The organism is Streptomyces sp. NPDC058701, assembly GCF_042715295.1.
Classification (GTDB): domain Bacteria; phylum Actinomycetota; class Actinomycetes; order Streptomycetales; family Streptomycetaceae; genus Streptomyces.
Genome location: NZ_JBHXSY010000006.1, coordinates 59,953 through 116,719 on the forward strand (window position 1 = coordinate 59,953; position 56,767 = coordinate 116,719).

Here is a 56,767-nt window from a genome sequence, read left to right on the forward strand (position 1 = left end):
GCAGAAGCCGAGGAGCTGGCGGGCCAGCCCGCCGTCGACGCCGGGCAGGGCGCCCCGGTCGCGCGGGTCGTCCCCGAACGGGCGGGCGAGGAGGTCCAGCGGCAGGGCCCCGGCGGCGAGCGCGCGGCCCACCCGCCAGACGCCCTTGAGGTCCTCGGCGGCGGTGCGGGCGATGTGGACGGTGGAGTCGGGGTCGTCGACCCAGTCCACCGGCACCTCGTGGATGCGCAGTCCGGCCCGTTCGGCGAGCACGAGCAGTTCGGTGTCGAAGAACCAGCCCGAGTCCTCCACCAGCGGCAGCAGCCGCTCGGCGACGTCCCGGCGGATGGCCTTGAACCCGCACTGGGCGTCGCTGAACCCGGCGGCGAGGGAAGAGCGCAGGAGGAGGTTGTAGGCGCGGGAGACGAACTCCCGCTTGGCCCCCCGCACCACCCGCGAGGAGCGGACGAGGCGGGTGCCGATGGCGAGATCGGAGTGGCCGGAGATCAGCGGGGCCACCAACGGCAACAGGGCGTTCAGGTCGGTGGAGAGGTCCACGTCCATGTACGCGAGGATCGGCGCGTCCGAGCCGGACCAGACGGTGCGCAGGGCCCTGCCCCGGCCCTTCTCCTCCAGCCGGGTGCTGCGTACGCCGTCCAGGGCGGTGACGAGCCCGGCCGCGACCTCGGGAGTCCGGTCGGTGCTGGCGTTGTCGGCCACCGTGATCCGGAACGGGTACGGGAAAGTGCGGGTGAGGTGGTCGTGCAGTCGGCGCACGCACCGGTCGAGGTCTTTCTCCTCGTTGAAGACCGGTATCACCACGTCGAGGACGGGCTCGCCGGGCAGGGGCGCGAGGGGAGCCCGTGCCGGAAGGGCCCCGGGAGAGGCGTCGGTTGACATGCGACGAGCCTCGTGGAGCGCCCTGTCACCGCTGTGTGGTGAGCCTGTGCCCCGTCTGTGAGTCCCCGGCCGTACCCGTCGGGGCAGGGGGCAGCAGGACCTCGAAGCAGGTCCGTCCGGGCTCGCTCCGTACCTCGACCTGCCCGCCGTGTGCCGTCACCACGGCCTGGACGATGGCGAGGCCGAGCCCGGTGGATCCCGCACCCCGGGAGCGGGAGGCGTCGCCCCGTGCGAAGCGCTCGAAGACGTGGGGAAGCAGATCGGGCTCGATTCCGGGCCCGTCGTCCTCGATCCGGAGCCGGACGGCGGATGTTTCACGTGAAACACGCGCCGTGACGGTGGTGCCGGGCGGGGTATGGGTGCGCGCGTTGGCCAGCAGGTTGACCAGGACCTGCTGGATCCGGGCCGGGTCGGCGAGGATCGTCGCGGGCTCCTCCGGCAGGTGCAGGCGCCAGTGGTGTCCGGGCCCGGCGGCCCGCGCGTCGCTGACCGCGTCGATGACGAGGGGGGCCAGGTCGGTCTCGGTGTCGCCGGTCGCGAGCGGGCGGCCGGCGTCGAGCCGGGCCAGCAACAGCAGGTCCTCGACCAGGCCGGTCATCCGGGTGGCCTCGGACTCGATGCGGCCCAGGGCGTGCCGGGTGTCGGGGCCGGGCTCCTCCCGGCCCCGTCGGGTCAGCTCCGCGTAGCCGCGGATCGACGCGAGCGGGGTGCGCAGCTCGTGACTGGCGTCGGCGACGAACTGGCGGACCCGGGTCTCGCTCTGCTGGCGGGCGGTGAGGGCGGAGGAGACGTGGCCCAGCATCCGGTTGAGGGCGGCACCGACCTGGCCCACCTCCGTACGAGGGTCGGCCTCGGCGTCCGGCACCCGTTCGTCGAGCGCGGGTTCGCCGCTGTGGAGCGGCAGTTCGGAGACTCGGGTGGCGGTGGCGGCGACCCGACGCAGCGGACGCAGGGCGACCCCGACCAGGGCCTGCCCGGCGAGGGAGGCGGCGATCAGCCCGGCCAGGGTGACGCAGACCTCGACCCCGATCAGGGTCTCCACGGTGGAGTCGAGCTCGTGCAGGGGGAAGCCCAGGACCAGGCTCCCGTCGGGGGCGGGCAGCACCCGGTACGCGCCGAGCCCCGGCAGGCGCAGGTCCACCGGCTCGGTCCGGCCCGGTTCGGCGGTGCGGGCGACCGCCACGAGGGCGGCGGTCTGGGCGGGGGTGAGGAGCTCGCGGTTTCCGAGCTCGGGGTCCTCGACGCGGACGCTGCGCGCCGTTCCGGCCACCGTGCCGTCGGAGTCGAGCCGCACCCCGGTGGCGCCCAGGGGGGTGCCGGGGCCGAGGACGGAGCCCAGGCCCCCTTCCCGGGCGGCCTTTCCGCTGCCGGGGCCCCGGGTTCCCATGTCGACGGAAATACGCAGCTGCTTGTCGAGCTGGTCGACCAGGTAGGAGCGCAGGGCGAGGGTGGTGACGGTGCCGATGGAGGCGCCGACCACGGCGATCAGCAACACGGCCGAGACGACGAGCCGGGTCCGCAGCGACCAGGGCCGCCCGCCCGGCCGGGCCGGGCGGCGCCACCGGGGCGCACGCCCCGACCGCGGCGCACGCTCCCACCGCGCGGGCCGCCCGGGGCTGGGCGCCCGGCCGGAGAGCGGCGGGCGTCCCGGCCGGTACGCGCGCGGGACCACTACTCGGCCGGTTTGATCAGGTAGCCGGCGCCGCGCCTGGTGTGGATCATCGGCGCCAGGCCGGGGCCGCTCTCCAGCTTCCGGCGGAGGTAGGAGATGTACAGCTCGACCACGTTGGCCTGACCGCCGAAGTCGTACGACCACACCCGGTCCAGGATCTGCGCCTTGCTCAGCACCCGGCGCGGGTTGCGCATCAGGTAGCGCAGCAGCTCGAACTCGGTCGCGGTCAGGTGGATCTCCAGTCCGCCGCGGACCACCTCGTGGCTGTCCTCGTCGAGGGTCAGGTCGCCGACGGCCAGGACGGACCCGCCGCGGGCGGCCTGCGCCGCACCCGAACGCCGGACCAGACCGCGCAGCCGCGCCACGACCTCCTCCAGGCTGAACGGCTTGGTGACGTAGTCGTCCCCGCCAGCGGTGAGGCCCGCGATCCGGTCCTCGACGGAGTCCTTCGCCGTCAGGAACAGCACCGGGACCTGCGGGATCTCGCGGCGCAGCCGCCCGAGGACGGCGAGCCCGTCCATGTCGGGGAGCATGACGTCGAGGACCACCACGTCCGGCCGGAACTCGCGCGCCGCGCGGACCGCCGCGGCCCCGTCCCCGGCGCTGCGGACCTCGCAGCCCTCGTAGCGCAGGGCCATGGACAGGAGCTCGGAGAGCGAGGCCTCGTCATCGACGACGAGCACCCGGCAGGGCCCGCCGTCGGACCGGACCAGGGCCGTGGGATTACTGGTGGACGTGGACGCGTGTGAGGTGGTCGTCGCAGTCATGCGACCACGCTGTACGGCGCCTCTGAGAGCGTTCTTGCGCCTACCTGTGAATTTCCTGAGAAACGGCCGCACCGGCCGGAAGCGCGGAACGGACGGGCCCGGATCGCCCCCGGGCGGCGCGGGAACGGTCGGCCGGGCGGGCCAGGCCAGATCTGATCAGGTCAGGTCAGGTCAGGTCAGTCGGGGAGACGGAACAGCCGGGCCCCGTTGTCGTGGCAGACCGCGCGCAGCCACGCGTCCCCCAGCCCGAGCCGTTCGAGGGCGAGGAGCTGTCCGTCGTACGGGTACGGGATGTTCGGGAAGTCGGTGCCGAGCAGGATGCGGTCGCCGAGGTCCGCGAGGCGCCCCAGCTCCGCGCGCGGGAAGGCGCTGAACTGCTCGGAGAAGTCGGTGAAGGCCATCGTGGTGTCCAGGCGGACCTCGGGGTGGCGCTCGGCCAGGTCGAGGAAGTCGGCGTACTCGGGCATGCCCATGTGGGCGATGACCAGCGGCAGCCGCGGGTGGCGGGTCAGCAGCCGGGCGACAGGCTCGGGCCCGGTGTGCTTCCCGGGGGCGGGTCCGGAGCCGCAGTGGATCACGATGGGCGTGCCCGCCTCGGCGAGGAGACCCCAGACGGGGTCGAGCCGGTCGTCGTTCGGGTCGTAGCCGCCGACCTGGAGGTGCGCCTTGAAGACGCGTGCGCCCCCGTCCAGGGCCCGGCGGACGTACCCGGCGGCGGCGTCCTCCGGGAAGAAGGTCGCGGTGTGCAGGCAGTCGGGGGTCCGGGCGGCGAAGTCGGCGGACCAGGCGTTGAGCCAGGCGGCCATCTCCGGCTTGTGCGGGTAGAGCATGGCGGTGAACGCCCGTACGCCGAACTCCCTCAGCAGCGCGACCCGCTGCTCCTCCTCGTACCGGTAGGTGATGGGCCACTCGACGCCGGTCATCGGGCCGACCGCGTCGAAGTAGTCCCACACCTTCTCCAGCACCCGCTCCGGCATGAAGTGCGTGTGGACGTCGACCAGCCCGGGCAGCCCGAGCCGGGTGCGGAAGGCCCGCACCGCCTCAGCCGTGGTGGACAAAGCCGTGGCTCCGCTCGACGGTCGCGACGTGCAGGGTGTAGCTGTCGTACCAGTGGGCGCGCCCCTGCTCCATGGCCGCCTGGTGCTCCGCGTCCTGCCGCCACCGGGCGAGGGACGCGTGGTCGCGGAAGTAGGCGACGGTGATGCCGAGACCGCCGGGGGTGCCCGCGGACTCCTGACCGAGGAAGCCCGGGTTCGCGGCGACGATCTCGTTCATCCGGTCGAGGGTGTCGGCGTAACCGGTCTCGTCGGCGCCGCGGACGCTGCTGAACACCGCCATCAGGTACGGCGGTTCGAAGGCCGGAAGGGGCCGGCGGGGGTGAAGGGTCATGAGCACCACCCTCGGCGGAGCCCTCTCGCATGTCCACCGGAATCAGCGCAGGAAGGCCAAAGGGATCCAAGTTTTGACCATGGCCGCCGACGTCACCACACGTGCCGGGGCCCCGAGCTGCGTCCTCAGAACAGTCCGTCCTGCCCACCCGGGGGACGGACGGAGGCGGGGACCTCCGCCGAGGGAGCCACCGTCCACGCCTCGCCTTCGGGGACGGCCAGCTCCCAGCCGGCCAGCAGCCTGCCGTCCACGACGAGGCCGTCCGCGAGGTGCAGATCGGGACCGGCCGCGCCCGCCAGCACCCCCGTCACGGCGCCGCCGGCCACCATCTCGGTGACGACCCGGACGGGGACCGGCAGCCCCGCCAGCCCGAACGCCGCGGCGTGGTCGACGACTTCGCACGCCACCCGCTCCAGCGAGTCCGGCCATCCCGGCAGGGCGGCCGCCCGCGCGTGCAGCTCGGCGACCTCCAGGGCCTTTTCGGGCGCGGGCGGCAGTCCCGCACGTACGGCGCGCTTGCGGGCGTACGCGATCCGGTCCGGCACCCCGAGCGCGGCCCGCAGCAGCTCCTCGGTACGCCGGGCCGCCATCAGCGGCCCGCGCCCCAGCCAGGCCCAGGCCACCGCGCCCTGCTCCAGCAGCCGGACGGAACCGCGCTCCTCGGCGGTGATGCCGACCTTGACCAGACCGGGCCCGAACCAGGCCAGGTAGACCCGGTAGGTCCGCGGATCGGCGGCGTTGGTGTCGGCCGCCACCGAGAACGACCGGTCCAGGCGCGCGCACTCGGGGCACTGGGCGTTCCCCGTCCGCCCGGGCACGACGGCGGCCGTGGGACAGGCCGTCCGCTTCCCGGCCCGCCACACGCCCGGGCAGCGCCGCTCGCCTCGGGCGACGAAGGCCAGCCGCTGCCCGTACGCGAGCACGCTTTCCCGCGTCCCGCGCCCCTCCGCGTACCAGCCGACGGCGGGCCGGCCCCCGCTCCACCGGACGCCGGAGCACCGCCAGGTCACAGCGGAAGGGGGCGCTCGAAGAAGGTGTCCAGGACGACGGTGGCGTGCGTCCCGATGACACCGTCGATGGCGTAGAGACGGCGCAGCACGTCCTGCAACTGCCCGGTCGTTGCGGTCCGCACCTTGACCATGACCGAGGCGCTGCCCGCGATGATGTGCGCCTCCTGGATCTCGGGGATCGCGGCGAAGGCGTCGCCGGACTCGCCCATCCACGCGTTGGAGTCGACCATCACGTAGGCCAGCACCCCGCTGCCCACGGCGGCCGGGTCGACATCGATGGTGGTGCGGCGGATCACCCCGCGCTCGCGCAGTTTCCGTACGCGCTCGTGGGTGGCCCCGGCCGACAGCCCGACGGCCGCGCCGAGGGCGGCGTACGACTGGCCCGCGTCCTGCTGGAGACGCAGGACGAGCGCCCGGTCGATGTCGTCCACGCGATCTTCCTCCCCTGGGCCCGTCGACCCTTGCGCAGACGGTACCTGATCCTGCAGTTTCACCATTGAACCGAATCTCATTCGGCAAGCCGACGTCAGGGGGAACCGTGTCTGCCCTAGCCGACCTCACCTTGTACGAGATTCTGGACGATCGCTTCCGGACCGGTCGCTGCGCCAACGACGACCTGCGCCGGGAACTGCTCCACGACGCCTGCCGCTGGGCGCAAGGCCCGCTCCATCTGCCCGCCTGACGCCTGCCGGTGTGGAGTGACACCCCCAACGACCGAGTGCTGCGGTGGGACGAGGCGACCGGCGCGGTCTCCGTCCTCCGCTCCCCTATCCCTACTCCCTGGTGATGTCCGTGACGGGGCCTCCCCGCGTCCTGTGACGCGAGGCCTCCCGATCGGCGGACGCCGCTACCGGGCGACGAACTGCGTCAGGATCGCCTGCACCTCGTAGATGTCGACCCCCTTGGTGAAGGTCTTCTCGATCGGCGCCGGGGTCCCGGATATCCAGATCTTGAGCTCGGCGTCGAGATCGAAGTGGCCGGCGGTCTCCACCGAGAAGTGGGTGATGCTCCGGTAGGGGATGGAGTGGTACTCCACCTTCTTCCCCGTGAGCCCCTGCTTGTCGACGAGCACCAGACGCCGGTCGGTGAACAGGATCGTGTCCCGGACGAGCAGGTACGCCGCGTGGACCTGCTCCCCCTGGCCCAGCAGCCGCGCGTAGTCCCGCTGCGCGGACACGGGGTCGGCGGTGTGCGCGTTCCCGAACAGTCCCATGGGGTGCCCCCTTGTTCCGATTTCGAACGATCTCTTCGAACGATCTTCAAAACCGTACCGAGGCCACGGGGTAACCGGCATCCCCCGCCAGAGCCATCCCGCCCCCCAGTTCCTCCGGGGTACCGCCTCCCCACCAAGGAGGAGACCCGGACCCGCACGACCGCTCACCGGCATCCACCCGGACAACGCAAGAGGCCCCCCGGTGAACCGGGGGGCCTCTCATGCTGTGCACTCGGCAGGATTCGAACCTGCAACCTTCTGATCCGTAGTCAGATGCTCTATCCGTTAAGCTACGAGTGCTTGGCTTGCTGGGGTTTTGCGCCCCGTTGGCCTTGCGAGAACAACAATACATGGACCTCGCCGGGACGCGAAATCCATTAGCCAAACCATGGTTGACCTGCGGAAACGGCCCTGAAGAAGATCATCCGGTTGGGTGCGGGCGGGTCGCACACAGATCGGATCGGGCACCGTCCGCGCCGGGAAACACCGCCGGGAAACACCGAAGCCCCGGTCCACAGGGACCGGGGCTTCGTCAGGTGCGGAGGCGGAGGGATTTGAACCCTCGATGGGGGGTAAGCCCCAAACCGCATTAGCAGTGCGGCGCCATAGACCGGACTAGGCGACGCCTCCAGCACACCCCCGCGTACGAAGGTGCGTGCAGATGATGACACAGGCGCGGGGCTGGTCACCAATCCGCTCCCACGGTACTAGGACGCACGGCCGGAGGGCAAAGCATTAAGGCCCCCGTCGCACGCAACGTCCGCGCGCCCCCGTCGTTGGTCAGCCGTACGACGTACGGACGACCTGGAGTGCCCCCATGCTGCGTCTCGCCGCCTTCGCCGTCACCTCCGCCCTGGCCACCACGGTGGCCGGGCCGCTGCCCCCGCTGCCCTTGGGCGGGCTGCTGATGAAGGCCCCCGACCGCCTCTCCATCACCATGGCCGACACCGGAAACCGCCAGTTGGACCGCGAATACCGGCTCGAATGCGATCCCGTCGGCGGCGACCACCCCCAGAGGGAACAGGCCTGCGTGCGGCTGGACCAGCTCGCCGCGGAGGGCAGAGACCCCTTCGCCCCCGTCTCCCGGCGGCAGATCTGCACCATGCAGCACGGGGGGCCGGCCACCGCCCGCATCACCGGCACCTGGCGGGGGCACAAGGTCGACGCGACCTTCCGCCGGACCGACGGATGCGAAATCAGCCGGTGGGACGAGTTGGAACCTCTGCTTCCGAGTGGGCGTTCCTGACCTGGGAGGATGCGCGGAATGGGCGCTATACACCGCACTTCGGCCACCCCGCCGCGGGGCTGTGGCCTTAGACTCCTCCCGTGACTTGCCGGTAGTTGTGGTCAGGGAGGAAGCTCGTCGTGAGCAGCAGGCCATCCCGAGGCGCTGCTCGCCTCGCAGCAATACTCGACGCTCTTCCGGACGCGCTGTTGCTCGTCAACGCCAACGGCACGGTCGTCAACGCCAATTCGATCGCCCTCGAGGTGATGGAGAGTCCGGGAACCGGGCTCGTCGGCCGCGGCCTGCTCGACCTCCTGCCCGACTTCGACTCCAAGCTGATCCCCGGCTCCATGCGCCGGCCCGGTGAGGACGAGGGCGGGCGCACCAAGCCGACCCGGATGACCGCGCGCCGTACCGACGGCAGCGAGTTCCCCGTAGAGGTCACCAGCGCCCATCTGGACGGCCGGGACGCCTACCGCGAGCCGCAACCCGCGTACACCGGCGACGAGCTGCTGATGCTCGTCGTACGGGACCTCTCGCAGACGGTGGACACCGAGGCCGAGCTGGCCCGCTCCCAGCGGCAGACCGAGATGATCCTGCGGGCCGCCGCCGAGGGCGTCGTGGGCACGGACACCGACGGCCGCGTGGTGCTGGTCAACCCCGCCGCCGCGCAGATCCTCGGCTACCGCGCCACCGACCTGGGCAACCGCGAACTGCACGGCCTGGTCCAGCACTCGCGCGCCGACGGCTCACCGTTCCCCTTCGAGGAGTCCCCGCTCGCCGACACCCTGCGCAGCGGACGCAAGCACCGGGTGCGCGGGCAGGTGCTGTGGAACAAGGCCGGGCAGCCCGTCGCCGTGGACTTGACCACGTCTCCCGTACGGGACGGGGAACAGCTCGTCGGCGCCGTCATGACCTTCACCGACCGCCGGCCCTACGACGCCCTGGCCGCGCGCCACTCCCAGCTGCTGGCCGTGCTCGGCGAGTCGCTGCGCGGCCCGCTGGACGAGCTGCGCGGAGAGCTGGCGACGCTGGCCGCCGACGACGCGGGCCAGCTGTGGCCCGAGGCCAACCAGCTGCTGCACCATCTGGCCGCCGGGTACTCACGGATGACCACGCTCGTGGACAACGTGCTGGGCTTCCAGCGCCTGGACTCCGGCGGCGACCGGCTCCAGAAGAAGAAGGTCCTGATCAACGGCGTGGTCACGGCCGGCGTCGACGGCGCGGTCGAGCTGATCGGTCCGGGGCGCGCCCAGTTCGCCGTCCACGCGCCGACCATCGAGGCCGAGGTGGACGGCGACCGCATCGCGACCGCCCTCGCGCACCTGGTCGCGGACGTCGCCGGAGTGGACGCCACCGGGAAGACCGCTCAGGGCAGCGGGTACGGCGACTCGACCATCGTGGTGGCCGCCGCGCAGCGCGGCGACGTCGTACGGATCGAGGTGCGCGGGCCGTACGAGGGCGGGAGCCCGGTGCACGAGCCGATCGTGCGGGGCATCGTGGCCGCGCACGGAGGTGTGCTGCAGACGGTGGAGGTACCGGGCGCACCCGGCGGGGCCTACGTGCTGGAGCTGCCGCTCGGCGCGGGAGCCGGGACGGTGACCCTCCCGGAGCCGGAGGAGGAGCCCCCGGCCGAGGAGAGCGCGCCGACCGGCCCCACCGCGACCGCCACCGGTCCCGGTGGACGGCGGGCCCGGCGCGGTGTCGACGCGTTCCTCGACGACCCGGCCGAACCGGCCGCCGCCTCCGGCGCCCCCAAACCCGCCGAGGGCGGTGGCGCCCTGGCGCTCGCCTCCGGGCGGCGCCGGGCCGGCGAGACCGACGGCGGCGGTCCGGAGCTCGCTCAGTCCCCGGTGAACCCGGCGGGGCTCGGCACCGGGCGGCGCCGCGGGCGCGACGGCGACGGCAGCGGCGAAGGCGGTCAGGGCAGTTCCGGCCGGCCCGTCCCCCCGCACGGCAACGCCATGCCCGCGCTGCCCCCCGCACCCGCGATGGCGCCCGTACCGCCGGTGTCGGTGCTGCCGTCGGCGCCCCAGGTTCCCCCCGTACCCGTGACCGAGCACCCCGCGGGACGGCGCCGTGCGCTGGGCGCGGCCGGTCCGGCGCAGAACGGCGGCCCCGTGCCGGCGACCGGGCTCCGTCCGGCGCCCGTTCCCGGGCAGTCCCCCGTCCGGCCGATCGCCCCCGAGGGCGGCTTCGCGCTGCCCGCGGGGCCGACCCCCGCTCCCCCCGCTCCGCAGAACCCGGCCGCGGCAGGCCCCGGTTCCCCGCCGGCTGCCCAGACCGCCGCCGAAGCGGACTCCGGCGGCCCGGGCGGGCGGCGCGGGCGCCGGGTGCTGGGTGCCCCGGCGGCCGAGCCCGAAGCTCCCGCCCCGCTGCCCGCCGAGGGCGCGGAGGAACCCGTACAGCCGACCGGGCGGCGGCGTGCGCTGCAGACCGCCCCGTCCTGGCCGGTGCCGGCGGCGCGGACGGCTCCCGAGGACGGCGGGGCCTCCGGCCCGGCCGCGGTCCCCGGGGCCCGGCAGTCTCAGGACGCCCCCGCCGAGGGCCAGGCCGCGCAGCCGATCAGCGTGCGCGCCCTCGGCACGCTGGGCCAGGGGATCTCCGTGGACCCGAACGGAACGGGCTCCGGGCGGCGGCGGCGCCTTGCCGAGCCGGCGCCCCAGGGCCGGGCGTTCGCCATAGGAGCCCCCGAGGCGGGCTCCGACGAGGGCCCCGAGCCACTGGACGGCCCGGGCGGAGCGGTGGAGGTGGTCAACCGGCCCGTGCCGCGGCCCGTCGACGACGAGCTTCCGCCGGAGCCGCTGGACAACCCCCGCCGCCTCCTGGTGTGGCCCGCACCCGACGTGCAGACGCAGCAGGCTCTCAGCGACCGCGGCTACCGCCCGGTGATCGTGCATTCCCGCGAGGAAGTGGACGCGCAGATCGCCGCGTTCCCCGCCGCCCTGTTCGTGGACCCGCTGACCGGACCGATCACCCGGACCGCCCTCCAGTCACTGCGCCAGGCCGCGGTGGCCGCCGAGGTGCCCGTCCTGGTCACGGCCGGTCTGGGGCACGCCACGCGGGAGGCCGCGTACGGCGCCGACCCCGCGGTCTTGCTCAAGGCGCTCGCACCGCGGGACAGCGAGCAGCACCCCTCGCGGGTGCTGTTGATCGAGGAGCACGACGAGATCGCGGCCGCCCTGACCACGGCCCTGGAACGGCGCGGCCTTCAGGTCGCCCGGGCGGGAGCCGACACGGACGCCGTGGAGCTGGCCGCGCGGATGCGGCCCAACCTGGTGGTGATGGACCTGATGCAGGTGCGCCGCAGGCGGGCCGGGATCGTGGATTGGCTGCGCGCCAACGGGCAGCTCAACCGCACACCGCTGGTCGTCTACACGGCCACCGGCATCGCCCCGTCCGAGCTGCCGCGGCTGGCTTCGGGGGAGAGCGTGCTCTTCCTGGCCGAGCGGGCGACGACCGACGATGTGCAGGGTCGCATCGTGGACCTGCTGGCCAAGATCGGAACCAACTAGTCATCCTGGCCCGATGGCCATCATCAACACGAGCGAGCAGACCGTCCCCGCCGACAGCGGGGAGGTGAACCTGCTCATCGCGCGACAGGTGGATCCGGGGCACGAGGAGACGTTCGAGGCCTGGGCCCACGGAATCCTGGAGACGGCCGCCGGTTTCCCGGACCATCTCGGATACGGGCTGTTCCGCCCTGCCGCGGAGGGCGGGCCGTGGTTCCTCGTCCACCGCTTCCGCAACCAGGCGGCGTTCCAGCGCTGGCAGGACTCCGCCGAGCGGGCCGAGTGGTTCTCGAACTGTCTGGGCCACCACCACACGGAGATAGCCCGGCGCGAACTGCACGGCATGGAGACCTGGTTCGCCAAACCGGGTACGACCCGGCCCGCGCCGCCGCGCTGGAAGATGGCGATCAGCTCGGGACTCGCCATCTTCCCGATCTCGCTGGTCGGCAACGCGGTGCTCGGGCCGTACCTGGTGGACCTGCACTTCGTCCTTCGGACGGCCGCGTTCGCCGTCGTCTTCAGCACCCTGATGACCTACGCCGCCATGCCCGCCGTCAGCAGGGTGCTGCGGCCGTGGCTCACCAAGGGCTGAGAAGAGTCCCGCCCGGGTCCTGTCGGATCCCGGACGGGTCCGTCGGCCCTCAGTCCAGCTTGGTCACGTCCAGCTCGCCGTCGGCGTACCGCTTGCGGATCACCTTCTTGTCGAACTTGCCGACGCTGGTCTTCGGCACGGCCGCGATGACCGTCCAGCGCTCCGGCAGCTGCCACTTGGCGATCGACTGGGCGAGGAACGCGCGCAGGTCCGCGTAGTCCGCGGTCGCGCCCTCCTTGAGGACGACGGTGGCCAGCGGGCGCTCGCCCCACTTGTCGTCGGGGACGGCGACGACGGCCGCCTCGGCGACCTCGGGATGGGCCATCAGCGCGTTCTCCAGCTCCACGCTGGAGATCCACTCGCCGCCGGACTTGATGACGTCCTTGGCCCGGTCGGTGAGGGTGAGGAAGCCGTCCGGGCTGATCACGCCGACGTCGCCGGTCTTGAGCCAGCCGTCGGCGCTGAACTTGTCCTCGGGGCGGACCGGTTCGCCGGCGGCGCCGCCGTAGTAGGCGCCCGCGATCCAGGCACCGCGCACCTCCAGCTCGCCCGCGGCCTCGCCGTCCCAGGGGAGCCGGTCGCCGCCGGGGCCGACCAGGCGGGCCTCGACGCCTGCCGGGAAACGGCCCTGGGTGATCCGGTAGGGCCACTCCTCCTCGGCGCTCAGGCCGGCCGGCGGGTGGGCCATGGTGCCCAGGGGAGACGTCTCGGTCATGCCCCAGGCGTGGCAGAGGCGGACCCCGAGCTTGTCGTAGGCCTCCATCAGGGAGGGCGGACAGGCGGCGCCGCCGATCGTGACCTGCTTCATCGAGGTCAGGTCGCGCGGATTGGCGGTGACCTCGGCCAGCAGGCCCTGCCAGATGGTGGGGACGGCTGCGGCGTGCGTGGGCTTCTCCCGCTCGATCATCTCGGCGAGGGGCGCGGGCTGCAGGAAGCGGTCCGGCATCAGCATGTTGATGCCGGTCATGAAGGTGGCGTGCGGCAGCCCCCAGGCGTTCACGTGGAACTGCGGGACGACGACCAGGGTGGTGTCCTTGTCGTTCAGCCCCATCGACTCGCCCATGTTGACCTGCATGGAGTGCAGGTAGATCGAGCGGTGCGAGTAGATGACGCCCTTGGGGTCGCCGGTCGTGCCGGAGGTGTAGCACATGGCGGCTGCCTGGCGCTCGTCCAGTTCGGGCCAGTCGTAGGTGTCCGGGCGGCCGGCGAGGAGTTCCTCGTACTCGTGGACGCGCACGTCCAGCCCGTCGAGCGCGGAACGGTCGCCGATGCCGGACACCACGACGTGCTCGATGGTCGGCAGGTGCGGCAGCAGCGGGACGAGGAGGGGCAGCAGCGTGCCGTTGACCAGCACCACCCGGTCGGCGGCGTGGTTGACGATGAAGACGAGCTGCTCCGGAGGGAGACGGAGGTTCAGCGTGTGCAGGACCGCGCCCATGGAGGGAATCGCGAAGTAGGCCTCGACGTGCTCGGAGTTGTTCCACATCAAGGTTGCGACCCGGTCGTCCTGGCGGACTCCGAGTTCGTCGCGCAGGGCATTGGCGAGGCGGGTGGCGCGGGCACCGATCTCGGCGAAGCTGCGGCGGTGCGGCTCGGCCTCCCCGGTCCAGGTCGTGACCTGGGACTTTCCGTGGATCGTCATCCCGTGCTGGAGTATGCGGGTGACGAGGAGCGGTACGTCCTGCATGGTGCTCAGCAAAGCGTCCTCCCAGTGAGCGCTGCGGCGCTGCGGCGGCTACGGATGCTGCCGATTCTGCGCACGTACCGGTCGGCATGTCACTACCCGAGAGTAGAAATCGACCCTTGTGTTTCACGTGAAACGTCCGCGAGGGTCACGCCGCCGTGCCGTCCGGCCTTCCGTGTTTCACGTGAAACATCGGGGCAGGTCAGCACCACCGGTCCGTCCGAGCCCCTGTCTCAGCGCACCGGGCTGAGCTCGGGGTCGTCGCGGAGCTTGACGAGCGCACGCGATACGGCGCTCTTGACCGTGCCGACCGAGACCCCCAGCAGCTCGGCCGTCTGCGCCTCGCTCAGGTCCTCGTAGTAGCGCAGGACAACCATGGCCCGCTGGCGGTCGGGCAGCCGGGTCACCGCGCGCCACATCGCGTCGCGCAGTGCCTGTGCCTCCGCGGGGTCGGCGGCCGGCGCGACCTCGGTCTCGGGGAGCTCGTCGCACGCGAATTCATCGACCTTGCGCTTGCGCCACTGGGAGGTCCGGGTGTTGACGAGGGCCCGCCGGACGTAGCCGTCCAGTGCGCGGTGGTCCTCGATCCTGTCCCAGGCCACGTACGTCTTCGTGAGGGCCGTCTGGAGCAGGTCCTCGGCGTCGCACGGGTTCGCGGTGAGGGACCGCGCAGTGCGCATCAGGACCGTACCGCGGGTCCGGACGTACGCCGAGAACGACGGGTACGGCGTCGGATTCGAGGCGAGCGTGCACACTGGCGTGGTCATGTCTCCACGCTAGGAGCGCGCACGCCCCCTGCAATCGGCCGCAGGTGCCGAAGGGGGGTCCACCTCAGGTTGTAGGGGCGGAGCGGCCTCCACCTCCTGAAGGTGGAGGCCGCAGGAGCCCTGGAACCGGGATCTCAGCCGTCGGCGCCGAGGATCAGTCCCGAGGTCGGCACCCCCGTACCGGCCGTGACCAGCACGTGCTCCGTCCCCTCGACCTGGTTGACCGAAGTGCCCCGCAGCTGGCGAACGGCCTCGGCGATGCCGTTCATGCCGTGGAGGTACGCCTCTCCCAGCTGACCGCCGTGGGTGTTGAGCGGCAGCGCGTCGGCGGCGACGAAATCGGCGGCCTCACCCGGCTTGCAGAAGCCGAACTCCTCCAGCTGCATGAGCACGAAGGGGGTGAAGTGGTCGTAGAGGATCCCGACGTCGATGTCCGCCGGCCGCAGCCCGCTGGTGCGCCACAGCTGGCGCGCGACGACGTCCACCTCCGGAAGGCCGGTGAGGTCGTCGCGGTAGAACGAGGTCATGGCCTCCTGGCGGCGGCCGGCGCCCTGCGCGGCCGCGGTGATCACGGCGGGCGCCTGCCGCAGGTCCCGGGCCCGCTCGGCTGTGGTGACGACGAGGGCCTGGCCCCCGTCCGTCTCCTGGCAGCAGTCGAGCAGCCGCAACGGCTCCACGATCCAGCGCGAGGCGGCATGGTCGGCGAGGGTGATGGGCTTGTTGTGGAAGTACGCGGCGGGGTTGTTCGCGGCGTACCGGCGGTCGGTGACGGCTACGTGTCCGAAGGCCTCGGAAGTGAGGTTGTAGGCGTGCAGGTAGCGCTGGGCGGTCATGGCCACCCAGGAGGCGGGGGTCAGCAGCCCCCACGGCAGCGCCCAGCCGAGGGCGGCGCCCTCCGCCGAAGGCTCGCGCTGCTGCACGCCGGAGCCGAAGCGGCGGCCGGAGCGCTCGTTGAAGGCGCGATAGCAGACCACGACCTCCGCAACCCCCGTGGCGACCGCGAGGGCGGCCTGCTGGACGGTGGCGCAGGCCGCGCCGCCGCCGTAGTGGATGCGGGAGAAGAAGGACAGGTCTCCGATGCCGGCCGCCTGGGCGACGGTGATCTCGGGGCTGGTGTCCATGGTGAAGGTGACCATGCCGTCGACATCGGCGGGGGAGAGCCCGGCGTCGGCGATGGCCGCGTGCACGGCCTCGACGGCGAGGGTCAGCTCACTGCGGCCGGAGTCCTTGGAGAACTCGGTCGCCCCGATGCCGGCGATGGCGGCGCGGCCGCCGAGCCCGTCGCGGTGTCGGACGCTCATGCCGCACCCCTTCCGGTCAGGGTCACGGTGACCGTGCCGGTGACGTGGTGGCCGATGCCGTTGGCACCGATGACGCGGATCTCGGCGGTGTCCCCGTCGAGGGCCGTGACGGTACCGGTGAGGGTCATGGTGTCGCCCGGGTAATTGGGGGCGCCGAGCCGGATGGCCACCTTGCGCAGGACGGCCCGGGGGCCGAGGTGGTCGGTGATGTAGCGGCCGACCAGTCCGTTCGTGGTCAGGATGTTCATGAAGATGTCCGGAGAGCCCTTCTCCCGTGCCAGCTCCGCGTCGTGATGCACGTCCTGGTAGTCGCGGGAGGCGATCGCGCCCGAGACGATCAGGGTCCGCGTGACGGGGACCACCAGGGGCGGCAGTACCGCACCGACCTGTATCGCGCCGACTCCCATGTCTCAGCCCTCCTGCACCAGTACGGCGCCCAGTTCGGCCAGCAGCTCGCTGCCACAGCCCAGGTACGCGTCCAGCTGGCGCCCCCACAGGAAGTGCCGGTGGACCGGGTGCTCCAGATCGGCGCCCATCCCGCCGTGCAGGTGCTGGCCGGCGTGCACGACCCGCTTGCCCGCCTCGGCGGCCCACCAGGCAGCCGTCAGGACGTGTTCGCTCGCGGGCAGGCCCTGGTCGATGCGCCAGGCCGCCTCGTAGGCGGTGGCCCTGATCGCCTCCGTGTCCATGTACGCGTCGGCGGCCCGCAGCATGACCCCCTGGTTGGTCGAGAGCGGCCTGCCGAACTGCTCGCGGGTGCCGGTGTACTCCACCGCGCGGGCGAGCGAGCCCGCGCAGACGCCCGCCTGTAGTCCGGCGAAGGCGGTGCGGGCGGCAGCGAGCACTTCCGCGTAGGCACCCGTGGTGCCGAGCCGCTCGGCCTCGGCTCCGGCCAGTGTCAGCCGGCCCGCCGACCAGGGGGCGGTGGTCTCCACCGGGGAGCTCCGTACGCCCGGCGCGTCGGTCCGTACGAGCCATAGGTCCCGCTGCCCGTCCGGCACCAGTACGTGGGTGGCCTCGCGCAGCCAGGGCACGGCGGGTGCGGTGCCGGAGAGGCGGCCGCCCTCGGCGGTGATCCGGCCGCGGGCCGGGAAGGCGCCGGTGGCGACGGCCTCACCGGTGGCCAGGGCGGGCAGCAGGCGGGCCCGCTGTCGGGCGGTGCCGTGCGCGGCGACCGGGAGCACGCCGTACGCGCACGTGGCGGCGTACGGAACCTGCGCGGTGGTGCGGCCCTGCTCTTCCAGCAGGAGGACCAGTCCGACGAGGCCGATGTCCTCGACCGCCCCGATCAGGCCGGCCGCGGTGAGGGCCTTCCACAGCTCGGCGTCACTGCCGCTGCCCGCCGCCGCGAGACGTTCGTGCGTGGCGAGGTCGCCGAAGATCCGGGCGGCGAGCCCGGCCGCCGCGGCCTGCTCCTCGGTGGGGTGGAAGTCCATCAGCCCTCGCTCCGGCGGAAGACGGGGAGTTCCAGTTCGTCGTCGACGCGCAGGAACTCCAGCTGGACCGGCATGCCTATGCGGACCTCGTCGCAGGGGACGCCGGTGATGTTGCTGATCATGCGGACGCCCTCGGCGAGCTCGACGAGGGCGACCGCGTACGGTCCGCCCGCGACCGCGGGATCCTCGTGCGCGGTGAAGGCCGGGAAAGGCGGGTGGTGCATGACGACGTAGCTGAAGACGGTGCCCGCTCCGGAGGCCGCGACGGTGTCCCAGTCGAGCGAGGCGCAGGAGTTGCAGCCGGGCAGCCACGGGAAGCGCAGGGTGGCGCAGCCGGTGCACCGCTGGATCAGCAACCGGTGCTCCCGTACCCCGTCCCAGAAGCCCTGGTTGTCGCGGTTGACCACCGGGCGGGGGCGCCGCGGGGCGCGCCCCACGGACTGGGCGGGCTGCACGGGCGCCGGTATGGGCGCGGGGGCGACTGCGGCTGCCCGGGTGGCCGCCCGGGCAGGGGCGTACTTCAGGATGCGGAAACGGTGCGTCCCCGAAAGCTCGCCGTCCGCCCGGACGTCCGTACGCGTGGTCACGAAGTGCCCGGTGCCCAGCTTGGTCGTCTTGCGGGGCGATATGGACTCGATGACGGCGTCGAAGGTGACCTCCTGTCCCGGCCGGAGCGGGCGCAGGTACTCCTGCTCACAGTCGGTGGCCACCACGGAGGTGAAGCCGCTTCCGTCCAGCAGGGCGAAGAGCTCGTCGTACGCGGAGGAGCGGTCGGTGTGCCCGGAGAGCCCGCCCATGGTCCAGGCCTGGAGCATGGTCGGCGGGGCGACGGCGTCCGGCCCGCTGTACGCCGGATTGGCGTCCCCCATCGCCTCACACCAGTGGCGGATCATCGGTGCGTTGACGGTGTCCTTGCCGCGGCCCGCGGTGGCCGCCGGCTGCCCCTCGAAGGCGGCCAGCAGCTCGTGGAACCGCTCTGCCGCCCCGGTCTCCGCCCCGGCAGCGGCCCCGGGTGCCGCGTGGGCCTGCGTCCTTCCCGATCCGGGCTTCGCCGCTTCGGCCCTCCCGGCCGCAGCCCGACCGGCCGCGTCTGCCGTCATCGCTTCCTCCCCTTCATGCCGAGCCGCATCATGGCGACGATCTCCCGCTGGACCTCACTGACCCCGCCGCCGAAGGTGTTGATCTGCGCGGCCCGGTTCATCCGCTCCAGCTCGCCGCCCTCGAACGACTCGCTCCCCGGCCCTCGGATCAGTCCCTCCTCACCCACCACCTCCTGGCACATCCGGTACACCTCGACGGTGGACTCCGTGCCGAGGAACTTCACGCCGCTCGCGTCCCCGGGCGCCAGGTCGCCGCCGCCGACGTCCTGGACGAGCCGCCAGTTGAGGAGGCGTACGGCGGCCAGCCGCGCGTGCGCCTCGGCCAGCCGGGACCGCACCCACGGCAGATCGGCGGGCCGCTCCCCGGTGACGGGATCGGGGAGGCGGGCGTGGGCGAGGGCGGACGCGTAGAAGTCCTCTGCCTGCATGCCGATGGCGGCGAGGGCCACACGCTCGTGGTTGAGCTGGTTGGTGATCAGTCCCCATCCGCCGTGCTCGGGCCCGACGAGGTTGCCGCCGGGCACGCGGACGGAGTCGTAGTACGTGGCCGTGGTGGTGAGCCCGCCGACCGTCTCGATGGGGGTCCAGGCGAAGCCGGGGACATGCGTGGGCACCAGGATGATCGAAATGCCCTTGTGCTTGGGGGCCTGCGCGTCGGTGCGGCAGGCCAGCCAGATCCAGTCCGCGTTCTGGGCGTTCGAGGTGAAGATCTTCTGTCCGTCGATCACCCAGTCCGCGACGCTGTCCGACCCGCCGTCGCGTCGTTCGTCGCGGACGGCACGCGTACGGAGGGAGGCGAGGTCGGTGCCCGCCTCGGGCTCCGAGTAGCCGATGGCGAAGACGATCTCCCCCGCCAGGATGCGGGGCAGGAAGTAGCCCTTCTGCTCCGGCGTCCCGTACTTCATCAAGGTCGGCCCGACGGTGTTGAGCGTGACCATGGAGACGGGGGCGCCGGCCCGGTAGGCCTCGTCGAAGAAGACGAACTGCTCCTCCGGGCTCCGGCCTTGGCCGCCGTACTCGACGGGCCAGCCAAGGCCCAGGAGTCCGTCGGATCCGATGCGGCGCAGCAGTTCCCTCTGACGTCCGGGATCTTCGGGCACCCCGTCGGGCAACAGGTCCTTGAAGTACTCCCGCAGTTCGGCACGGAGCCGCAACTGGCCTTCGGTCGGGGCGAGGTGCACGGCGCTGGCCTCCCGGCATCACACGGTCGAGTTGAGCTGACTGTCCGTCAGATTTACCCGTGGTGTCAAGGTCGGGAGGAAGCCGGGGATCGGGGCGGGCGGCCACGCGCGAAGGCGCCCGCGCTACCGGACCCCAGCCGGTCCGGTCGCACGGGCGCCCTCAACTGTCGAAGCGGCTCAGGCCGCGGTCACCACCAGGGATGGAAGTTGACCGCCACATTCGCGTTGCCCTGATGGATCGCGGTGAAGGCCGAGCCGTTGGCCTGCGCGGTGTTGTTCTGGTTGGACGCACCGGCGCCGGTGGCCACCTGCTGCGAGGTGGAGGAGTTGCCGTGGTTGCTGCCGCCCACGCCGCTGCCGATGATGCTGGCGACGCTCGCATTCGATCCGTCGTTCGCGAAGGAACCGTTGTCAGCCGTGGCCACGCCACCGAAGAGGGCTACGGCGAGGGGGAGAGCGGCGGCAGCGGCGATGACGCGGGCGGTACGGATGCTTGCCATGTCTGAATCCTCCAGAAAACCGAAGTGGGACTTGCCCCAAAGCAGTTGGCCGACTGCCTCGGTCATTCGTGTGGGACGACGTCGTGGGACCAGAGTTGCCCACCGAATCCCCGGCGAACCACCCCGGAGCACCCGATTCCCCCGCAAGTATGACCAACATCGGATAAACCTCATTCACGCCCTCGATGCCCCAGGTCAACGGCCTGGAACCAGGCAAAACCCTTGCCATACAGGGGATGAAGCGTTCCGCCAGATCCGAGTGTCCCGGACATGCCGAAAAGGGCCGCGCCATCCGGGAACCCCACCGTCTCCCGGGCATGCGGCCCTGCAATACCAGGCTTCGCGCCCCCTGCACGCCCCGGCGCTCGCCGGGGTGATCCATCAGCGCCCCAGCCTTGGGGCATCTCGGCGCGATCCACGGCCACGAGTGACCGGGCTCCAGCACCTGTCGCCAGTCCCGCTATCTGCTCCTGCTGATGCTCATGCTCATGCTGTCGGTGTTACTGCTCCTGCTTATGTACATCCTCGTGCGCCGGATTCGGCGCGTACTCCTGCCTGTCTTCCTGTCTGACTACCTGCTGCCTGCTACCTGCTACCTGCTACCTGCTACCTGCTACCTGCTGATACTCGCTCGTCCTGATGCACGTGCTCGTGCTGTCGCTCGCACTCGTGCTCGGTGACGGCACGTACGCCCTTACCGCCGGATCCGATGCCGTTCAGCGTCGGCCACGGGCAGCTACGCGGCGAGCTCGAGCGCTTCCCGGGCGGCGCCGGTGCGGGATCCGGCTGCGGTCGGTGCTCCGGCAAGGGGCCCGGCCGGGCTCTGGACCGCGGCGGACGTTCCCGACCCGGCACCCATGGCGGCAGCGGTGGTGGAGCGTCGGACGGACGGGGTCTTGCCATGCGCCTCGGCGCGGATCCGCTGCTTGATGGTGGGCGGGAGCGAACCGCCCCGCATCATCGCCCGCCAGGTCCGCCGGGCCGTGACGGCCGTCCGGCGCGCGGTGGCGGCCGTGGGGGCCGGCACGGCGGGGGCAGTGACGCCGGCGAACTTCGGGGCCGCCTTCCGGCCGAAGCCGAGGGAGGAGAGCAGTGCCACGAGTGCGGCGAGGACGGCGGTCCAGATCGAGGTGACGGTGCTGCGGTGAGCCATGACGGGTGCCTCATTTCGCGATGTTCGGACGGGCGGATCTGAATACATTCGTCATGATGTGGCGGCAACCGCACCGCCCCCACGACGCGCGCCGATCTTCCGACAAACACCACCCAAAAGGCCCAAAGCGCTCTTTTGTCCCGCCGACTTGCGGGCCGGGAGGAGCCGGGGTCTACTCCGACCCGACGGGCACTGGCGCCGGTCGCAGGCGGTCTGGGTCCCGGTGGAGGTCACGATGTTCCCGACGCTGAAGGACGGGTTCTCGGCGTCGTGGTCCACGTCGGAATCGACGAGTACGACGGGATTTCGGCCTGCCGGTGTGCAGGTCGTCGAGGCTGGAGACCATCGCTCCGGCGGCCCGCCCCCAGGGAGGGTTCCGGCCGCTGGCGCCGGTGACGGCGCCGTCGGGCGTGAGGTCGGTGTAACCGAGAAGCCGTACGGGCGTGGCAGGACGGCGTCGGTGGGCAGTGAGGTGCTGTCGAGCTTCAAAGAGGTGAACACGTTGCCCCGCCGGAGGCACCAGTAACGTACCGGGAGACGGGACCGTCCAGCCCGACTTCCCAGGAGCGCCCACGAACGTTAGAGGGCGTAACCCCGGTCGGGATCACGCCCTCTTACCTGCACTTCACTGACCTGGCGGTGGGTGTGGGATTTGAACCCACGGTGACATCGCTGCCACGACGGTTTTCAAGAGAGTGCTGCCAGCGGCGTTGCTCTAGTGGTTGACCTGCACGATTCCCCGCCGCCAGGCCCTCATATGTCGGCAGACGGTCCACCCCTGGTCCACAACGGTGGTCAGGACCTGCCCACGGCCTCCAGCTGGTCTACATCTGAAGCTCGGCGATCCTACTGAGCAAGAGGTTGGTCTGCTGCTCCATGAGGCCGGCGCGCTCTCGACTCAGCTCATCGAACTGACCGTGAGCCGCCGCATTCCGCAGTCCGCCGACCTGCTCAAGGTCCTTCGCTTCCTGCTTCGTAATCAGCTCGTCCTTGCGGAGAAGCCGTGAGTAGGCGCTAAGTGAAGGGCGCTCGGTCAGCTCCAGTCCACGAGCCTCAGCCAGCGCCCGTAGTGCGCTTTCCAGGGCTGCGCCGCACAACACGATGGCCGCAGCAGGGTGCGTCTGCTTGTCATCCAGCAGCCGCCGCACCTGCCCCATCATGTCTGTGCTGATCACACCGACTTCTGACCGAGAACGCGCGCCCACGATTTCGCTGACTCCCGCCTCGACCTGTCGAACCCAGGTGAGCAGAACATCGCCGACAGCGCGTGCTCCAGACTCAGTGGATTGGTTGTCTCCCCTGCTCTGGTACACCTCAGCAGCTCGCGAGGTCCAGAAGCTCTCGGCTCCGGCGTACTGACGCAGAAACTCCATGCCAGCGAACGCATTCGCCATGAGGGTGGGAAGCTGCTGATGGTCAGATATCTTCCACCAGCCCCGGTCTTCACGGCCAGCCGTCCACACCAAGCCTTCTTGCAGCGTCCCGGCCAGCGAACGGGCGTACGAGAGAACGTCTTCCTGAGTGGGCATATCAACACTCCGACTGCGCGATGGAGCTCCCGATCATCGCTGTCCGGACGGGGGAGCGCATCCGGTTTGAGAACTCGCAGGAGACTGATGCCATGGCAGAGGAGTACCGCGTAGGCATCGTGTGCACCGACAAGGGGCAGCACCCACGGGTCCGCCTGACCATGGCACGCCGCGAACCCGACGGGAGCCACGGCATGACCTACGCCTTTCGCAACTTTGCACCGCCGATGAGCGACGCAGAGCCGCAGACCGCGGTTGGTCGGAACTCGTACGTGTTCAGGTGCCCATCTTGCCCTCGCATGCCCCAGGTTGAAGCCACTCGATGGTGGGAAATCATCGATCGCCTAGCTGCCGCGGGGCTCAAGGAACTTGATATCTCGTTGCTACCATGAGACTGCTGCCGTGCATGGGCAGCCCCTGGGCGAGGACGGGGTTACTTTCCAGCCACTCACGTGGCAGTCGCGGCAAGCCCGCTCATCCGGTGGGTAGCTTCAAGCTGCCTACGGAGAACCCATGCACGGCTTCCTCCTCGACATCCTCGCCAACCTGGCTGCAAGCACGGTCACAACCGTGTGCATCCTCGCGAGCCGAAACGCACTCGCCCGGTGGCGTGGGCGCCACAACCAGGAGGACAACAGCGACTCCTGCTAATGCGGTGACGTTCAGACGCCTCCACCAGTGAATGGCGTCTCGGCATCAACAGCCCTCGTTCGACGCATCGGACGAGGGCTGTTCCTAGCACTCCTCCAAGGGCACAGCGGGGGCTGCTCATCGCCCCAGCCCTCCGCGCATCCCGCACCATATTCGTCACTATGACGCGAATTTGCTTGAACTTAGGCGCCGTTCAGCCTGGCTCTGCGATGCTTGAGGCCGATCGAGAGGGGCCGCAGCGATGCAGTGGAAGATCCACGGGGAACGTCCGATCTATGAGAACCCATGGGTGAACCTGTGGCTCACCGACATCGAGACGCCGGACGGGCACCGCTGGGAACACCACGTCGTCAAGCTCCGCCACCTGGCCGTGGCCGCTGTGATCAACGACCGCCAAGAAGTCCTGATGATGTGGCGCCACCGCTTCATCACGGACGCGTGGGCCTGGGAGCTGCCCATGGGCCTGGTCGAAGCGGACGAGACGCCCGGCGAGGCTGCCGCCCGTGAAGTCCTCGAAGAGACTGGCTGGCGTCCGGGCCCGATGAAGCCGCTGATCTACGCCGAACCGGCGAACGGCATCACCGACTCCCAGCACCACCTGTTCCGCGCCGACGGCGCCACGTACGACGGGCCGCCGACCGAGAAGAACGAGTCGGACCGGATCGAGTGGATCCCGCTGGCGAACATCCGGGGCATGATCGACCGCCGCGAGATCGTCAGCAGCGGCTCCCTGGTCGGCCTCCTCTACGTCCTGATGGATGAAGGGGTTCGCTGACCCTGCGGGGGAAGCATCGCTCGTAGGCGTGCCTCGAAGGCAACCGCGGCCGGCACCTCGCGATACGGCGCAAGCTGCTCGTAGAACTCGCGAAGGTGCCCGGTCACCCGCTCGGACGACACGGCTGAGGCGGGCACCAGCGCCTCGATCGCCGTGTGGCACGCCTGGTCGAGCTTGCCCCGCTGGAGCTGCGTACGGGCCAACCAGAAGGCATGAAACGCCCTACCCCGCTGGTTCGCGGGGTCCTCCCGCTCCAGCGCATCCGCGATCAACGGTTCGGCGATCGCCGCCTCGCCAAGACGGCCGTGCGCGATGCCCGTGTCCACGATGAGCTTCGGCTCGTCGAAGTACGTCACCCATGCCGGGTCCGGGTCGTCCGCCTTGATCCGGTCGTAGTGACAGTGGGCCTCGGAGATCGCGGTGTGGGTCGCTGTCCGGTCACCCAAGGTCGCGTGGGCGAACGCCTCACGCATGGCCAGCATGGCCCGAACTCTCGACGTCGTACCCGTGGCCGCTCGGGCCTGATCCTGGGCAGCAGACGCCAGTGCAAGCGCGTCCGCCGGCTTGTCCTGGTAGGTCGCTTGCAGGCTCATGCAGGCCAGGACGTTGGCCATGAAGGGATGGTCGTCAATCTCCCTGGCCAGTTGCAGAGCCTCCGAGAAGTACGCGCGAGCCTGGTGGTACTGCCGGGCATCGAAGTACGTCCACCCTGTCAACCGCGCCAGCTCCGCCGCGATGCCGTACAGGCCGTGCTGGATCGGCGTGGGCCGCTGGTCCTTCAGCAGCCCTTCGACATATCGCAGCTGGCCGACGACAGCAGGTCGAAGCGTCTCGCCCCCGTGCTCGTCGTCGCGACGCCAGTAGTCCTCGATCGAGGAACGCAGAGCGTGCAGTGTGGATGGGCTCGGGTTGGTCCCGGCGGCCAGGGCCAGGATGCTGTCCACCTCCACGCCCGGTAAGGCGCTGAGGAGCTTCGGCTCAACGACCACGTGACTGAACTCCGGCCGTTCCCGCTCTGCCACGGCCAAGACAGCCGGCGTCTCCCACGTGCGGCGGGCAAGCCCGAGCATGTGCCCCGGGATGCGCAATCCATCGGCGATCCGCTCGATCACTTCCATGTGGAGGAGCTGCCGCTGGCCCGCGATCACCTCACCCACTCGGCTCGGCGTCAGCTCGCACTGCCGCGCAATCATCGACGGGTAGATGCCTGCCCGAGTCTTGACCAGGCGAAAGACCCTCGCAAAGTCGCGCACGCGGCACGCGTCGATCATCTCGGGCTCGGTGAGCAGACTTACTGGTAGTTCCTTCGTACGACGTGTCTCGGGCATCGGGCACGCTCCGGAGGAAGACTACGGATCGCTTCAAAGTCTCAACCGACCGTGATGTTACCCAAGTTGGGTAATCCGCTGGGCCTTTCTGGCTCGTCGTCCTGATCGCGATCCTTCTGGACATGGCGAAGCGACCGAGGACGACCGCCTTGAACGATTCGGCGGGCACTCCTGACACAGAGCGAACGGCCCTCGGGGCAACCCCTGACCTGGGCATAGAGCCCCGCGTCCTGATGAGCATCCGGGTATCGCGGGACTCGGGCCGGACATGGTCGCCGCGCTCGCGGGTCCTGGAAGGCGACCCGTTCGACATCCTCTGTAACCCCGGCCGTTACCCCCCGTGCGAATGCCCCCGCTGCGGCGGTACCGCGTCGTCGGTCCGTGCCCTTCAGCCGGCATCCATCGCGCCGGGGTCGGCGTAGTGGCCGCCTTCCGACGTTGAAAGCTCCTTTAGAACGGGATTCCCGGGTACGTGGTCGAGCTCCGCGGGGCTGGCGCCAACAGCTCGCCGTGCTCCTCTACGCCGCCGTCGTCACCGTCCTGGTGGTCACCCTGGCCATCGCTGGTGATCCCGGCCGCTGACCGGCAACCGGCTTCCGGCACGAATCCCGCCTTCGCTCGATCCGTGGCCTCGCGCCACCCCCGTCTCCTCACCAGCCCGGGAACAAAGGGCTGGTGAGGCACGCCCCATCGGGGCTGGGCCGGCATCCGTCGGCCCTGGAATTCCAGGAAATGGAGACACACATGGCAGCGCAGAAGGAAGACCTGCTGATCGGCGTCGAGAGCCTGATCAAGGTCCAGGACCGCTTCACCGCTGCGGCGGCGGAGTCCGACTCCACTGGCACCTCCGCGGGCGACGACGGCGAGAACCGCGACGGCCTGAACCTCCCGCAGGAGTAGCCCCACCAGCACACAGCACCACCCGGGGGCCCGTCATGCACGACGGGCCCCCAGCCTTCACCCGCCATGACACCGACCGGAGGAACACGTGGACCACCACTTCGTCACCGCACTGGAGAAGGCCCTCGGCTGGGACGGGCCCGGTGCACTCGGAGCCGGTCTCGCCCGGGGAACGATCGAGGACCTTGATCTGCTCGATCGCCTGCTCAACCCCAGGAAGCTGCTGGACCTGGTGATGCGCCGCAGCGTCACCACGCCCCAATTCCGCATCTTCCAGGACGGGGCCGAACTGCACCCCGGCCGCTACATCCAGCCCTCCGTCACCCGGCGGGGACAGGCCATCCCCATGGCCGACATGCGCCGCGTCGGCGGGCTGATGCGCGAGGGCTGCACCATGGTCCTGGACGAGGTCGACTTCTTCGACCCGGTCATGGAGGCCACCTGCCGCGCGCTCCAGTGGTGGGCCCGCGAGCTGGTGCAGGTGAACGCCTACCTGACCACCCAGGACGCCAGCGGCTTCAAGCTCCACTGGGACGACCACGACACCGTGATCGTCCAGCTCGCCGGCCGCAAGAGCTGGGAAGTCCGCGGCACCTCGCGCAAGGTTCCGATGTACCGCGACTCCGCCCCCAACGCCGAGCCCAGCGAGGAAATCGTGTGGCAGGGCGTCATGGAGCCTGGCGACGTGATGCACATCCCGCGCGGCTTCTGGCACCAGGCCACCCGCGACGACCAGGGCGACGGCTACAGCCTCCACGCCACCTTCGGCATCGTGAAGCGCGTCGGCGTGAACTGGCTGGCCTGGCTCGCCGACCAGGCCCGCACGCAGGACCTGTTCCGGTACGACCTGGACCGCTGGAACTCCCCCGGCCAGTGGGACGGGCAACAGCAGCTCCTGGCCGACGCCGTCGCCGAGATGGCTACGAAGCTGACCCCGCAGGACTTCTTCAATGCCCGCGAGCGGGAACGGCTGGCCGCCCGGCACGTCCCGGCCACCGGCCTGTTCGGCAAGCCCGCGGCCGTCGTGTGCGTCACCGACTTCGAGCCCGTGATCGAGCAGCACCACGACACCGTGGAAGTGCTCGCCGCGGGCAAGAAGCTCACGTTCGCCGGCAAGGCGTACCCCGCCCTCGCCCTGCTGCTGAGTGGCCACCCCGTCGACATAGCCGACGCCGCCGAGAAGACCGGCCTGGACGTGGAACAGCTCGCCGAGATCCTGCTGAAGGAGGAACTGTGCACGGAGCTGACCCCCGCCTTGTCCTCGGCCTACACCGGTCTCGTCACCACCGCGACATCCTGACGGCCGCACTCGACCTCGGCGTCACCGCCCTGGATACGGCGGCTCCCTACCTCGGCTTCCGCTCACACGCGGTGCTGGCCGAGACAGCGGCCGATCTGCTGCCAAAGTTCGCCCTTTCCACGAAGGTGGGCTTCTACCCGAGCGCTGTAGGTGCGGAGCACTCCCTTGATCCGGTCCGGCTCCGGCTGGCCGTCGAGCGAGCGGCCCGGGAACTCGGCAGGGAACCTGACACCGTGTTCCTCCACAACCCCGAACGGAGCCTCGCGGGCCTGTCCGCTGTCGATGATCACACCCTCCTCGGCAATGCCTGCACTGCCCTGGCCGACGCCGCCCGCGACGGTCTGTGCGGCGCCTGGGGTGTGGCCTCCTGGGATACCCGGTCGCTCGGCATTGTCCAGGTGGACGACCTGCCATCCCCGGACGTCTTGATGGTCCGGGCCGGGTTTTTCGTGGGGATCGACCTACTCGACGCCACAACCGTCCTGAGTACGGCCTGGCAGCCGGGCGAGACCTGGGGCATGAGCCCCTTCGGTGGCGGCCACAGGAAGGTGTGGGAGGAATTCGACCCCCGGCCGTTCCTGCGACCGCGTCACGGGGATCTGTCCCGCATACAGGCGGCGTTCCGGACCGCGTTCCACCTGCCCAGCGCCTCCGCGATGGCGGTCGGCACCGACGACACGGGGCACTTGGCCCAGTTGATCCAGGCCTTGGGCGCAGAGGTGGACACCGCCGCTGTCAGTCAGTACCTGTGGGCCCTCCACGGACACCGTCAGAGCTGAAGCTCGGCCACCAGGCGCTCGGCCTCCTTCCGGGCCGGCGCCAGCAGCGGATCCTCCTCGTACGCGTAGGGTCCGACGATCTTCGACAGGAAGAACAGCGACATCAGCTTGCCGTCCCGGCTCTCCAAGTCCGCACGCCGCTCATGGCGGACACGGTCCGCGAGCCCCGGGACGGCAAGCGCGTTGCCCCACAGCGTTGCGGAGTCCAGGCCCCGGGGCGCCATGCCCCAGTCCTCCCAGTCGATGAGGGAGAACTCCGGTCCCATCACGTTGGCCCAGGTCAGATCCGCATGAGCCGGCGCCCACCGCTCGATCCGCGTATCGGCCACCCCGGGAAAGACAGCCCTGAGAGTCTGGGTCACCTGCTCCTGCGTGATCGTCACCGTGTCCGGTGTCGCGATCCGCGGTGTCTGCTGTGAGGCAAGCGCGTCCAGCGAAGCGTTCAGCGCCGCCCACCACTCGTCCGGCAGGTCCGGGTCTTCGAGCACCAGGGCGCCCTTGCCGACAGACGGCGATGGAATCAGCTCCAGCTCATCCGCGCGCCACATGACCGGCTCGCCCGGCTCGCGCCACGCCACACCCTGGTACCACTCGGGCATCGCGACCCCTTGCAGCACAGCAGCGGCCTCGGTCCCGTTCCAGCCCTGCAGGCCGATCCGCTCGAAGCCCCGCCGCTCGATACGCACCCACGTGCCCCGCTCCGTACGGCCACCCAAGGAACGGCGCTTGCGTACGAGCGCCTGCCGATCCAGTCGCACGTGTAGGGCCTCTTCTACGCGCTCCAACACGTCTTCCACTGGCTGACGGCGCAGATCCACCTGGGCAGCAACGGGCAGGGATCCATTCATCACGACCTCCTCGGCGAACGGATGACCGTAGCAGGAAGAGGCCCGCCGACACGATCAGTCCGTCAACACCGAGCACATCAACTACCGCCCTTTCGTGGGCCGTTGCGAGAACGGCGCCCGCCTCGCCCACGCCGGTGGCCGGAGCGGCTTTGGCCGGTGTCCTGTTCGGGTTGGGGTCGGGCATGTTCAGGGGGCCTTACGCTGTCCGGCAACTCGGGCAGGCTTTGATCCTGCCCGGAATTTGATCGAGTGGCCCCCTGGGCTTGCCCGACGCGGGCCCCGAGTCGAACAGGTGGGTAAAGCCGTGGAGGCCGCCGGCCCCGGCCACGTGTGGGTGGACAGCAATCCGCGGTGACCTGTGCGGGCTTGGTGTGCGTCCCGCTCCTCCTGGCCGTGCTCGCCGTGGGTCAGCCGGTCGGGGTTCTTCCGGGGTCTGACTGCCCGCTCCTCGGGCTTTTGCGGCGCGAGCGGGCGGGGGCCGTCGCGGGCGGTGGCGGAGACATGGAGCCAGCGGCGGCCTGGGGCCGCCGCGCCGCGCGGCCCGCGTCAGCGGGCCGCCTTGATCCAGTAAAGAAACTTTGGACAGCTCACCCCTTCGGCCGCTCCGGCCGGTAGGAGTGGGCCATTTCGTCATGCTCTGCACCAGTCTGTTCGCGGAATCGCTCTCCCTTATCCACAGGCTGACCGTGTTTGGCTCTCATTGCGCGAAGTTGTCCACAGGCGCGTCCTGTTCGGGCTTCTTCGTGCTGCGGTCGCGCGGGCCTGTCCGCCGTGGCTGTGACTGCTGTTCCGGGGAGGTCTCGGGGCCGGGTGGAGGGAGAGCGTCATGCGTGCTCGGGGGAGGTGTCCGCTTCCGCTGATTGCGTGCGGCTCGCGCCGGAGGTTTCGGCGCCCATGCGCACAGAAGGCGAGAAGCGTGATCCAGGTCACGGGCGTTCGAGGTCACAAAGTTGCCGACCGCGGCACCTCTATACGCGATCCAGAAATTCGGGGGCGCCGGAACGTAGCCGACGATCCCCGGTCAGCCAAACCGGGGATTCTCCGGACCCTTGTGACTACAGCCCGGGAAACGCAGACCACGGAAGGAGTTGGTGTGACGTGCATCACAAAGTGTCACACCTCCGCGGTTCCCGACACCTGTAGCAAGTGCCAGGGCCGGGCGGTTTGTAGCACGCGACCCGTGAGTCCCGAATTCCCGGCTTCTCCGGAACTTGGAGACAGACAGAGCGATCGAGTGGAGGCGGTGTCAGTGGAACCGAGGGGGCGTGTGCCCAGTTCGGAGGCCTCGGCGGCTGTCCGTGTGGCGGGCCGTGGGGCCTGGTCCGCGGCTTGTGGTGCGGGAGAGGCCGGACCGCCTTCCCGTGATGCGGGAGATCTGGGATTCGGGGGTCGAGCAATCCGCGGGGATGTCGCAGGGTGGGCAAGGTCCGCCGGCCTCTGGGTCGTGGACGTCACTGAAGGGGAGGCCGGCCAGTGACGCAACTGCTGGCAATCGGCAGGGAAGTTGCAAGCCCTCAAGGTGATGGATGGACACCGCCAGGGGGTGCTGTCCGGCCGGAAATACCGCACACGCGCAACGAGAACGGGGTGGGCATGAACGAGTGGGAACAGCAGGTGCTGGCCGGATACCTGGCCGAGCTGGGCGAGCGGGTGGAGCGTCTGGCCCAGTTGGCGGAAGAGGTGGCGTACGCGCTGGACGTTATGACGGGTCCGGCTTCGGTACCGCCTGGAGAACCTGCTGCACAAGCTGCGTGAGCTGGTCAACCTGGTGCGTGAGGGCCTCGACCTGTTGAGCCAGGGCGTTGAACTCCGGGCTGGCGTCCGGCCGGGTCAGCGTTCCCGGCTCGGGGGTGACCGTCGATCCTGCAAGGCTCTGCGCGCTCGGCTCGGCCTCCCCGGAGCTCTTCGGCTCGCCCTTGAGTAGCTCGCGCAGTGAAGGCGGGCTTCCGGGGCCGACCCACATCTCCTTGCGGCCGAGCTGCATCGTGTACCAGGCCGGAGGGACGTAGTCGCCGACCGGGTCGCCCGGATGCTCGGCGTCGCCGGCCTCTTGGCTCCGGGGTGACAGGACGAAGCTGCCCCGGCCCTGGATGGTGTGGATCAGGCCCTCCTCCCGCAGGACGCGCAGTGCGCTGCGGGCGGTCATGTTGGCGACCTCGAACCGCTCTTGCAGCTCACGGTGCGAGGGGAGCTGCTGGCCGGGCTGTAGGACACCCCGTTCGATCTCGTCGCGCAGCACGTCCGCCACCCGCTTGTAGGGCGGACGCGTGTCGCTGGAGGGCCGTTTCGTCATGGGCCCAGCGTAGCGGCCCCTAGCCCAGCTATCCCGTGTTCCGCCAACCCACCTAGCTAGACCTAGCTAAGTCACGCATCCATTTCCCATTGACCTAGCTAGCCTGGCGAGCTAACGTCTTCGCATCGGCCCCACCAGGGGCTCCGAATCACAGGAGTGAACACATGGCTCGTATCCCGGTCCTCGTCAAGGAGACCGACACCTACATGACCGGCACGGGGGGCACCCCGAAGATCAAGAACCCGCAGACGGGCGAGATCGCGATGGACCGTGACACGGGGGAAACCCTCTACACGGTCACGGTCATGCAGATGTCGGACGGCCGCGCTGAGATCCTCAAGATCACCGTGCCGGAGTCCGGTCTCCCGGTGGGTCTGGCGCCGGGCGTCATGGTCCGTCCGGTGGAGCTGATCGCCACCCCGTGGGCCCGCATCTTCAACGGCAGCCTCTCCGACGGCGTCGCCTACCGGGTCGCACGTCTGGAACTGGTCCAGGCCCCCGCCGTGGCCGCGCCCGCCCCTCCGGCCGTGACGGTCCCCGAGTCGGCCGATTCGGCTGCTGCGATCAAGAAGGCCGCGTAATGGGCGCCACCGCCGGGCGGGGTTCCCTTACTCCGCCCGGCGGCGGCAAGGGGGCCTCGTCGCTGTACGAGGACGTGATGGCCGTCTTCACCGCCCACGGGATCGAACTGGACCCGATCGCCCGGATGTACGTCTCCGACGCGGTCTTCGAGGCCCGGATGTCGGTCTACGGATACGGCATCTGCGCGCAGATCAAACGGTCCATCGAGGACATGAAGAAGAAGGGGCTGGGGAGGCCGCGATGAACCTGGAACAGGCATTCAGTTGGGCACCGGTGGTGCTGGTCGTCTGCGCCGCGCTGCTGGTGGTGTGGGCCGTGGTCAAGACGGTCCGCTATGTGCGGGCGGACAAGGAGACGCGCCGGAGTATCCGGCAGGCTGTGAAGATCCGGATGACGTGGGCGCGACTGGCGAAGATGGCCGGGCTGTCGGTCACCGATCGAACCCCGCCCTGGTCGTCCTTCCTCACCACGAGCAAGGGCGCCCCGGAACCCAAGCCGCGCGAACTGATCCCGATGATCAAGACCCGGCCGGACCGGTACGGGGTGATCGTCCACATCAAGCTGCTGCCGAAGGTCGGGATCAAGGAACTCCAGGACAAGGCCCGGTTCCTGGCCGATGCCTGGGGCTGCGTCCGGGTCGCCGTCGAGGCGGGCAAGCCTGGCCACGCGGTCCTGCGGGCGATCCGCACCGACCCGCTGACCGGTCAGACCGAGTACGTGCCGACCGGGAGGCCGCCCACTGACCTGACGGTGTGGCCGGTCGGCCGCGACGAGTACGGAGTCCGGGTCCACATCGAGCTCAAGAACAAGTCGGGGGCGGTGGTCGCGGGCGGTGTCGGCGGCGGCAAGTCCAACCAGCTCACCTCGCTGATCACCTACTTCGGTCCGTCCCCGGCCGTGCAGTTCGCGCTGCTCGACGGCAAGGTATCGGACGCCGCCCACGGTGACTACGCGGACGTGCTGCCCCGTGTGTTCGCGCACGCCGGAAACGACCTGCGTGAGGCCAACAAGCTGCTGCGACGCCTGGTCAAGCTGCTCCACGACCGCGCCACGATGGCTAGGTCGGTACTGGGCACGGCGAACATGTGGAATATCGGCCCCAGCGCACAGTGGCCGCTGGTGATCGCCGTCATCGACGAGTCCCACACCTTCTTCCACGACCACAAGGGCAGCGACAAGGAGACCCGCGAACTCGCTGCCCTCGCGGCGGAGAACGTCCGCCTGGTGGGTCTGCTGGTCAAGGGCGGCCGGTCGGTCGGGATCTTCACGGTGCCGGCCACCCAGAAGGCGACCGGCGACGCCATCCCCACCTCGATCCGGGACGTGTGCAGCGCCGCCCTGTCCTTCTACCAGCGCACCACCGAAGCATCCGTCGCAGCCCTCGGCGACGACATCCGCAACTGGCCTGACATGGACCCGATCAACCTCCAGGGCTCCCAGTACGTAGGCGTCGCGTCCATGGCCGCCGAAGGACGCCCCGGCTTCGTCCGCGTCCGCACCCCCTACCTCGACCCCGCCGACGCGGCGGCCGTCGCCCAGGCAACCGCCCACCTCACCCAGGACCCCACGAAACTCCTCGCCAACCTGACCCGGCCCAACCTGCGTAAGGACGACCCCGGACAGGACGACATCCCCGCAGCGGCCTGACTCCCCAACCCCAAGCCCGCACCCAACTCGCCAGGAAGGGGGGTGAATTACTTTGACGGAAGACCGGACTACGCAGCGCATCATCACCGTTGTAATGATCTTGATCGCCGCCCTGGCGTTCGTGTTCTCCTTCGGGAACGTCTGGGCTCTGGCCCTGCGCCTCGGAGTCCCGGCCTCGATCGCTCCGCTGATCGCACCCATGGTGGACCTGTCGGTGGTCGGGCTCCTGGTCGCGCTGCGCTCCCTGTCTCTGCGTGGAGTCCCCGCCGGTGACCTGCGCTCGGCGACTCGGCTCATGCACCTGTCCGGCCTGCTGACCCTCGCCCTCAACACCGCACATCCGCTCCTGGCCGGACACTACGGGCGGGCCGCCCTCGACAGCGTGGCCCCGCTCCTCCTGCTCGGCTGGGGCTCGGTGGGCCCCGCCCTGCTCCGGCACTTCCACGCCATCACCCCCGCTGCCCCTGCTCCCGTGCCGGTCCCGGTATCCGAACCGGTCACTGCACCGGCTTCTGAGCCGGACACAGAACCGGTCCCGGCCGTGATGGAACCCGTCGCCGAACCCGCGGCACCCCTCGCCGACCCGGCCCCGGTTGCCACCCCCACACCAGCCCCGGTGGCGAACACCGCCCCGGCTCGGACGCCTGTGGTCCCGGAGCCGCTGATGGACGCGGCCCGGACCATCGCCGCATCCCACCTGGCCGCACACGGCGAACCCATCACTCCGGTGCAGCTTCGCACTCGCCTCGGCATCGCCCTGCCGCTCGCCACCGCCGCGCACGCGGCCCTGTCGGCCTGACCCTCCCGCCGGCCTTCCGGCACTTCTCCACCCTCGGCCCCTCCCGGGCCTGTCCTGTTCATGCCTCCGGGCAGCACCCCACCCCGACCGTGGTGCTGCCCGGGGCCCCTCATCAGCGGAAAGGATCCTCTGCCGATGCCCCGCAACCTCGACCTGCGGCACGTGAACAGCCCCGCTGTCCGGGACCTGATCGAGCTGGCCAACCTCGACAACTTCGACCGCACCCGCGACCAGATCACCCGCCTGCGCGGCTGCACCCGCCCCGTCAACCTCGTCGGCCACACCCACACCCGCAACGCCGCCACAGGAGAAACGATCCGCTCGTACTCCACCAGCGACGAGCCCACCGGACGGCTCCTGACGACCTGCGGCAACCGCCGCGCCTCCCGCTGCCCTGCCTGCTCCCGCACCTACGCCGCCGACACGTTTCACCTCGTCCGCGCCGGGCTCTGTGGCGGCAAGGACGTCCCCGAGTCCGTCCGCACTCACCCGCGCGTCTTCCTAACCCTCACGGCCCCCTCCTTCGGGCCCGTCCACAACCGGCCCACCGCCAAGGACGGCAAGCCCCGTCCCTGCCGTTGCGGCGCCCACCACCCCGAGGACGCTCCCGAACTCGGCACGCCCCTGGCCCCTAAGTCGTACGACTACACCGGCGCCGTGCTGTGGAACGCCCACGCCGGGGCCCTGTGGGCACGCTTCACTCTCAACCTCCGCCGCGCCCTGGCCGCCCACTTCGGGATCACGCAGAAGGACATGAAGCAGGTCCTGCGCGTGTCCTTCGCCAAGGTCGCCGAGTACCAGAAGCGCGGCCTGGTCCACTTCCACGCGGTCGTCCGCATCGACGGGCCCGACGGCCACACCAGCACCCCGCCGGCCTGGGCCGCTGTGGATGACCTCACCCACGCCATCCGCAACGCCGTCCCCCGCACCGCCCTCACCGTCTCCTCGGACACCGTGGGAGACCAGGAGATTCGCTGGGGCGCCATGCTCGACGTGCGGGAGATCACCGCGCTGGGGAACGGCGAACTCACTGACGCGGCCGTGGCCGGGTACGTCGCCAAGTACGCCACCAAGAGCGCCGAGGACTCAGGCACCGTGGACCGCTCCTTGGTCTGCCGGACCTGCTCCGGCCGGGGGACTGTCGGGGGCCGGGTGAAGGATCTCTGCCCCGACTGCGAAGGCACCCGCCAGGCCGAACCCCTCCGAAAGCTGCCCGTACACCGGCACGTCCGACAGATGATCCGTACCGCCTGGGACCTGGGCGGCCTGCCCGAGTTCGCAGACCTCAAGCTCTGCAAGTGGGCCCACATGCTCGGCTTCCGCGGCCACTTCTCCACCAAGTCCCGCGCCTACTCCACCACCCTCGGCGCACTCCGCGACATCCGCCGCGCCTGGCGCCTTGCTCAGGCTGACACCGCCCGCGTCCGCCCTGGCCACCCCGCCCCAGCCCCGGACACCGTGCTCGTCACCGAGTCCTCCTGGGCCTACCTCGCCTCCGGCTACCGCCCCGGCGAAGAACTCCTCGCCAACCAGACACGCCACGAAATCAACCAGACCCGCGCCGACAAGGAACGCGCCAAGACCGAAGGGGAGGTATGGCAGTGACCGCCGCACCGACCACCCGCATGCTGACCATGGTGGAAGCGCTGGCCGAGCTGCGCATGTCGCGAGCCGCCTTCTACCGGCTCCGCGCTCGCGGCAACGCGCCCCGCTGCCTCAAGCTCCCCAACGGACAGATCCGCATCCGCCGTGCCGACCTCGACGCGTGGTTCGAGGGCTGCGAGGTGCCCGCGTGCTGACCTTCGACGTGCAGATCTGGGGCATCCGCAAGCGCCCCGACCGCGCTGCGGCCTATCAGCTGCGCTGGCGAGTCGGCGTGCAGCCGTTCTCGAAGAGCTACAAGATCAAGGCCCAGGCGGACGGCCGGCGCTCCGAGCTGCTGGCCGCGCTGCGCAAGCGCGAGCAGTTCGACACCGAGACCGGCTTGCCGGCCTCCGAGGTGCAGGCGGCCCAGTCCCCTACCTGGTTCGCGCACGCCCGGGAGTACGTGGCAATGAAGTGGCCGAACGCTTCGGCCAAGCACCGCGCGAGCATCGCGGACGCGCTCGCCACGGTCACCCCGCGTCTGGTGAAGAACAACCGCGGTGCCCCCGCTCCCCGGGTCCTGCGGACCGCCCTCTACTCCTGGGCCTTCCGCCTCGTCGTCGACCAGGACGGCGAACTCGTGGCCCGGGTGGAAGCCGAGGAAGCACCCGAAGCCATCGTGGCAGCCCTCGACTGGATCGGCCGGAAGTCCGTGGACATATCGTCCCTGAACACGCCGCCGGTCGTGCGGTCCGCCCTGGACGCGCTCGCCCGCAAGATGGACGGGACCGCTGCGGCGGACAACACGGTGAACCGCAAGGTCCCCGTGTTCAGCAACTGCCTGCGGTACGCGGTCGAGCTGGACCGCCTGCCCTCTCTGCCCCTGACCAAGGTGGACTGGACGGCACCCGAGACTGGCGACGAGATCGACTTCCGATACGTCCCCGGCCCGGCCCTGGCCCGCAAGCTGATCGATGCCGTTGGTGAGCAGAACGACCGTGGTCGGCATCTGAAGGCGTTCTTCGGGTGCCTCTACTACGCGGCCACCCGCCCCGGCGAAGCCGTGGGTCTCCACGAGTCGGACTTCACGCTGCCCGAGGAAGGCTGGGGCCAAGTCATCCTGTCGTCCAGCTCCCCGCGCGTCGGCTCCGGCTGGACCGACTCGGGGGAGTCCTACGACTCCCGGGGCCTCAAGAAGCGCGCCCGAAAGGCCACCCGCGAGGTACCGATCCCGCCAGTCCTGGTCCGTCTGATCCGTGACCACATCGCGGAGTTCGGCACGGCCGAGGACGGCCGACTCTTCCGCGCGGCCCGTGGCGGCGGCCTCCTGAGCAAGGAGTACGCCGACATCTGGAAGGCTGCTCGTCGGGCCGTCCTCACCAAGCAGGAAGTCAAGACTCCCCTGGCCGAGGTCCCCTATGGACTCCGCGCGGCGTGCGTCTCCCTCTGGCTGGAGTCCGGTGTCTCCCCGGCTGAGGTCGCCCGTCGCGCCGGCCACAGCATCGCCGTGCTGTTCCGCTTCTACGCCAAGGCCATCCGCCGCAACCAGCACCACGCGAACCAGCAGATCGAGCGGGCACTGGAAGTACCCGAGACCGAAGACGGGTAGAACAGCCGCACAGCCCACCTCCGAGTGAGGTCGCCATCGCCAAGGAGACCAACCGCCTATCTCGGACGAAGGCCGGACGAGATCTCGATCTCAGCTCTCGTCCGGCCTTGCCAGGGTTGGTTGTCTTCCCGGCTATCTGCGGATTGTGCCGCGCGCGAAGGACTCCAGGATGCGGCTGCTCGGGACTTCGGAGAGGGACACGAGCCGGTTCGCCAGCGCCACCGGGATCAGCGCGTTGTCGTACATCGAGCAGCGGAGCTCTGAGACAGCAGCCAGTACGTCGGTGAGGTTGATGTAGTCGTCGATCTTCGGGTCGGACTTGTGTCCGCCGAGGGTCGGGACGGTTGCCACGTAGGTGCTGCCGTCCTTCGCTTTGAAGATCATCTTGCCGCCCCAGTACGTGTTTTGCCCGTACGTGATCGTGCCGCCGGGATCGCCAGGAACGACGTACTTATAGATGTACTCGTTGGACAGAGGAAGGACGATGCCAGCGAAGTCCCCCTCGCCCTTGGCGTCGGCGAGCGCCTTGTCGAGGCTCTTCTCGATGTGCACCGCGTGCTCCACAAAGGAGCCGCTCTTCTCGAGACCCACCACGTTGAGAAGCGGCAGAACCTTGCTCTGGTCCGACGGATCGCGATACGTGGCAAGGAAGTTTGCCAGATCGCGCAGTGGGTCGGCCAGCGTGAAGACCTGGCCGAAGAGAGCGAGGGGTCCGTCCTTGATGAACAGGAACTCCCGCAGCAGGATCGGCTTCATCTCCCACAGCGCGTGGATCACGTGGACCAGGGCAAGGGTCTCCAGTGCGGAGAGCAGGTAAGAGGTGATGCGACTGGCGCCCTGCTCGTCGTCGACGAGTTCGTGCAGGCGCAGAATGTCACCCAGGTAGATAGGGCCACCGCAGTCCGTGCACTCGGAGCGGTAGGGGGTGTCCGAGGTGAGCACGATCTCTTCCCGGTTACACCCGTTGACGCTCTCGTTCGGACAGTGGCGGAGGGTGCGGCGCGCGTCCGGGATGTTCGTCCAGCGACGGAACAACAGCCAGCGCAGGGTGTCGTAAAGAGACTTGCCTTCATCGACCGGGCGGGCGAGAAACTCGTGGAGCGTCAGGCGGATCGAATCCTGGAGCCCGAGCCCGTTGCGGGAGATGTTGCGCGTGGGAAGCGCGAGCTGGAAGCGCTGGATCTTCTTGAGCTTGGCGAGGTCTTCGGGCGCGATGAACGTCTCGCGGTCGAGCTGCCGCAGGTCGTCCAGCTTGAAGATCAGCGGGCCGAACGCGAAGAAGGTGACGGTAGCCGAGGGGAACTCGTCGCGGACCAGTGCCTCGCGGAAGCTGCCGTCCACCGCGATGACGTGCTTGATGCTCTGGCCTGCCGGCATGGGCACCCGGGCAAGGAGCCCCTGGACGGTCTCCGTGTCAGCAGGCCGCGGGATGGTGCACTCGGCGAGGAGGTCCTTGACCTCCTGCGAGGCAATGATGTTGGTGTGCGAGATCTTGCTGGCGCGTTCCATCGGTTTGCGGCCATGCAGGCTGGAGTAGGCCATCTCAGACCCCCGCGACCTTGAACGGGTCGACCTGGATCGGCACGATGAACGTGTTCGAGTCGGTCTTGAGACGAATGAAGCCCTTGTCGGTGGTACGCCGCAGGCTCTCCGTGAAGTCCTCGAAGTCGTAGAACTTGTCCAGCTCGCGCAGCTCGTCGCGGTTGTTCAGGTGCGAGACGAACCAGTTCTGGGTGTTCTTCAGGATGCTGCCGGAGATCGAGCTGACCTCCTGCGTCGCGTAGCACAGACCGAGCCGGAGCTTCTGGCCTTCCTTGGCAATACGGTTGTAGATCTGGGTGAGGTCCTTGTCGTCCTTGCGGGGGAAGAGGTTGTGGGCCTCCTCGAAGTACATCTGGATGAAGTTCGTCTGCTCGTTGTTGATGAACCGGTTCATCGCCTCGTTGAAGATCTTGCGCGAGACGCGGTCGGAGTAGGTGCGCTGGATGTCAGGGTTCCCCTGGGACAGGTCCAGGATCACGATCTTGCCGGCCCGAAGCAGGGTCACGATCTCGTCGTCGAAGGGGTTCACGACGGTGTCGTTGTGGAGCGTCTTGTGCTTCATCAGCTTGCGGAAGCCCGCCTCATTGGCGCTACCTCCGGGCTTGGCCTTTCGCGTCAGGAAACGCATGAGCGTCTGGGTGTCCTCGTCGGCCCAGTCACGCCCCTTCTTCTGGCGCTTCAGGGTCTGGAAGGGGCCCTGGGGCTCGTCGTATTTCTCCCATGCGGCGGTGAACCATGCGATGGCGTCGTCGAGAGAGATGCCCTTACTCGGGTCGACTCCGTCGAGCCCAGGGATGCCGCTGCCCATGATCACGGCGTTCGACTGGAACTTGATCTGTGCCCCGCCATTTCCGTATCCAGCGGCCTTAAGGCACGCCTGGTACGCGGCCTTCTTGACGCCGTAGCGGGTTGTGGCGGAGCGGTCCTCCGGGTCGGGCTCAGTCCAGTCGATCGAGCAGAAGGCGCGGGTGTAGGTGCTCGAGTCGTCGTCGAGCAGGCTGGCCAGCAGCGAGTGGCCTTCCGCGATCGAGCGGTGAAAGTTCAGCTTCATGACCCTGAAGCCGGGCTTCTCGAGGACGCTGTAGCGGGTGACGTCGCTCGGGTACTGCTGGAAGATCGCGGTTCCGTCGTCCTGCTGGTTGGCGTTGGCGTACTCGCCGTTGATGTCGAAGATGATCTGGCCGACGGGGAGGATCTCCTCGTCCTTGATCTTCACGCCGGACCCGGAAATCCCCACGGTGGCCTGGATGATCTTCTTGACGGAGTTGGACTTGCCGGTGCGGGTCATGCCGAACAGGGCGGTCCGCTTACCGAGGAAGTCCAGTGCGGAGACATAGACCGGAACCTCGTCGCCGGTGTGGTGGCGGAGGCTGGAGCTGTAGCGGACTCGACCGATCCGCTCGTCACCCTTGCCACCGGGGATGCCCTGCTCGCGGAAGTTGACGATGTACTCAAGAACGTTGCCACGGGGCTTGACGACGCGGTAGTTGTGCGGAGCGTAGAAGTTGTCCAGGTCGCCGGCGAAGCGGGTGGTGCCGGTCTCGTCCCGGTAAAAGGTGCCGATCACGCGGCACTCGAGGCCAGAGAACTGGAATTCGGCCCGGGTATAGGAGTCTAGCGGGGTACCGCTGTCATCCCGGGGGGCTTCCTTGTAGTGGTCGACCATAGCCATGACCATGTCGTCGTCGGTCGGCAGCTTGGTGGGGCGCAACACTCGGAGCAGGATGGCCTCATCGATGCCGGCCTCGCCGTTGTAGAGCGCGAGGAGGAATGCACCAGCGGGAACGCCACCGACGCTCTGCTTCCACTTGTCGTTGCTCATCAGGCGCAGACGGTCAAAGTCGAGGTAGAACGGCCGGCCGACAAAGGCGTCTTTCTTGCGGCTCTCCGCGAAAAGATCAACACTGGCGAGCTGCTTGAGCTCCTCAAGCATGGTCATGGTGCAGTTCCCCCTCGTAAAGGTCCTAGCTACGCGTGTTCGCGAATGACAGCTTCTGTTCCCAGGCCGGCGGGACGACGTCCGGGAGTTTCTGAGGTGTTGGGCTGAGCAGCAGAAGCCGATCAACCTTGGTGGCCCGGCCGCTGTTGTTCTTCCAGATGCGGCTCACCTTGCGGTCCTGTGGGATCTCGTCGGCGATGATCCCGTGCAGGTGCCAGCCCTGGTCTTGCAGCACTTCGTCCCAAACAGCCTGGGCGAGGTTGAGGTCGTCGTCACCGCGGCGGACGTCCCCAATCACGAAGCACACGTAGCCGTCTTCGGCGACGACCTGCTTGAGGTTCGCCGCGACCGACTTCATGAAATCCAGGTAGCGCGTGAGTGAGGCCGAGGCCATGAGTCGCTTGTCGACATCGGAGGATGTCTCACCCAGGAACCAGAGCCGGACCCAGTTGTACTTGCCGTACTTGATCACCTGCAGGTACGGGGGGGAAGTGAAGATCAGCTTCGGACGTCGCTGAACAAGCCATGCCGGTGCTGCGGTCGTAGCGTCATGCACCCAGCTCTTGCCACCCTCGCGCTTGGCTGTCGGCAGCTCCAGACGTTCCAACCGGGTCCGCAACATGGCGAAGACGTCGACCTCAGGCCGTACGAGGCCGTGCTCCTTGATGTACTTCGCCACGTAGCCAGGGGCCATTGCGAACGTGTTCGGCATGCTGATCGAGAAGCCCCGCGGACCGAGCTTGTTGTGGTTGGCGTGGAGCATCCCCAGGATCGTTGCAATCCAGAAGCAGTCAGTGTCGTTCGTCCGGTCCAGTTGCTCCCTGAGCCAAACTAGCTGCCGCAGCGTCTTGTCGCTGTAGAGCATGGTGATGTTGGCAGGCTCGTTGGCGATCGACACAGTGCGCGGGGAGTAGCCGTCCTCGAGATCGGCGAGCCGCTTGAGCAGAGCGCGCTTGCTCGGCACCCGGGTCTTGGCATGCGAGAGGACCACTGCCAGTGGGTTGGCGTCGCTGCCGTATCCGCGTCGGCCCTGAAGAACGGCTTCGAGTGCTACGGTTCCACGGCCAGAGAACGGGTCATAGACGGACTCGCCTGGTTGGGTGAGCCAGTCGATGAAGAAGTGGGCCAGCTGCGGCGGGAACATGGCGAAGTAGCTGCACAGACTGTGCAGTGGATGGCCCCACCGCCGAGGGGCAGAGCGCCACTGCAGCGGAAGGTCCTGGATTTGGTAGCTCGCGGAAACGCCCATGCCCCTGATCATGTAGTACCGGTGCAGTCGCAGGCCAGTACGAGGGCCTGGGCGCACTGATACTACATTCCGTGACCCGATCAGTGCATAGAGATCCGAAATTATGAACACCGACGTTCAGCTCATTACTCGGGCAGCTCCATCGGACGCCTGGGGGCGTTCAAAGCCACCAGGCCCGACGAAGCCAGCGCACACCGCTGTTCGACCGGTACGACTGACCGCCCGACCAGTGGAGTGGGCGTCACGCTGGTCGGACTGTGGTCCACACCTGGTCCACACGCGATGATCCAAAGCGGCACAGGCGCGGTTCGGAGTGAGACAGGGCACACGACGAAGGGGCGCCCCTGAGGAGGGGCGCCCCTTCTGGTCAGCACGTTCGCTGACCTGTGGCGGTGGGTGTGGGATTTGAACCCACGGTGACATCGCTGCCACGACGGTTTTCAAGACCGTTCCCTTAGGCCGCTCGGGCAACCCACCTGGCCGGTACAGAGTACCGGGCTGTGGAGGGCGCCGGGGCGGGTGCGGAATCAGGCGGTCTGGGCCTTGTCGTAGGCCGCCTTCGCCTCGTTGCCGAAGTACGGGCCGTACATGCGGTTCGGCAGGAAGGTGTAGCCGAAGCTGTTCACCGAGACCTGGGTGCCCAGGCCGGTGGCCTCGTTGAAGTCCTGGAACCAGGGACCGCCGCTGGAACCGCCCGTCATGTTGCAGGCCAGGCCGTGGTCCTTCGTCAGGAGGAAGTCCTTGCCGCTGTTGCCGCTGCAGTAGACGAGTTTCGTGCCGTCGTACGGGGCCGCGGCGGGGAAGCCGAAGGCGTACATCCTCTTGTTGTAGCCGCCGTTGAAGAGGATGCCCTGCGCTCCCACGACTTGGGAGAGCGTCTGTCCGTTCAGCGGAGCGACGACGGCCAGGCCGACGTCCATGTTCATGTCCTCGCTCGCGGCCCACTGGTCGGTGGCGAACGTCTTGGTCGCCGACCACTGGCCGTAGGGTGCGGTGCCGTTGTTGTAGGCGGGGACGAAGACCCAGTTCGTGTGCCAGGCTCCCTGGTACTTCACGCAGTGTCCGGCCGTCATGACCGTGCTGCCGTTGGCACTGGTGATCGAGTTGCCGGAGCAGGAAGCGGTCCGACCCCCCATCGTGAAGAAGACGCGGCCCGAGGTCTTCACGACCGCGCCGCCGCCGGTCCAGGCACCTCCCGCCTGCGGGAAGGCCGTGGGGGAGACCGTGCCGGACACGGGGGTCGCGGCCGTCGGTTCGATGGCCGTGGGGCGGGCCGCAGCCGAGACGACGGGGACGCGGGACGGGCCGGGGACCGCCGTGATGTCGAGCGCGGTCGCCCCGCGCATGCGCTCCGCGGTCCAGAAGCCCGGGGCGTGCTGCTGCCGGAAGGACGCTGAGACGGGTGTGCCTGCGGCGGCCACGGGGGCCGCCGCCGTCAGGGCGCCCGCGATCAGGGCGCCTGCCGATAAGACGACGGACAAGACGGTGCGATGACGATTCACGCAGGACTCCTTCTGCCGTGCCCGGACCGGGGCAGGGTGGGGGTGAAGAACGGTCGGTGCGGATCGGCTCTGCGCGGTGCGGCTTGCCGGGGCAGAGTGGCACGGTCGCGCGTCGATGTCAGGAGGCAGTCGGAACGTTCGGTCGGTTCTGGCCACCAATTGGCCAACTCCATGCCGTGCCGGGGTCATACGGTGAGCAGTACGCCCACGTACGAGGCCCCGGCCACCACCACCCAGGCGCCGAGTCCCAGAGCCGCCGCCCGTCCCCCCGTACGGGCAAGCGTCGGCAGGTGCACCGCGCTCCCCAGCCCGAACAGGGCCGCCGCCAGCAGTGCCTCCTGCGCGGTGTGCGCCCACTCCAGGGCCGCGTCGGGCAGCGCCCCCGTGGCCCGCAGCGCTGCCGCCGCCAGGAACCCGGCCACGAACAGCGGTACGGGAGCCGGCCGGCGCCCCGCTGCGGTGCGGACCTCGCGCCGCCGGGCCCGTACGGAGAAGGCCACGGCGGCCACCAGCGGGGCGAGCAGCGCCACCCGCATCAGCTTGACCAGGACCGCCTCGCCGAGCGCACCGGGGCCGGCGGTCTGCGCGGTCGCCACCACCTGGCCGACGTCGTGGACGCTCGCCCCCACCCACTGCCCGAAGGCGGGATCGGAGAGCCCGAGCGGGCTCTGGAGCAGCGGCAGGACCGCGATGGCGAGCGTGCCACACAGCGTCACCAGCGCCACCGACGCGGCCACGTCCTCCTCGTCGCTGCCGGACACCTCGCTGACCGCACCGATCGCCGAAGCTCCGCAGATCGAGTATCCGGTGGCGATCAACAGCGGCTGATCACCCGGGAGTCCGAGCCTGCGGCCCAGCCAGAGCGTGCCGAAAAAGGTGGCCGCGACGACCCCGGCGACCATGGCCACCGTGGCCCAACCCAACCGCAGCACCTGGTCCAGGCCCAGCCCGAGGCCGAGCAGGACGATGCCGATCCGCATGAGCCTCCGGCCCGCCAGCGAGAGCCCGGGGCGGGCGGGTCCCCGTACGAAGCCCCGGAGGCCGGGCAGGTGTGCCGCGGCGATGCCCAGCACCACGGCGGCGGTGAGCATCGGCACGGCGGGCAGCGCCCGGTGGATGAGCCAGCCCGCCAGCGCACCGCCGGCGGCCGCCGCCAGGCCGGTCCAGGGACCCGGTGTTTCACGTGAAACAGTGCGGACCGCCGGCGCCCCCCGGGGGCGGTGGAGGAGCGCCATCAGTCGACGGGGAGCGTGTAGGAGCGGCGGATGCTGGTGCCCAGGCGGGACACGTCGGCGCCGTACACATGGACGGATATCGCCTTGGTGGAACAGGAGTTGCGGACCTGATGGATGTCACCGGGCGGGGCGAAACCGCACACTTCGCCCTGCCCGTTGACCACGTCCTCCGTGGCCACCAGCCGGGCCGTTCCGGTGCCGGGCGCCAGCCGGTAGCGCCGCTCGCTCTCCTCGCCCTGGTGTACTCCGGCCACGCACCACGACACGTGGTCGTGGATGCAGGTCTCCTGGCCGGGCAGCCACACCAGGGCCACCACGGAGAAGCTGCCGTCGGACTCGGCGTGCAGGATGTGCTGCCGGTACCGGTCCGGGGACCCCTCGCTCTGGGCCGGGGTCAACAGGTCGGGAGCGCCCAGATGCGGCGCGAGGCGTTCGCCGACCAAGTACGCGGTCAGGTCGGGAGCCAGGCCCCGGTCCACGACCGTACGGATCTCGCTGACGAGGGCGGCCATCCTCGTGGTGGGAGGAGCCGACGTGGTGGTGGTCATGTCGGCAGGGTCCTGCGGACATTGCATCACGTCCAACGACAGTTGTGACCCGAAAACCCAAGCAGCGCTTATGGGTTGGTCAGCAGCCGACCCGGTTCGCCGCGACACGCTTCAATGCGTCGAGCACCACGGCCGTCGCCGGGACACGCAGGTGGTCCCGGTAGACGTAGGCGGCGATGTGGCGGCGGGCGGCGGGCTGGAGCGCCCGCCCGCAGACCCGGTTGAGGGACAGGGAGGGCAGCACCAGCGCGGGCATCATCGCCACGCCCAGACCCTGCGCCACGAGGCTCTGCACCACGAGGTTGTCGTCGGTCGCGAAGCGGATGTCGGGTACGAAGCCCAGCTCGGCGCATTCGTGCAGCAGGTTCGCCCGGCAGCGCGGGCAACCCGCGATCCATCGCTCCCCGGCGAGGTCGGCCAGTTGCACGGCGCGCCGCCGGGCCAGCGGGTGGCCCGTCGGGAGCAGCACCGTCAGCTGGTCCTCCAGCAACCTGACCTCGGCCACCTCCTCCGGGATCTCCTCGTGCAGCCCCGGATAGGTGAAGGCCAACGTGATGTCGCACTCCCCGCGCTCCAGCCTGCGCAGGGAGTCCGGGGGCTCGCCCTCCAGCAGTTCCACCTGGATGCCGGGGTGGTCCTTGTCCAGGCCGCTCAACGCCTCGGGAACCAGGGTGGCGTTGGCACTGGGGAACCCGCACAGCCGCACCCGGCCGGTGCGCAGGCGGGCGTACGCCTTCAGCTGCGACTCGGCCGCGGAGAGGCTGCCGAGGATGCTCACGGCGTGCCGGGACAGGGACTCCCCTGCCTCGGTGAGCTGCATCCTGCGGCCGACCCGGGTGAACAGCGGGGTGCCGACGGCGCGTTCGAGCGCCTTCATCTGCTGGGTGATGGCGGGTTGGGTGTACCCGAGGACGCGGGCAGCCGCCGAATAGGACCCGGAGGCCACGACCGTGTGGAACGTCCTTATGTGCCGGGAATCGAACACGAGCGAAGCATAAGCGGACATTGGGAGGGGCCGCAGGCGGAATCCCGCCTGCGGCCCCTCCGACGCCCCCCTCAGCCCTCGCTGACGGCTGCCCGTCCCCCGGCTACTTGTCTCCGACCCGCGAGCCGAGCGTGATGTCGACCGTGCTCGGCTTGCCGTCGCGCTGGTAGGTCAGCTTCACCGTGTCGCCGGGCTTGTACGTCCAGATCATGCTGATGAGCGTCGGGCCGCTGTCGACCGGCTTGCCGCCGAACTCCGTGATCAGGTCGCCGGGCTTGAGACCCGCCTTGCCGGCCGGGCCGTTCGGGTCGACCAGATCGTTGGCGGGAGCGCCCTGCTCGGAGATCTTGGCGCCCGCGACCTTGGCCTGGAGGTCCACGGAGACCGAGATCACCGGGTACACCGGCTTGCCCGTCTTGATCAGCGACTCGGCGACGTTCTTCGCCTGGTTGATCGGAATGGCGAAGCCGAGGCCGATCGAGCCGGCCTGACCGCCGCCGAAGCCGCCGTTGCCGGCCGACTGGATGGCGGAGTTGATGCCGATGACGGCGCCGCGGCCGTCGAGGAGCGGGCCACCGGAGTTGCCCGGGTTGATCGAAGCGTCCGTCTGCAGGGCGCTCATGTACGAGTTCTTGCCGCTGGATCCGTCACCCGAGGCGACCGGGCGGTTCTTGGCGCTCACGATGCCGGTGGTGACCGTGTTCGACAGGCCGAAGGGTGCGCCGATCGCGATGGTGGCGTCGCCGACCGCCACCTTCTCGGAGTCGCCGAGCGGCAGCGGCTTGAGGCCGGCCGGCGGGTTCTTCAGCTTGAGCACCGCCACGTCGTAGCCCTGGGCGCGGCCCACGACCTCGGCCTCGTACTTCTTGCCGTCGGAGAAGGTCGCGGAGAGCTTGCCGCCGTTCGCGGCGGAGGCCACGACGTGGTTGTTGGTGAGGATGTGGCCCTGCTGGTCGTAGACGAAGCCGGTTCCGGTGCCGCCCTCGCCATCGCCGGCCGAGGCCTCGATGGTGACCACGCTGGGCAGCGCGCCGGACGCCAGCCCCGCAATGGAGCCCGCCTCGCGCTTGAGGTCCTTGGGGGTGTTGCTCGCACTGATCGTGGTCGAGCCGGTGCCGCTGTTGCTGCGGTCGGCCGCCCAGTAGCCGACGCCGCCACCGATGCCGCCCGCGAGCAGGGCCGCGACGAGGACGCCCGCGATCAGGCCGCCCTTGCCCTTCGGCTTGGGCGACGGAGTGCCGTCGGCGCCCGGCGGGGTGCCCCAGCCGCCGCCGTGGCCGCCACCGCTGTAGGCCGGGACGGTGGGCGGCGGGGGCGGCCAGCCCTCGGCACCGTGCGCGGCCGGGCCGGGGCCCTGGCCGTAGGCCGGACCCTGTGCCTGGGGACCCTGGCCGTAGCCCTGACCGTGACCGTAGCCCTGGCCCTGGCCCTGGCCCTGGGGAGCCTGGTCGTACGCGGGAGCCGACGGCTGGGCGTACGCCGGGGCGGGGTGGGCCGGCGCGGGCGGGATCTGCTGCGTCGGCTCCGTCCCCGGCGGGATCGTCGGCGGCAGCTGCTGGGTCACCGGCTCGGAGACGGGCGGGACCGGCGCGGAAGCTGGCTGCGGCGCCGGGGCCGCCGCCTGCGTCTCGGAGGCCGGAGCAGGTGGTACGGACGGGGCCGCGGGGTACTGGGGGGCCGCGGTGCCCTCGTTCTCGTTGCTCACAGCGCTCTCTCCTCGTCACACACGGCTTCGGCAATCTTTGGCGATATCGGTCCGGCTGAACGTTCGACGTGCCGTACAAGTTCCTGGGCAAAGCCTTTCCCATGACCCGTCAGAGCACTGTAAGCCGGACCTGTGAGTCTCCCCGCATTCTTTATATCTGACATTTCAGACAGCCGACAGGACCCGGCCCCTCCGCCCCGCACCCGCTCGATGGCACCATGACCCGGTGACCCACGCAACGCCGCGCACCATCCAGGTCGTCGCCCACCGCGGCGCCTCGGAGGATGCCCCCGAGCACACCCTGGCCGCCTACCGCAAGGCCATCGAGGACGGCGCCGACGCCCTCGAATGCGACGTACGGCTCACCGCCGACGGCCATCTGGTCCTGGTCCACGACCGCCGGGTGAACCGCACCTCCAACGGCCGGGGCGCCGTCTCGGCCCTGGAACTGGCCGATCTCGCCGCGCTCGACTTCGGCTCCTGGAAGGATCGCGAGGAGTCCCCGGACTGGGACTCCGACCCCGAGCGCACCTCGGTCCTCACCCTGGAACGCCTCCTTGAGCTGGTCTCCGACGCCGGACGCCCGGTCCAGCTGGCGATCGAGACGAAGCACCCGACCCGCTGGGCCGGACAGGTGGAGGAGCGGCTCCTCTTCCTCCTCAAGCGCTTCGGCCTGGACGCCCCGCCCGCCACGGGCCCGCACCCGGTCCGGGTCATGAGCTTCTCCGCTCGCTCCCTCCACCGGGTGCGGGCAGCCGCTCCGACCGTCCCGACGGTGTTCCTGATGCAGTTCATCTCGCCCCGGATGCGGGACGGGCGGCTGCCCGCCGGAGTGCGGATCGCCGGCCCCGGGATGCGGATCGTGCGCAACCACCCCGCCTTCATCCGCAAGCTTCAAGCCGCAGGGCACTCCGTTCACGTATGGACGGTGAACGATCCGGAAGACGTTCGACTGTGCGCTGATCTGGGCGTGGAAGCAATCATCACGAACAGACCCCGCCAAGTTCTGTCACAACTAGGACGCTGACGTCCCGTTTTGCACTCCTGCCACCCTCGGCCCTTTCGTAACAGGGAGTGCACCGGCGCATCCGCTTCGCAACCGACCGCCGTGAGTGCATCAGCGGCCACCGCTACGGCGGTTTCCGGTCCAGGCCAATGGGGCATCCAGACCATGCGTGGGGCTAAGGAGGTTCCGGGGGTGGCGTTGGTGGTGGCACAAGAAGTGCCCACGTCGTCGTGCATGGTCGTACGCCATGGCCCTGCTGGCGTGGGCGAGGCGAGGCACCGGATGCGCGAGGAATTGCGTCTCTGCGGGGTGCCCGAATCGGTCGTGGACGATGCCGTACTGATCGTTTCCGAACTGCTCAGCAACGCCTGTCGACACGGCAGGCCGCTGGGTTCGCGGGAGATCGGCGACGGGGAGGTACGCGCCGCATGGCGCGTCGACGGGGCGGGGCGGCTGACGGTCGAGGTCACGGACGGGGGCGGGCCCACTCGCCCTGTCCCGGCCACGCCTTCGGTCACCGCGCGCGGCGGCCGGGGGCTGAACATCATCAGCGCCCTGGCTCAGACCTGGGGTGTCCGGGACGGAGCGGCGGGTGAGGTCACCGTCTGGGTGGTCGTTGCCTGCGGGGCCCGGCACGACGATTTCGCTACGCGCGTTGCGCCCCCGGCGATCGACTTCGGCACGGCCTTCGACGAACTGGATCCCTGACGGCGGAAGTGACCGAGTGGCAACCGTCGCCCGGTCAGAACCGATCACAGCCGACAACAACCCGCACCCAACGGTGCGGAGAGCAGTACGGCCCGCGACAGAAGCGGCCGTCCGGGAGCGCACACCGACCGTGCTCCCGCCCGCACCCACCGGTCCCGGCGGTACGAACGGCTAGGCTCGCGCCAGACACGACGCCGTACCGCCGCAACCGGGAGACACCCACGATGGCCAAGAAGCGCCCCGCAGCCAAGACTGCAAAGCCGCAGCTCAACAACGGTGAGATCCCGGTGGTGGGCGCTCGCGAGCCCTGCCCCTGCGGATCCGGGCGCCGCTACAAGGCCTGTCACGGCGCGGCCGCCGCGCACGCCGTCACCGAGCACGTGCAGCGCCCCTTCGAGGGTCTGCCGGGCGAGTGCGACTGGGTCGCGCTGCGCGAGCTGGTTCCCGCGGCCACCGTGCCGCTCACCCTCAAGGGCGGCCTGCCCGAGGGTGTCCCTTCCGTCACGCTGGTGACCGTACTGCCCCTGGCATGGCCGGCTCTGCGCCGCGAGGACGGGTCCGTACTGCTGGGCCTGCAGAACGAGTCCTCCTCCGGGGACCTCGGACGCGACATGGCCGACACCCTGGAGCGCGCACTCGCCGCGGAACCGGGCACTCCCGTTCCGGCCCGCCGGGTTCCCGCCGAAGGCCCGCGACTTCAGGACCTCCTGGACACCGACGGCGGTTTCGAGCCGGTTGTCCACAGCGGATTCGAATTCTGGATTCCGGAATCGGAGAGCGCGCAGAGCGCCTCCCCGGAGATCGCCGCCTCCCTCGAGCGCGCGAACGCGGCGGCCATTCCCACCGTCAAGCTGGCCGGCGTGGACGCGGCCTACTGGTGCGAGACGCCGGACAAGAACCACCTGCGCTGGGTCATGCCGCACCCCGAGGAGAAGCTCCTCGATGCGCTCGCGCGACTGCACGCCGCCGGCACCTCCTCGCTGGGCGAAGGCACCAGGCTGGTCGGTTCCTTCCGCGCGCACGGCCTGATGGTCCCGGTCTGGGACCTGCCCACCGGCGTCACGGCCGACGACGTCGAGAAGCCCGCCGCCGAGCTCGCCGAGCGGCTGGCCACGGCTCTGGCCACGGACGCCCCGCTGACCACCGAGGAGCGCCGGGCGCGCGGCGGGCTCACCAACCGCCAGGTGACCCTCAGCTGACCCCGGCACCCGTGCGGGACCGGTGACCGGAGTCACAACTCCCGCTAATCGTCTGCAAATCGCTGTCTGAATATCAGAGATCGAATTTGCGAACAGGCGATCTCTTGTTACCGTTCTTGTAGCCCGGTCGCTGGTGCATCCCCCGTCGCCAGCGACCGGGCGCTTGATTTTCGGCGGTGCTCAACCGTCGGACGGTGCCGGTGAGTTGCTCCCGGACCGCAGCAGCAACTCGCCTTCATCATCCGGAACTGCAAACTCCGCTACGGCGGAGTAGCTTTCCGGCGCACCGGCGGAGTCGTCCCTCGGCGTCTCGCACAGCCCGGGCTCGTCTCCCGCCCCGACCGCGCACCGGATCTGCACCGTGCGCCCTGCCGGACCCATCACCGAGAGCACGGCATCGAGCGCGCGACCACTCGTGTTTCGGTAGTAACTGCGGCCCCACGTACGCCCTTCGCCGACGAGCACGCAGGTCTGCGCCTCCACACCGTGGGGCGAGGACACCTCGGGCCCGCAGCTGGAGTCCGTACGGGGCTGCTCGGCCGGCCCGGGCCCGGGACGCCCGCGGCCGGACACCGCGGCCGGGCCGGAGGGAGGCGCGGATGCCGCGCGCGGGGCGTTCGAGAGCCCGAGCGTCGAGAGCAGGCCGCCGCCTTTCCCGTCGTCCTGACCGGCGATATCCGGGCCTGCGATCGCACCGGCGAGCGGGAGCGACAGGATGATCAGCACACCGGCGCCGATACCGATCAGGCGGAGATTCATTCGCCGAAGATAGCGATCCGGGAATGGGGCGCGGAGAGCCCCGCGCCCAATTCCCTTGCAAACTCGTTCCGCTGGCACCCGTACGAGTGATCCGCCCGGTCCCGGAAGGGTCAGTACGCGAGCCTGCTGCCGCCGCCGGGGGCTCCGCTGCTCGCCTCGACCAACGCGTCCACGACGGCCTCGACCTCGGGCAGCCAGGGGGCCCGCCCCGCCCCCTCCGCTTCTGCCGCGCGCGTCAGCCTGGGCCGGGTCCGGGGCTGCGGCTCCGGGCGCGGTTCCCGTTCCCAGCGGACCTGCCCGCCGCCGGACGCGGCCGAGGGCGGCAGCAGCACGTACCCCCCCTCACCGTGGAAGCGCAGCGAGGACGGCACGTGGTCCTTGGCGTAGAGCAGCTCGCCGAGCCGCTCCAGGGAGTACGGCGCCACCAGCAGCGACCACCGGGTGGGCGTGGCCACGACCGGCCCGAGCCGCAGGCCCTGCGCGTCCAGCCGTACGAGGGCCTGCGCGCCGGCGGCCGCCGGCAGGCTCACGGCGCACGGGGCGGCCCCACCGGTGGCCAGCAGGACGGGGGCGGTGGGCCGGTTGGTCCACCACCAGGTGATCATCCGGGGATCGGTGGTGGCGGCGAGGAGCCCCGGGTCGAAGGGGTGCGCGCCGGGGACGACGCAGTCGGGGTCGGGGCAGGCACACCGCGATCCGTCCGCGGCCGACCGGCCGATGCCGGGCAGAACGGGCCACCGCCACGTGGTCGCGCAGCTCAGCGCGGCGTCGAGGAGATCCGGCGCGCCTCCGCGTCCTGGGGCCGGGCGCAGGGATGGAAACCGATCGCGGAGCCGCTGGAGACGCTTTCCGAGGATCTCGCGCATGAGCGCTCGTTCCTTTCCGTTGAACGCCGAGGGCCACATCACACCATGTAACCGATGTTTCACCGCACGTGCATGTTTCGCGTCACTGTCCGCACTGATCGCACTGATCGCCCTGATCGCCAGAAACGGGTTCACACCGTTCGCGCAGTTTCCTCGCGGTCCGTCGAACATCGACGGGGGGCGAAACGCACCCCACACCCGTTACCGAGACCGGCTGCCGCCGTTTAGGACGACGGCCCGCGCCGGGCGGTTCCCGACGCCCGCCGGGGAGGCCGCGGGAGGTGCCGCGACGCTGCCTGAAGACCGACGGATGGCCGTCGGGAGGCGTCAACTGGCCCCGGACGCTGCCGAATACGTACCCGGGCCCCTGGTGGAGCTCGTCCAGTCGACCGCAAAAACCGTCGGGTTCCAGCTTTTTCCGGCCAAGTTCTAGCCTTGGCTCGACCGTGAGTTGTCGTTCCGCGAACACCAGAATTGGCACCTGGGCAATGCTGGACATGCATCCACGTGTGCGTGTAGATGTGGATTCCTTGATGGCGGCGCAGCACGATCTGGGGGTTTGCGATGCTATATGGCGAATCGCACCAGGTGGAAAGGCGGACGCCATGAGCGCCCCGCATCTGCCGAAAGTGGCTGGAATCGATCCGGCAGTTACCGCGTCACCGCACACTGCGGCGCCCGCACCCCACCGGAGCGCGCCGGCGGCGGCGCCCGCGCCCGCCCCGGGCAGCCTCATCCAGGACCGGCTCGCGGGCATGGTCTCGGACCTCACCACCCTCCACGAACTCACCGAACGCCTGGCCCGCGCCAACGACCTCGACGGCTCCCTCCGCGAATTCCTGCGCGCCGGAGCCGCCCTCGTCGGCGCCCGCCGCGGTCTGATCGTCCTGGAGCCCTCCGACGGACTGGGCCCCACCACGACGATCGGCCTCGGGCTCGGCCACGCCGACCTCGGTCACATCGAGACCGTGCCCCGCAGCGCGACCTCGTACGGCCGCATCCTCGACGGGCTCCCGGATGCCGAGGGCGGCTCCGAGGTGCTCCCCGAACCGGGCGCGCCCGCCGGCACCGGCGGTTTCGCCGTCCCCGTCGACCCCCGCCACCGCGAAGTCGCCGCCCGCCTCGGGTACGCCGCCAGCTACGCGCTGCCGCTCACCGCCGAGGCCACGGGCCGGCTCGGCGCCGCCGTATGGCTCTACGACGAGCAGGCCGAGCCGAGCGACCGCCAGCGCGACCTCGCCGGGCTGTACGTACGGCATGCCGCCGAGCACCTGGCCCGGATGCTGGAGGTGGAGCGCTCCCGCTCCAGCCTGGCCACCGTCGCCGAGGAACTCCTGCCCAGCAGGCTCCCGCGGATCCCCGGCGTCCAGCTCGCCGTTCGCCACCACACCGGGCCGCGCGGCGGCGGGGACTGGTACGACGCCCTGCCGCTGCCCGAGGGTGCCCTCGGCCTGGCCGTCGGCTCCGTCACCGGGTCCGGCCCCAGCGCCGTCGCCGCGATGGGCAGGCTGCGCGCCTCCCTGCGCGCCTACGCGGTCATGGAGGGCGAGGACCCCGTCGCGGTCCTGTCCGATCTGGAGCTGCTGCTGCGCCTGACCGAACCCGCACGCTCGGCCACCGCGCTCTTCGCGTACTGCGAGCCCGCCCAGCGGAAGATCATCCTGGCCGGGGCCGGGCACACCCCGCCGCTGCTCATCGGGGAACGGCGCACCCAGTACGTGGAGACCTCGCTCTCCGCGCCGCTCGGGATGCTGTCCTGCTGGGAGGCGCCGAGCGTGGAAATCGAGCCCGCTCCCGGAGAAACGGTGCTGCTCTACACGGACGGCCTGCTGCGCCGCACCGGTGACCCGATGGACCGGGCCTACGCCCGGCTGCACGCGGCCGCCGTTGGGGTTCCCCGCGCCGTCCGGGACGACCCCGCGGCCCTCTGCGACCACATCGTGCGTACCGTGCTGCCCGAGCAGGAGCCAGCCGGCCTCCCCGAGGACATCGTCCTGCTCGCCGCCCGATTTGAGTGATATGGCACATGCCCTCCGGGTGCCTTCCGCTCACACATACGATGGATGAGGTCCACACCCAGGTCCGTGCCTGTCGTAGCTGAGGAGAAGACGTGGCTGACGAGCTCACCCCGGAGACCCCGGAAGAAGAGCAGCCCAAGAAGAAGCACAAGCAGCGCAAGAACGGTCTGTACCCGGGCGTCAGTGACGAACTTGCCGAAAGCATGCGCACGGGATGGGCCGACACCGAGCTGCACGGCCTGGAGCCGATCCCCCAGGCCGCGCACACCGCCGCGCGCCGGGCCGCCCTGTCCGCGCGCTTCCCGGGTGAGCGCCTCGTCGTCTCCGCGGGCCGCCTGAAGACCCGCTCGAACGACACCGAGTACCCCTTCCGCGCCTCCACCGAGTACGCGTACCTCACCGGTGACCAGACCGAGAACGGCGTCCTGGTTCTGGAACCCACCGGGGAGACCGGCCACAGCGCCGCCGTCTACCTGTTGCCCCGCTCCGACCGGGAGAACGGCGAGTTCTGGCTGTCCGGCCAGGGCGAGCTGTGGGTCGGCCGCCGCCACTCCCTCACCGAGGCCGAGCAGCTGCTGGGGATCCCCGCGCGGGACGTCCGCGAGCTCGCCGAGTACCTCGCCGAGGCCGAGGGCCCGGTCCGCACCGTGCGCGGCCACGACTCCGTCATCGAGTCCGCCCTCACCGACAAGGTGACCAAGGAGCGCGACGAGGAGCTGCGTGTCTACCTCTCCGAAGCCCGAGCGGTGAAGGACGACTTCGAGATCGGCGAGCTGCAGAAGGCCGTCGACTCCACCGTCCGCGGCTTCGAGGACGTCGTGAAGGTGCTCGACAAGGCCGAGGCCACGTCCGAGCGCTACATCGAGGGCACCTTCTTCCTCCGCGCCCGCGTCGAGGGCAACGACGTCGGCTACGGCTCCATCTGCGCCGCCGGCCCCCACGCCTGCACCCTGCACTGGGTCCGCAACGACGGCGATGTCCGCTCCGGAGACCTGCTCCTGCTCGACGCCGGTGTGGAGACCCACTCCCTCTACACCGCCGACGTCACGCGCACGCTGCCGATCAACGGCGCGTACACCGACATCCAGCGCAAGGTCTACGACGCGGTCTACGCGTCCCAGGAAGCCGGCATCGCCGCCGTCAAGCCGGGCGCGAAGTTCCGCGACTTCCACGACGCCTCCCAGCACGTGCTGGCCGAGAAGCTCGTCGAGTGGGGCCTGCTGGAGGGCCCGGTCGAGCGCGTCCTGGAGCTCGGCCTGCAGCGCCGCTGGACCCTGCACGGCACCGGCCACATGCTCGGCATGGACGTCCACGACTGCGCCGCCGCGCGCACCGAGGCGTACGTCGACGGCACGCTGGAGCCGGGAATGTGCCTGACGGTCGAGCCCGGTCTGTACTTCCAGGCCGACGACCTGACCGTGCCCGAGGAGTACCGCGGCATCGGCGTCCGGATCGAGGACGACATCCTCGTCACCGAGGACGGCAACCGGAACCTGTCGGC

51 protein-coding genes, 3 tRNA genes and 1 pseudogene (2 of these 55 running past the window's edge) are annotated in these 56,767 nt (G+C 70.0%); 21 read left to right on the forward strand and 34 right to left on the reverse strand.

Annotated elements, in window-relative coordinates; translation table 11 throughout:
- The 7 genes from ACFWW8_RS08165 to ACFWW8_RS08195 all read right to left on the reverse strand — a co-directional run.
- Positions 1–879, reverse strand: the 5' portion of a protein-coding gene (locus ACFWW8_RS08165; protein ID WP_386525254.1) for a glycosyltransferase. It extends 396 nt beyond the left edge of the window; the window shows 879 of its 1,275 coding nt (coding positions 1–879); its start codon is at positions 877–879; the stop codon falls past the left edge of the window.
- Between the two features lie 25 nt (positions 880–904).
- Positions 905–2,374: a sensor histidine kinase gene (locus tag ACFWW8_RS08170; protein ID WP_386525256.1), complete on the reverse strand. Its 1,470-nt coding sequence runs from the start codon at positions 2,372–2,374 to the stop codon at positions 905–907.
- Positions 2,375–2,550: 176 nt separating this feature from the next.
- The gene (locus tag ACFWW8_RS08175; protein WP_386525259.1) at positions 2,551–3,318 is read right to left on the reverse strand and encodes a response regulator transcription factor; all 768 of its coding nucleotides are present in this window, start codon (positions 3,316–3,318) and stop codon (positions 2,551–2,553) included.
- A gap of 176 nt (positions 3,319–3,494) precedes the next feature.
- Positions 3,495–4,376, reverse strand: a complete 882-nt coding sequence (locus ACFWW8_RS08180) for an amidohydrolase family protein (protein ID WP_386525262.1) — start codon at positions 4,374–4,376, stop codon at positions 3,495–3,497.
- On the reverse strand, positions 4,360–4,707 hold the full coding sequence (locus tag ACFWW8_RS08185) for an antibiotic biosynthesis monooxygenase family protein (RefSeq protein ID WP_386525264.1): 348 nt from the start codon (positions 4,705–4,707) through the stop codon (positions 4,360–4,362). Before ACFWW8_RS08185 ends, ACFWW8_RS08180 begins: the two co-directional genes overlap by 17 nt.
- Before the next feature lie 125 nt (positions 4,708–4,832).
- A complete protein-coding gene (locus tag ACFWW8_RS08190; RefSeq protein WP_386525266.1) occupies positions 4,833–5,717 on the reverse strand; it encodes a DUF2797 domain-containing protein in 885 nt (294 codons plus the stop codon).
- Complete coding sequence (locus tag ACFWW8_RS08195; RefSeq protein ID WP_386525269.1) at positions 5,714–6,148, reverse strand: Lrp/AsnC family transcriptional regulator; 435 nt, start codon at positions 6,146–6,148, stop codon at positions 5,714–5,716. Before ACFWW8_RS08195 ends, ACFWW8_RS08190 begins: the two co-directional genes overlap by 4 nt.
- 107 nt (positions 6,149–6,255) lie before the next feature.
- On the opposite strand from ACFWW8_RS08195, the pseudogene ACFWW8_RS08200 reads away from it, so the two are divergent.
- Positions 6,256–6,486, forward strand: a pseudogene (locus ACFWW8_RS08200) (SMP-30/gluconolactonase/LRE family protein); the annotation flags it as partial.
- 78 nt (positions 6,487–6,564) lie between these two features.
- On the opposite strand, the gene ACFWW8_RS08205 reads toward ACFWW8_RS08200, so the two are convergent.
- From ACFWW8_RS08205 to ACFWW8_RS08215, 3 genes are all read right to left on the reverse strand, one after another.
- Positions 6,565–6,930: a PH domain-containing protein gene (locus ACFWW8_RS08205; protein WP_386525271.1), complete on the reverse strand. Its 366-nt coding sequence runs from the start codon at positions 6,928–6,930 to the stop codon at positions 6,565–6,567.
- A gap of 227 nt (positions 6,931–7,157) precedes the next feature.
- Positions 7,158–7,230: transfer RNA gene (locus tag ACFWW8_RS08210), tRNA-Arg, on the reverse strand.
- 239 nt (positions 7,231–7,469) lie between these two features.
- A tRNA-Ser gene (locus ACFWW8_RS08215) sits at positions 7,470–7,560 on the reverse strand.
- 187 nt (positions 7,561–7,747) lie between these two features.
- On the opposite strand from ACFWW8_RS08215, the gene ACFWW8_RS08220 reads away from it, so the two are divergent.
- The 3 genes from ACFWW8_RS08220 (at position 7,748) to ACFWW8_RS08230 (ending at position 12,259) form a co-directional block, all read left to right on the forward strand.
- Positions 7,748–8,176, forward strand: a complete 429-nt coding sequence (locus ACFWW8_RS08220) for an SSI family serine proteinase inhibitor (RefSeq protein ID WP_386525273.1) — start codon at positions 7,748–7,750, stop codon at positions 8,174–8,176.
- A gap of 119 nt (positions 8,177–8,295) precedes the next feature.
- A complete protein-coding gene (locus ACFWW8_RS08225) occupies positions 8,296–11,670 on the forward strand; it encodes a PAS domain-containing protein (RefSeq protein WP_386525276.1) in 3,375 nt (1,124 codons plus the stop codon).
- Between the two features lie 13 nt (positions 11,671–11,683).
- Positions 11,684–12,259, forward strand: a complete 576-nt coding sequence (locus tag ACFWW8_RS08230) for an antibiotic biosynthesis monooxygenase (protein WP_386525278.1) — start codon at positions 11,684–11,686, stop codon at positions 12,257–12,259.
- Positions 12,260–12,308: 49 nt separating this feature from the next.
- Here the strand turns inward: ACFWW8_RS08230 and ACFWW8_RS08235 are convergent, their stop codons facing one another.
- The 10 genes from ACFWW8_RS08235 to ACFWW8_RS08280 form a co-directional block, all read right to left on the reverse strand.
- Positions 12,309–13,958: a long-chain fatty acid--CoA ligase gene (locus ACFWW8_RS08235; protein WP_386525281.1), complete on the reverse strand. Its 1,650-nt coding sequence runs from the start codon at positions 13,956–13,958 to the stop codon at positions 12,309–12,311.
- Positions 13,959–14,176: 218 nt separating this feature from the next.
- Positions 14,177–14,710, reverse strand: coding sequence for a SigE family RNA polymerase sigma factor (locus ACFWW8_RS08240; protein WP_386525283.1), 534 nt, complete (start codon positions 14,708–14,710; stop codon positions 14,177–14,179).
- A 134-nt stretch (positions 14,711–14,844) separates the two neighbouring features.
- Positions 14,845–16,011: a lipid-transfer protein gene (locus ACFWW8_RS08245; protein ID WP_386525285.1), complete on the reverse strand. Its 1,167-nt coding sequence runs from the start codon at positions 16,009–16,011 to the stop codon at positions 14,845–14,847.
- Positions 16,008–16,418, reverse strand: a complete 411-nt coding sequence (locus ACFWW8_RS08250) for a MaoC family dehydratase (protein WP_386525288.1) — start codon at positions 16,416–16,418, stop codon at positions 16,008–16,010. The genes ACFWW8_RS08245 and ACFWW8_RS08250 overlap by 4 nt, the downstream gene beginning before the upstream one ends.
- Positions 16,419–16,421: 3 nt before the next feature.
- Positions 16,422–17,447, reverse strand: a complete 1,026-nt coding sequence (locus ACFWW8_RS08255; protein WP_386525290.1) for an acyl-CoA dehydrogenase family protein — start codon at positions 17,445–17,447, stop codon at positions 16,422–16,424.
- Positions 17,447–18,547, reverse strand: a complete 1,101-nt coding sequence (locus tag ACFWW8_RS08260; RefSeq protein ID WP_386525292.1) for a bifunctional MaoC family dehydratase N-terminal/OB-fold nucleic acid binding domain-containing protein — start codon at positions 18,545–18,547, stop codon at positions 17,447–17,449. Before ACFWW8_RS08260 ends, ACFWW8_RS08255 begins: the two co-directional genes overlap by 1 nt.
- The gene (locus tag ACFWW8_RS08265) at positions 18,544–19,728 is read right to left on the reverse strand and encodes an acyl-CoA dehydrogenase family protein (RefSeq protein WP_386525295.1); all 1,185 of its coding nucleotides are present in this window, start codon (positions 19,726–19,728) and stop codon (positions 18,544–18,546) included. Before ACFWW8_RS08265 ends, ACFWW8_RS08260 begins: the two co-directional genes overlap by 4 nt.
- Before the next feature lie 188 nt (positions 19,729–19,916).
- Positions 19,917–20,228: a hypothetical protein gene (locus ACFWW8_RS08270; protein ID WP_386525750.1), complete on the reverse strand. Its 312-nt coding sequence runs from the start codon at positions 20,226–20,228 to the stop codon at positions 19,917–19,919.
- A 736-nt stretch (positions 20,229–20,964) separates the two neighbouring features.
- Positions 20,965–21,381 (reverse strand): DUF6344 domain-containing protein, encoded by a 417-nt coding sequence (locus ACFWW8_RS08275; RefSeq protein WP_386525298.1) that lies wholly within the window; start codon positions 21,379–21,381, stop codon positions 20,965–20,967.
- A gap of 824 nt (positions 21,382–22,205) precedes the next feature.
- Positions 22,206–22,910 carry a DUF4145 domain-containing protein gene (locus ACFWW8_RS08280; protein WP_386525301.1) on the reverse strand — a complete coding sequence of 235 codons (705 nt, stop codon included), beginning with the start codon at positions 22,908–22,910 and terminating at the stop codon, positions 22,206–22,208.
- An 892-nt stretch (positions 22,911–23,802) separates the two neighbouring features.
- Here ACFWW8_RS08280 and ACFWW8_RS08285 point away from each other — a divergent pair.
- Entirely contained in the window at positions 23,803–24,336 is a 534-nt protein-coding gene (locus ACFWW8_RS08285; protein WP_359127001.1) for an NUDIX hydrolase, read from the forward strand.
- On the opposite strand, the gene ACFWW8_RS08290 is transcribed toward ACFWW8_RS08285, so the two are convergent.
- Entirely contained in the window at positions 24,306–25,664 is a 1,359-nt protein-coding gene (locus tag ACFWW8_RS08290; RefSeq protein ID WP_386525303.1) for a hypothetical protein, read from the reverse strand. The two genes, ACFWW8_RS08285 and ACFWW8_RS08290, sit on opposite strands and share 31 nt — an antisense overlap.
- A 744-nt stretch (positions 25,665–26,408) precedes the next feature.
- Between ACFWW8_RS08290 and ACFWW8_RS08295 the strand changes: the two genes are divergently transcribed.
- The 3 genes from ACFWW8_RS08295 (at position 26,409) to ACFWW8_RS08305 (ending at position 28,643) form a co-directional block, all read left to right on the forward strand.
- Positions 26,409–26,564, forward strand: a complete 156-nt coding sequence (locus tag ACFWW8_RS08295; RefSeq protein WP_157853303.1) for a hypothetical protein — start codon at positions 26,409–26,411, stop codon at positions 26,562–26,564.
- A gap of 88 nt (positions 26,565–26,652) precedes the next feature.
- Entirely contained in the window at positions 26,653–27,864 is a 1,212-nt protein-coding gene (locus tag ACFWW8_RS08300) for a JmjC domain-containing protein (protein WP_386525306.1), read from the forward strand.
- Complete coding sequence (locus tag ACFWW8_RS08305; RefSeq protein ID WP_386525309.1) at positions 27,798–28,643, forward strand: aldo/keto reductase; 846 nt, start codon at positions 27,798–27,800, stop codon at positions 28,641–28,643. Before ACFWW8_RS08300 ends, ACFWW8_RS08305 begins: the two co-directional genes overlap by 67 nt.
- On the opposite strand, the gene ACFWW8_RS08310 is transcribed toward ACFWW8_RS08305, so the two are convergent.
- On the reverse strand, positions 28,634–29,491 hold the full coding sequence (locus tag ACFWW8_RS08310) for a hypothetical protein (RefSeq protein ID WP_386525312.1): 858 nt from the start codon (positions 29,489–29,491) through the stop codon (positions 28,634–28,636). The genes ACFWW8_RS08305 and ACFWW8_RS08310 overlap by 10 nt on opposite strands.
- A 1,699-nt stretch (positions 29,492–31,190) precedes the next feature.
- A complete protein-coding gene (locus ACFWW8_RS08315; RefSeq protein WP_386525314.1) occupies positions 31,191–31,784 on the reverse strand; it encodes a GntR family transcriptional regulator in 594 nt (197 codons plus the stop codon).
- Positions 31,785–31,948: 164 nt separating this feature from the next.
- Here ACFWW8_RS08315 and ACFWW8_RS08320 point away from each other — a divergent pair, with 164 nt between their 5' ends.
- From ACFWW8_RS08320 to ACFWW8_RS08350, 7 genes are all read left to right on the forward strand, one after another.
- Positions 31,949–32,365 (forward strand): hypothetical protein, encoded by a 417-nt coding sequence (locus tag ACFWW8_RS08320; protein ID WP_381311775.1) that lies wholly within the window; start codon positions 31,949–31,951, stop codon positions 32,363–32,365.
- On the forward strand, positions 32,365–32,610 hold the full coding sequence (locus tag ACFWW8_RS08325; RefSeq protein WP_386525317.1) for a hypothetical protein: 246 nt from the start codon (positions 32,365–32,367) through the stop codon (positions 32,608–32,610). The genes ACFWW8_RS08320 and ACFWW8_RS08325 overlap by 1 nt, the downstream gene beginning before the upstream one ends.
- Complete coding sequence (locus ACFWW8_RS08330; protein ID WP_386525320.1) at positions 32,607–34,013, forward strand: cell division protein FtsK; 1,407 nt, start codon at positions 32,607–32,609, stop codon at positions 34,011–34,013. Before ACFWW8_RS08325 ends, ACFWW8_RS08330 begins: the two co-directional genes overlap by 4 nt.
- A 52-nt stretch (positions 34,014–34,065) precedes the next feature.
- Positions 34,066–34,812, forward strand: coding sequence for a DUF2637 domain-containing protein (locus tag ACFWW8_RS08335; protein ID WP_386525322.1), 747 nt, complete (start codon positions 34,066–34,068; stop codon positions 34,810–34,812).
- Between the two features lie 135 nt (positions 34,813–34,947).
- The gene (locus ACFWW8_RS08340) at positions 34,948–36,417 is read left to right on the forward strand and encodes a replication initiator (RefSeq protein ID WP_386525325.1); all 1,470 of its coding nucleotides are present in this window, start codon (positions 34,948–34,950) and stop codon (positions 36,415–36,417) included.
- Positions 36,408–36,611: an AlpA family transcriptional regulator gene (locus ACFWW8_RS08345; RefSeq protein ID WP_030956933.1), complete on the forward strand. Its 204-nt coding sequence runs from the start codon at positions 36,408–36,410 to the stop codon at positions 36,609–36,611. The genes ACFWW8_RS08340 and ACFWW8_RS08345 overlap by 10 nt, the downstream gene beginning before the upstream one ends.
- On the forward strand, positions 36,605–38,005 hold the full coding sequence (locus ACFWW8_RS08350; protein WP_386525328.1) for a tyrosine-type recombinase/integrase: 1,401 nt from the start codon (positions 36,605–36,607) through the stop codon (positions 38,003–38,005). The genes ACFWW8_RS08345 and ACFWW8_RS08350 overlap by 7 nt, the downstream gene beginning before the upstream one ends.
- Positions 38,006–38,137: 132 nt before the next feature.
- Here the strand turns inward: ACFWW8_RS08350 and ACFWW8_RS08355 are convergent, their stop codons facing one another.
- The 9 genes from ACFWW8_RS08355 to ACFWW8_RS08395 form a co-directional block, all read right to left on the reverse strand.
- Positions 38,138–39,547: a hypothetical protein gene (locus ACFWW8_RS08355; protein ID WP_386525331.1), complete on the reverse strand. Its 1,410-nt coding sequence runs from the start codon at positions 39,545–39,547 to the stop codon at positions 38,138–38,140.
- A gap of 1 nt (position 39,548) precedes the next feature.
- Positions 39,549–41,486, reverse strand: coding sequence for an ATP-binding protein (locus ACFWW8_RS08360; RefSeq protein ID WP_386525334.1), 1,938 nt, complete (start codon positions 41,484–41,486; stop codon positions 39,549–39,551).
- 25 nt (positions 41,487–41,511) lie between these two features.
- Positions 41,512–42,735, reverse strand: a complete 1,224-nt coding sequence (locus tag ACFWW8_RS08365; protein ID WP_386525336.1) for a DNA methyltransferase — start codon at positions 42,733–42,735, stop codon at positions 41,512–41,514.
- A gap of 387 nt (positions 42,736–43,122) precedes the next feature.
- A tRNA-Ser gene (locus tag ACFWW8_RS08370) sits at positions 43,123–43,212 on the reverse strand.
- Between the two features lie 50 nt (positions 43,213–43,262).
- Positions 43,263–44,237, reverse strand: coding sequence for a trypsin-like serine peptidase (locus ACFWW8_RS08375; RefSeq protein ID WP_386525339.1), 975 nt, complete (start codon positions 44,235–44,237; stop codon positions 43,263–43,265).
- 185 nt (positions 44,238–44,422) lie between these two features.
- Positions 44,423–45,472 carry a YeiH family protein gene (locus ACFWW8_RS08380; RefSeq protein WP_386525340.1) on the reverse strand — a complete coding sequence of 350 codons (1,050 nt, stop codon included), beginning with the start codon at positions 45,470–45,472 and terminating at the stop codon, positions 44,423–44,425.
- The gene (locus ACFWW8_RS08385; RefSeq protein ID WP_386525342.1) at positions 45,472–46,020 is read right to left on the reverse strand and encodes a cysteine dioxygenase; all 549 of its coding nucleotides are present in this window, start codon (positions 46,018–46,020) and stop codon (positions 45,472–45,474) included. The genes ACFWW8_RS08380 and ACFWW8_RS08385 overlap by 1 nt, the downstream gene beginning before the upstream one ends.
- Before the next feature lie 79 nt (positions 46,021–46,099).
- Positions 46,100–47,005 (reverse strand): LysR family transcriptional regulator, encoded by a 906-nt coding sequence (locus tag ACFWW8_RS08390; protein WP_386525344.1) that lies wholly within the window; start codon positions 47,003–47,005, stop codon positions 46,100–46,102.
- A 103-nt stretch (positions 47,006–47,108) separates the two neighbouring features.
- A complete protein-coding gene (locus ACFWW8_RS08395) occupies positions 47,109–48,710 on the reverse strand; it encodes a S1C family serine protease (RefSeq protein ID WP_386525346.1) in 1,602 nt (533 codons plus the stop codon).
- A 226-nt stretch (positions 48,711–48,936) separates the two neighbouring features.
- Here ACFWW8_RS08395 and ACFWW8_RS08400 point away from each other — a divergent pair, with 226 nt between their 5' ends.
- From ACFWW8_RS08400 to ACFWW8_RS08410, 3 genes are all read left to right on the forward strand, one after another.
- Entirely contained in the window at positions 48,937–49,737 is an 801-nt protein-coding gene (locus ACFWW8_RS08400; protein WP_386525348.1) for a glycerophosphodiester phosphodiesterase, read from the forward strand.
- Positions 49,738–49,908: 171 nt separating this feature from the next.
- A complete protein-coding gene (locus tag ACFWW8_RS08405) occupies positions 49,909–50,424 on the forward strand; it encodes an ATP-binding protein (protein WP_386525350.1) in 516 nt (171 codons plus the stop codon).
- A gap of 224 nt (positions 50,425–50,648) precedes the next feature.
- Complete coding sequence (locus ACFWW8_RS08410) at positions 50,649–51,623, forward strand: DUF5926 family protein (RefSeq protein WP_386525353.1); 975 nt, start codon at positions 50,649–50,651, stop codon at positions 51,621–51,623.
- Positions 51,624–51,803: 180 nt separating this feature from the next.
- Here ACFWW8_RS08410 and ACFWW8_RS08415 read toward each other — a convergent pair whose 3' ends face one another.
- Together ACFWW8_RS08415 and ACFWW8_RS08420 are read right to left on the reverse strand one after the other, a co-directional pair.
- The gene (locus ACFWW8_RS08415; protein ID WP_386525356.1) at positions 51,804–52,382 is read right to left on the reverse strand and encodes a hypothetical protein; all 579 of its coding nucleotides are present in this window, start codon (positions 52,380–52,382) and stop codon (positions 51,804–51,806) included.
- Positions 52,383–52,492: 110 nt separating this feature from the next.
- Positions 52,493–53,248, reverse strand: coding sequence for a bifunctional DNA primase/polymerase (locus ACFWW8_RS08420; RefSeq protein ID WP_386525358.1), 756 nt, complete (start codon positions 53,246–53,248; stop codon positions 52,493–52,495).
- Here ACFWW8_RS08420 and ACFWW8_RS08425 point away from each other — a divergent pair.
- From ACFWW8_RS08425 to ACFWW8_RS08435, 3 genes are all read left to right on the forward strand, one after another.
- Positions 53,247–53,681, forward strand: coding sequence for a hypothetical protein (locus ACFWW8_RS08425; RefSeq protein ID WP_386525361.1), 435 nt, complete (start codon positions 53,247–53,249; stop codon positions 53,679–53,681). The two genes, ACFWW8_RS08420 and ACFWW8_RS08425, sit on opposite strands and share 2 nt — an antisense overlap.
- A gap of 55 nt (positions 53,682–53,736) precedes the next feature.
- Positions 53,737–55,266 carry a PP2C family protein-serine/threonine phosphatase gene (locus ACFWW8_RS08430; protein WP_386525363.1) on the forward strand — a complete coding sequence of 510 codons (1,530 nt, stop codon included), beginning with the start codon at positions 53,737–53,739 and terminating at the stop codon, positions 55,264–55,266.
- Between the two features lie 92 nt (positions 55,267–55,358).
- Positions 55,359–56,767: the 5' portion of an aminopeptidase P family protein gene (locus tag ACFWW8_RS08435; protein WP_386525366.1), read on the forward strand. The gene runs 58 nt beyond the window's last position; only the first 1,409 of its 1,467 coding nucleotides appear in the window; it begins with the start codon at positions 55,359–55,361; the stop codon falls past the right edge of the window.

Coding starts and splice junctions, on each gene's coding strand:
- ACFWW8_RS08355 (WP_386525331.1), bottom strand. CDS start 39,547: ATGGCCTACTCCAGCCTGCATGGCCGCAAACCGATGGAACGCGCCAGC.
- ACFWW8_RS08410 (WP_386525353.1), top strand. CDS start 50,649: ATGGCCAAGAAGCGCCCCGCAGCCAAGACTGCAAAGCCGCAGCTCAAC.
- ACFWW8_RS08310 (WP_386525312.1), bottom strand. CDS start 29,491: ATGAATGGATCCCTGCCCGTTGCTGCCCAGGTGGATCTGCGCCGTCAG.
- ACFWW8_RS08205 (WP_386525271.1), bottom strand. CDS start 6,930: ATGGGACTGTTCGGGAACGCGCACACCGCCGACCCCGTGTCCGCGCAG.
- ACFWW8_RS08365 (WP_386525336.1), bottom strand. CDS start 42,735: ATGGGCGTTTCCGCGAGCTACCAAATCCAGGACCTTCCGCTGCAGTGG.
- ACFWW8_RS08280 (WP_386525301.1), bottom strand. CDS start 22,910: ATGCCCACTCAGGAAGACGTTCTCTCGTACGCCCGTTCGCTGGCCGGG.
- ACFWW8_RS08285 (WP_359127001.1), top strand. CDS start 23,803: ATGCAGTGGAAGATCCACGGGGAACGTCCGATCTATGAGAACCCATGG.
- ACFWW8_RS08325 (WP_386525317.1), top strand. CDS start 32,365: ATGGGCGCCACCGCCGGGCGGGGTTCCCTTACTCCGCCCGGCGGCGGC.
- ACFWW8_RS08420 (WP_386525358.1), bottom strand. CDS start 53,248: ATGCGCGAGATCCTCGGAAAGCGTCTCCAGCGGCTCCGCGATCGGTTT.
- ACFWW8_RS08270 (WP_386525750.1), bottom strand. CDS start 20,228: ATGGCAAGCATCCGTACCGCCCGCGTCATCGCCGCTGCCGCCGCTCTC.
- ACFWW8_RS08260 (WP_386525292.1), bottom strand. CDS start 18,547: ATGACGGCAGACGCGGCCGGTCGGGCTGCGGCCGGGAGGGCCGAAGCG.
- ACFWW8_RS08340 (WP_386525325.1), top strand. CDS start 34,948: ATGCCCCGCAACCTCGACCTGCGGCACGTGAACAGCCCCGCTGTCCGG.
- ACFWW8_RS08330 (WP_386525320.1), top strand. CDS start 32,607: ATGAACCTGGAACAGGCATTCAGTTGGGCACCGGTGGTGCTGGTCGTC.
- ACFWW8_RS08175 (WP_386525259.1), bottom strand. CDS start 3,318: ATGACTGCGACGACCACCTCACACGCGTCCACGTCCACCAGTAATCCC.
- ACFWW8_RS08380 (WP_386525340.1), bottom strand. CDS start 45,472: ATGGCGCTCCTCCACCGCCCCCGGGGGGCGCCGGCGGTCCGCACTGTT.
- ACFWW8_RS08240 (WP_386525283.1), bottom strand. CDS start 14,710: ATGACCACGCCAGTGTGCACGCTCGCCTCGAATCCGACGCCGTACCCG.
- ACFWW8_RS08425 (WP_386525361.1), top strand. CDS start 53,247: ATGAGCGCTCGTTCCTTTCCGTTGAACGCCGAGGGCCACATCACACCA.
- ACFWW8_RS08255 (WP_386525290.1), bottom strand. CDS start 17,447: ATGGACTTCCACCCCACCGAGGAGCAGGCCGCGGCGGCCGGGCTCGCC.
- ACFWW8_RS08415 (WP_386525356.1), bottom strand. CDS start 52,382: ATGAATCTCCGCCTGATCGGTATCGGCGCCGGTGTGCTGATCATCCTG.
- ACFWW8_RS08430 (WP_386525363.1), top strand. CDS start 53,737: ATGCTGGACATGCATCCACGTGTGCGTGTAGATGTGGATTCCTTGATG.
- ACFWW8_RS08275 (WP_386525298.1), bottom strand. CDS start 21,381: ATGGCTCACCGCAGCACCGTCACCTCGATCTGGACCGCCGTCCTCGCC.
- ACFWW8_RS08220 (WP_386525273.1), top strand. CDS start 7,748: ATGCTGCGTCTCGCCGCCTTCGCCGTCACCTCCGCCCTGGCCACCACG.
- ACFWW8_RS08290 (WP_386525303.1), bottom strand. CDS start 25,664: ATGCCCGAGACACGTCGTACGAAGGAACTACCAGTAAGTCTGCTCACC.
- ACFWW8_RS08315 (WP_386525314.1), bottom strand. CDS start 31,784: ATGACGAAACGGCCCTCCAGCGACACGCGTCCGCCCTACAAGCGGGTG.
- ACFWW8_RS08295 (WP_157853303.1), top strand. CDS start 26,409: ATGGCAGCGCAGAAGGAAGACCTGCTGATCGGCGTCGAGAGCCTGATC.
- ACFWW8_RS08385 (WP_386525342.1), bottom strand. CDS start 46,020: ATGACCACCACCACGTCGGCTCCTCCCACCACGAGGATGGCCGCCCTC.
- ACFWW8_RS08230 (WP_386525278.1), top strand. CDS start 11,684: ATGGCCATCATCAACACGAGCGAGCAGACCGTCCCCGCCGACAGCGGG.
- ACFWW8_RS08185 (WP_386525264.1), bottom strand. CDS start 4,707: ATGACCCTTCACCCCCGCCGGCCCCTTCCGGCCTTCGAACCGCCGTAC.
- ACFWW8_RS08245 (WP_386525285.1), bottom strand. CDS start 16,011: ATGAGCGTCCGACACCGCGACGGGCTCGGCGGCCGCGCCGCCATCGCC.
- ACFWW8_RS08345 (WP_030956933.1), top strand. CDS start 36,408: ATGGCAGTGACCGCCGCACCGACCACCCGCATGCTGACCATGGTGGAA.
- ACFWW8_RS08360 (WP_386525334.1), bottom strand. CDS start 41,486: ATGACCATGCTTGAGGAGCTCAAGCAGCTCGCCAGTGTTGATCTTTTC.
- ACFWW8_RS08250 (WP_386525288.1), bottom strand. CDS start 16,418: ATGGGAGTCGGCGCGATACAGGTCGGTGCGGTACTGCCGCCCCTGGTG.
- ACFWW8_RS08320 (WP_381311775.1), top strand. CDS start 31,949: ATGGCTCGTATCCCGGTCCTCGTCAAGGAGACCGACACCTACATGACC.